56 protein-coding genes and 1 pseudogene (2 of these 57 running past the window's edge) are annotated in these 57,671 nt (G+C 33.0%); 22 read left to right on the plus strand and 35 right to left on the minus strand.

Features of this window, described 5'->3' with window-relative positions; all coding sequences use genetic code 11:
• The 3 genes in view from ASJ80_RS02225 to ASJ80_RS02235 are tightly spaced (at most 6 nt apart) and all read left to right on the plus strand, a layout consistent with a single transcriptional unit that may run on beyond the window.
• Positions 1-422, plus strand: partial view of a GNAT family N-acetyltransferase gene (locus ASJ80_RS02225; RefSeq protein ID WP_069584559.1) — the 3' portion only. 583 nt of this gene lie to the left of the window's left edge; 422 of the gene's 1,005 nt are visible here — the last part of the coding sequence; its start codon lies beyond the left edge, outside the window; it ends in the stop codon at positions 420-422.
• A gap of 2 nt (positions 423-424) precedes the next feature.
• Positions 425-1,510 carry a DegT/DnrJ/EryC1/StrS family aminotransferase gene (locus tag ASJ80_RS02230; RefSeq protein WP_069584560.1) on the plus strand — a complete coding sequence of 362 codons (1,086 nt, stop codon included), beginning with the start codon at positions 425-427 and terminating at the stop codon, positions 1,508-1,510.
• Between the two features lie 6 nt (positions 1,511-1,516).
• Positions 1,517-2,419 carry a glycosyltransferase family 2 protein gene (locus tag ASJ80_RS02235; RefSeq protein WP_069584561.1) on the plus strand — a complete coding sequence of 301 codons (903 nt, stop codon included), beginning with the start codon at positions 1,517-1,519 and terminating at the stop codon, positions 2,417-2,419.
• Between the two features lie 60 nt (positions 2,420-2,479).
• Here the strand turns inward: ASJ80_RS02235 and ASJ80_RS02240 are convergent, their stop codons facing one another.
• The 3 genes from ASJ80_RS02240 to ASJ80_RS16585 are packed head-to-tail and all read right to left on the minus strand — an operon-like array spanning position 2,480 to position 5,612.
• Entirely contained in the window at positions 2,480-3,916 is a 1,437-nt protein-coding gene (locus ASJ80_RS02240; RefSeq protein ID WP_069584562.1) for a condensation domain-containing protein, read from the minus strand.
• 1 nt (position 3,917) lies between these two features.
• Positions 3,918-5,342: a flippase gene (locus ASJ80_RS02245; RefSeq protein ID WP_069584563.1), complete on the minus strand. Its 1,425-nt coding sequence runs from the start codon at positions 5,340-5,342 to the stop codon at positions 3,918-3,920.
• Between the two features lie 18 nt (positions 5,343-5,360).
• Positions 5,361-5,612 carry a hypothetical protein gene (locus tag ASJ80_RS16585; RefSeq protein WP_141705203.1) on the minus strand — a complete coding sequence of 84 codons (252 nt, stop codon included), beginning with the start codon at positions 5,610-5,612 and terminating at the stop codon, positions 5,361-5,363.
• A gap of 187 nt (positions 5,613-5,799) precedes the next feature.
• On the opposite strand from ASJ80_RS16585, the gene ASJ80_RS02255 reads away from it, so the two are divergent.
• On the plus strand, positions 5,800-7,071 hold the full coding sequence (locus ASJ80_RS02255; protein WP_083241023.1) for a CPBP family glutamic-type intramembrane protease: 1,272 nt from the start codon (positions 5,800-5,802) through the stop codon (positions 7,069-7,071).
• A gap of 52 nt (positions 7,072-7,123) precedes the next feature.
• Positions 7,124-7,378, plus strand: a complete 255-nt coding sequence (locus ASJ80_RS02260; protein ID WP_069584567.1) for a hypothetical protein — start codon at positions 7,124-7,126, stop codon at positions 7,376-7,378.
• Positions 7,379-7,823: 445 nt separating this feature from the next.
• Here ASJ80_RS02260 and ASJ80_RS02265 read toward each other — a convergent pair whose 3' ends face one another.
• The 5 genes from ASJ80_RS02265 to ASJ80_RS02285 form a co-directional block, all read right to left on the minus strand.
• The gene (locus ASJ80_RS02265) at positions 7,824-8,471 is read right to left on the minus strand and encodes an HAD family hydrolase (RefSeq protein WP_069584569.1); all 648 of its coding nucleotides are present in this window, start codon (positions 8,469-8,471) and stop codon (positions 7,824-7,826) included.
• A gap of 29 nt (positions 8,472-8,500) precedes the next feature.
• Positions 8,501-9,580, minus strand: coding sequence for an ATP-grasp domain-containing protein (locus tag ASJ80_RS02270; protein ID WP_069584571.1), 1,080 nt, complete (start codon positions 9,578-9,580; stop codon positions 8,501-8,503).
• Positions 9,581-10,126: 546 nt separating this feature from the next.
• Entirely contained in the window at positions 10,127-10,513 is a 387-nt protein-coding gene (locus ASJ80_RS02275; RefSeq protein WP_069584573.1) for a nuclear transport factor 2 family protein, read from the minus strand.
• A gap of 57 nt (positions 10,514-10,570) precedes the next feature.
• Positions 10,571-11,476, minus strand: a complete 906-nt coding sequence (locus ASJ80_RS02280; RefSeq protein ID WP_069584575.1) for a class I SAM-dependent methyltransferase — start codon at positions 11,474-11,476, stop codon at positions 10,571-10,573.
• 518 nt (positions 11,477-11,994) lie between these two features.
• Positions 11,995-12,462, minus strand: a complete 468-nt coding sequence (locus tag ASJ80_RS02285; protein WP_069584577.1) for a pyridoxamine 5'-phosphate oxidase family protein — start codon at positions 12,460-12,462, stop codon at positions 11,995-11,997.
• Positions 12,463-12,835: 373 nt separating this feature from the next.
• Between ASJ80_RS02285 and ASJ80_RS02290 the strand changes: the two genes are divergently transcribed.
• Positions 12,836-13,534: an endonuclease III domain-containing protein gene (locus ASJ80_RS02290; RefSeq protein ID WP_069584580.1), complete on the plus strand. Its 699-nt coding sequence runs from the start codon at positions 12,836-12,838 to the stop codon at positions 13,532-13,534.
• Between the two features lie 116 nt (positions 13,535-13,650).
• Here ASJ80_RS02290 and ASJ80_RS02295 read toward each other — a convergent pair whose 3' ends face one another.
• The 11 genes and pseudogenes from ASJ80_RS02295 to ASJ80_RS02335 all read right to left on the minus strand — a co-directional run bounded on the left by ASJ80_RS02295 (position 13,651) and on the right by ASJ80_RS02335 (position 24,391).
• The gene (locus ASJ80_RS02295; RefSeq protein WP_069584582.1) at positions 13,651-14,361 is read right to left on the minus strand and encodes a head GIN domain-containing protein; all 711 of its coding nucleotides are present in this window, start codon (positions 14,359-14,361) and stop codon (positions 13,651-13,653) included.
• A 279-nt stretch (positions 14,362-14,640) separates the two neighbouring features.
• Positions 14,641-15,354, minus strand: a complete 714-nt coding sequence (locus ASJ80_RS02300; RefSeq protein WP_069584584.1) for a head GIN domain-containing protein — start codon at positions 15,352-15,354, stop codon at positions 14,641-14,643.
• Between the two features lie 39 nt (positions 15,355-15,393).
• Positions 15,394-15,876, minus strand: coding sequence for a 4Fe-4S dicluster domain-containing protein (locus ASJ80_RS02305; RefSeq protein ID WP_069584585.1), 483 nt, complete (start codon positions 15,874-15,876; stop codon positions 15,394-15,396).
• Between the two features lie 528 nt (positions 15,877-16,404).
• Positions 16,405-16,554 (minus strand): hypothetical protein, encoded by a 150-nt coding sequence (locus ASJ80_RS16780; RefSeq protein WP_176720292.1) that lies wholly within the window; start codon positions 16,552-16,554, stop codon positions 16,405-16,407.
• Between the two features lie 75 nt (positions 16,555-16,629).
• The gene (locus tag ASJ80_RS17825; RefSeq protein WP_141705205.1) at positions 16,630-16,692 is read right to left on the minus strand and encodes a hypothetical protein; all 63 of its coding nucleotides are present in this window, start codon (positions 16,690-16,692) and stop codon (positions 16,630-16,632) included.
• A gap of 61 nt (positions 16,693-16,753) precedes the next feature.
• Positions 16,754-17,215: pseudogene (locus tag ASJ80_RS17420) on the minus strand (DUF2115 family protein).
• A 161-nt stretch (positions 17,216-17,376) separates the two neighbouring features.
• Positions 17,377-17,796, minus strand: coding sequence for a MarR family winged helix-turn-helix transcriptional regulator (locus ASJ80_RS02315; RefSeq protein ID WP_069584590.1), 420 nt, complete (start codon positions 17,794-17,796; stop codon positions 17,377-17,379).
• A 201-nt stretch (positions 17,797-17,997) separates the two neighbouring features.
• Positions 17,998-20,334, minus strand: coding sequence for an anaerobic ribonucleoside-triphosphate reductase (gene nrdD, locus ASJ80_RS02320; protein WP_176720293.1), 2,337 nt, complete (start codon positions 20,332-20,334; stop codon positions 17,998-18,000).
• Positions 20,335-20,504: 170 nt separating this feature from the next.
• A complete protein-coding gene (locus ASJ80_RS02325) occupies positions 20,505-21,464 on the minus strand; it encodes a nuclease-related domain-containing protein (protein WP_069584592.1) in 960 nt (319 codons plus the stop codon).
• 234 nt (positions 21,465-21,698) lie between these two features.
• The gene (locus ASJ80_RS02330; protein WP_069584594.1) at positions 21,699-23,000 is read right to left on the minus strand and encodes an STAS domain-containing protein; all 1,302 of its coding nucleotides are present in this window, start codon (positions 22,998-23,000) and stop codon (positions 21,699-21,701) included.
• Positions 23,001-23,101: 101 nt separating this feature from the next.
• Complete coding sequence (locus tag ASJ80_RS02335; RefSeq protein WP_083241026.1) at positions 23,102-24,391, minus strand: threonine/serine exporter family protein; 1,290 nt, start codon at positions 24,389-24,391, stop codon at positions 23,102-23,104.
• A gap of 371 nt (positions 24,392-24,762) precedes the next feature.
• Here ASJ80_RS02335 and hemB point away from each other — a divergent pair, with 371 nt between their 5' ends.
• The 3 genes from hemB (at position 24,763) to pheS (ending at position 28,519) form a co-directional block, all read left to right on the plus strand.
• A complete protein-coding gene (gene hemB / locus ASJ80_RS02340) occupies positions 24,763-25,734 on the plus strand; it encodes a porphobilinogen synthase (protein ID WP_069584596.1) in 972 nt (323 codons plus the stop codon).
• Between the two features lie 39 nt (positions 25,735-25,773).
• Entirely contained in the window at positions 25,774-26,679 is a 906-nt protein-coding gene (locus ASJ80_RS02345) for a triphosphoribosyl-dephospho-CoA synthase (RefSeq protein WP_069584598.1), read from the plus strand.
• Between the two features lie 310 nt (positions 26,680-26,989).
• Positions 26,990-28,519, plus strand: a complete 1,530-nt coding sequence (gene pheS / locus ASJ80_RS02350) for a phenylalanine--tRNA ligase subunit alpha (RefSeq protein ID WP_069584600.1) — start codon at positions 26,990-26,992, stop codon at positions 28,517-28,519.
• 175 nt (positions 28,520-28,694) lie between these two features.
• Here the strand turns inward: pheS and ASJ80_RS02355 are convergent, their stop codons facing one another.
• The 5 genes from ASJ80_RS02355 to ASJ80_RS02375 form a co-directional block, all read right to left on the minus strand.
• Positions 28,695-28,967, minus strand: a complete 273-nt coding sequence (locus ASJ80_RS02355) for a SemiSWEET family transporter (protein ID WP_069584602.1) — start codon at positions 28,965-28,967, stop codon at positions 28,695-28,697.
• A 194-nt stretch (positions 28,968-29,161) separates the two neighbouring features.
• Positions 29,162-30,709 (minus strand): ATP-binding protein, encoded by a 1,548-nt coding sequence (locus ASJ80_RS02360; protein ID WP_069584604.1) that lies wholly within the window; start codon positions 30,707-30,709, stop codon positions 29,162-29,164.
• A 116-nt stretch (positions 30,710-30,825) separates the two neighbouring features.
• A complete protein-coding gene (locus tag ASJ80_RS02365) occupies positions 30,826-31,506 on the minus strand; it encodes a TIGR02253 family HAD-type hydrolase (RefSeq protein ID WP_069584606.1) in 681 nt (226 codons plus the stop codon).
• A gap of 198 nt (positions 31,507-31,704) precedes the next feature.
• Positions 31,705-32,352, minus strand: coding sequence for a DNA polymerase domain-containing protein (locus ASJ80_RS02370; RefSeq protein WP_083241027.1), 648 nt, complete (start codon positions 32,350-32,352; stop codon positions 31,705-31,707).
• Positions 32,353-32,574: 222 nt separating this feature from the next.
• Entirely contained in the window at positions 32,575-32,955 is a 381-nt protein-coding gene (locus tag ASJ80_RS02375) for a 30S ribosomal protein S8e (protein WP_069584610.1), read from the minus strand.
• Between the two features lie 685 nt (positions 32,956-33,640).
• On the opposite strand from ASJ80_RS02375, the gene hypE reads away from it, so the two are divergent.
• The 10 genes from hypE (at position 33,641) to ASJ80_RS02425 (ending at position 44,035) form a co-directional block, all read left to right on the plus strand.
• Positions 33,641-34,651 carry a hydrogenase expression/formation protein HypE gene (hypE, locus tag ASJ80_RS02380; protein WP_069584612.1) on the plus strand — a complete coding sequence of 337 codons (1,011 nt, stop codon included), beginning with the start codon at positions 33,641-33,643 and terminating at the stop codon, positions 34,649-34,651.
• Between the two features lie 108 nt (positions 34,652-34,759).
• A complete protein-coding gene (locus tag ASJ80_RS02385; protein WP_069584614.1) occupies positions 34,760-35,161 on the plus strand; it encodes an RDD family protein in 402 nt (133 codons plus the stop codon).
• A gap of 188 nt (positions 35,162-35,349) precedes the next feature.
• Entirely contained in the window at positions 35,350-36,279 is a 930-nt protein-coding gene (locus tag ASJ80_RS02390) for a sensor histidine kinase (RefSeq protein WP_069584616.1), read from the plus strand.
• Between the two features lie 189 nt (positions 36,280-36,468).
• Positions 36,469-36,912: a response regulator gene (locus ASJ80_RS02395; protein ID WP_048080623.1), complete on the plus strand. Its 444-nt coding sequence runs from the start codon at positions 36,469-36,471 to the stop codon at positions 36,910-36,912.
• An 11-nt stretch (positions 36,913-36,923) separates the two neighbouring features.
• The gene (locus tag ASJ80_RS02400; RefSeq protein ID WP_069584618.1) at positions 36,924-38,111 is read left to right on the plus strand and encodes a histidine kinase dimerization/phosphoacceptor domain -containing protein; all 1,188 of its coding nucleotides are present in this window, start codon (positions 36,924-36,926) and stop codon (positions 38,109-38,111) included.
• 415 nt (positions 38,112-38,526) lie between these two features.
• Positions 38,527-39,093 carry a DUF106 domain-containing protein gene (locus ASJ80_RS02405; RefSeq protein WP_069584621.1) on the plus strand — a complete coding sequence of 189 codons (567 nt, stop codon included), beginning with the start codon at positions 38,527-38,529 and terminating at the stop codon, positions 39,091-39,093.
• A gap of 407 nt (positions 39,094-39,500) precedes the next feature.
• The gene (locus tag ASJ80_RS02410) at positions 39,501-40,298 is read left to right on the plus strand and encodes an MBL fold metallo-hydrolase (protein WP_069584623.1); all 798 of its coding nucleotides are present in this window, start codon (positions 39,501-39,503) and stop codon (positions 40,296-40,298) included.
• A 20-nt stretch (positions 40,299-40,318) separates the two neighbouring features.
• Positions 40,319-40,774, plus strand: coding sequence for a MarR family winged helix-turn-helix transcriptional regulator (locus ASJ80_RS02415; protein ID WP_069584625.1), 456 nt, complete (start codon positions 40,319-40,321; stop codon positions 40,772-40,774).
• A gap of 5 nt (positions 40,775-40,779) precedes the next feature.
• Positions 40,780-42,249, plus strand: a complete 1,470-nt coding sequence (locus tag ASJ80_RS02420; RefSeq protein ID WP_069584627.1) for an MDR family MFS transporter — start codon at positions 40,780-40,782, stop codon at positions 42,247-42,249.
• 373 nt (positions 42,250-42,622) lie between these two features.
• A complete protein-coding gene (locus ASJ80_RS02425; RefSeq protein ID WP_069584629.1) occupies positions 42,623-44,035 on the plus strand; it encodes an MATE family efflux transporter in 1,413 nt (470 codons plus the stop codon).
• A 206-nt stretch (positions 44,036-44,241) separates the two neighbouring features.
• Here ASJ80_RS02425 and ASJ80_RS02430 read toward each other — a convergent pair whose 3' ends face one another.
• The 5 genes from ASJ80_RS02430 to ASJ80_RS02450 all read right to left on the minus strand — a co-directional run bounded on the left by ASJ80_RS02430 (position 44,242) and on the right by ASJ80_RS02450 (position 48,436).
• Complete coding sequence (locus ASJ80_RS02430) at positions 44,242-45,429, minus strand: peptidase U32 family protein (RefSeq protein WP_069584686.1); 1,188 nt, start codon at positions 45,427-45,429, stop codon at positions 44,242-44,244.
• 118 nt (positions 45,430-45,547) lie between these two features.
• Positions 45,548-46,954 (minus strand): amidophosphoribosyltransferase, encoded by a 1,407-nt coding sequence (purF, locus tag ASJ80_RS02435; protein ID WP_069584630.1) that lies wholly within the window; start codon positions 46,952-46,954, stop codon positions 45,548-45,550.
• 95 nt (positions 46,955-47,049) lie between these two features.
• Entirely contained in the window at positions 47,050-47,919 is an 870-nt protein-coding gene (locus ASJ80_RS02440; protein WP_069584632.1) for a toprim domain-containing protein, read from the minus strand.
• Positions 47,920-48,102 (minus strand): 50S ribosomal protein L37e, encoded by a 183-nt coding sequence (locus ASJ80_RS02445; protein ID WP_048080616.1) that lies wholly within the window; start codon positions 48,100-48,102, stop codon positions 47,920-47,922.
• 91 nt (positions 48,103-48,193) lie between these two features.
• Entirely contained in the window at positions 48,194-48,436 is a 243-nt protein-coding gene (locus ASJ80_RS02450) for an LSm family protein (protein ID WP_048080615.1), read from the minus strand.
• A 575-nt stretch (positions 48,437-49,011) separates the two neighbouring features.
• Between ASJ80_RS02450 and ASJ80_RS02455 the strand changes: the two genes are divergently transcribed.
• Together ASJ80_RS02455 and arfB are read left to right on the plus strand one after the other, a co-directional pair.
• Positions 49,012-49,488: an RNA-binding protein gene (locus ASJ80_RS02455; protein WP_069584634.1), complete on the plus strand. Its 477-nt coding sequence runs from the start codon at positions 49,012-49,014 to the stop codon at positions 49,486-49,488.
• Between the two features lie 43 nt (positions 49,489-49,531).
• Positions 49,532-50,227, plus strand: a complete 696-nt coding sequence (arfB, locus tag ASJ80_RS02460; RefSeq protein WP_069584636.1) for a 2-amino-5-formylamino-6-ribosylaminopyrimidin-4(3H)-one 5'-monophosphate deformylase — start codon at positions 49,532-49,534, stop codon at positions 50,225-50,227.
• Between the two features lie 139 nt (positions 50,228-50,366).
• Here the strand turns inward: arfB and ASJ80_RS02465 are convergent, their stop codons facing one another.
• From ASJ80_RS02465 to ASJ80_RS16785, 3 genes are all read right to left on the minus strand, one after another.
• The gene (locus ASJ80_RS02465; RefSeq protein ID WP_069584638.1) at positions 50,367-52,889 is read right to left on the minus strand and encodes a DUF5814 domain-containing protein; all 2,523 of its coding nucleotides are present in this window, start codon (positions 52,887-52,889) and stop codon (positions 50,367-50,369) included.
• 500 nt (positions 52,890-53,389) lie between these two features.
• The gene (locus ASJ80_RS02470; protein WP_069584640.1) at positions 53,390-53,701 is read right to left on the minus strand and encodes a hypothetical protein; all 312 of its coding nucleotides are present in this window, start codon (positions 53,699-53,701) and stop codon (positions 53,390-53,392) included.
• A gap of 311 nt (positions 53,702-54,012) precedes the next feature.
• On the minus strand, positions 54,013-54,153 hold the full coding sequence (locus ASJ80_RS16785; protein ID WP_176720294.1) for a hypothetical protein: 141 nt from the start codon (positions 54,151-54,153) through the stop codon (positions 54,013-54,015).
• A gap of 245 nt (positions 54,154-54,398) precedes the next feature.
• Between ASJ80_RS16785 and ASJ80_RS02475 the strand changes: the two genes are divergently transcribed.
• Positions 54,399-55,208 carry a response regulator gene (locus ASJ80_RS02475; RefSeq protein ID WP_069584642.1) on the plus strand — a complete coding sequence of 270 codons (810 nt, stop codon included), beginning with the start codon at positions 54,399-54,401 and terminating at the stop codon, positions 55,206-55,208.
• 39 nt (positions 55,209-55,247) lie between these two features.
• On the opposite strand, the gene ASJ80_RS02480 is transcribed toward ASJ80_RS02475, so the two are convergent.
• The 3 genes from ASJ80_RS02480 to glmS form a co-directional block, all read right to left on the minus strand.
• Positions 55,248-56,282 carry an NAD(P)/FAD-dependent oxidoreductase gene (locus ASJ80_RS02480; protein ID WP_069584644.1) on the minus strand — a complete coding sequence of 345 codons (1,035 nt, stop codon included), beginning with the start codon at positions 56,280-56,282 and terminating at the stop codon, positions 55,248-55,250.
• Between the two features lie 61 nt (positions 56,283-56,343).
• Positions 56,344-57,114 carry an epoxyqueuosine reductase gene (locus ASJ80_RS02485; RefSeq protein WP_069584646.1) on the minus strand — a complete coding sequence of 257 codons (771 nt, stop codon included), beginning with the start codon at positions 57,112-57,114 and terminating at the stop codon, positions 56,344-56,346.
• 159 nt (positions 57,115-57,273) lie between these two features.
• Positions 57,274-57,671, minus strand: the end of a protein-coding gene (gene glmS, locus ASJ80_RS02490; RefSeq protein WP_069584648.1) for a glutamine--fructose-6-phosphate transaminase (isomerizing). 1,381 nt of this gene lie beyond the right edge of the window; only the last 398 of its 1,779 coding nucleotides appear in the window; its start codon lies beyond the right edge, outside the window; it ends in the stop codon at positions 57,274-57,276.

The raw sequence follows: 57,671 nt of genomic DNA on the forward strand, positions 1-57,671 counted from the left end.
ATCCTACCCATACTGCAGAAGAAATGGAATATCTTGCAGGTAGGTTTCCAGATAATATAAAACTCTTTGCAGTTGAGCATAACTGTGAAATTGTGGATGGACTGTTGATTTATGAGAGTGAAAATGTTGTCCATGCACAGTACCAGGGAGCTACTGAGAGGGGAATGCAGCTATATGCATCTAGTTTCATCTATGATAAGATAATCAACCAGTACTGCCAAAAAAAATATTTTGATTTTGGTATATCCACAGAAAATAATGGCCATTATTTAAATCGTGGTTTAATTGATTTTAAAGAGAGATTTGGAGCAAGATCTGTTGTTTATGACTCTTATGAATTGAAATTGATCTTGATGAGCTTTTTGATGTTTATTATGGTTAGAATAGATCTTTTCACTGATTTAATAGACGTGGGGTTGTAATTATGGTTTTGTTTGCTGATTTAAAAAAAGAATATCTTTCTATAAGTGAAGAATTGAATTTTAATATTTTGAGAGTTCTTAACTCTGGGTTTTATGTGCTGGGGGAAGAGGTAAAAAAATTTGAAGAAGATTTTTCTAAATATATGGGCACTAATTATGCTGTAGGTGTGAATTCTGGTTCTGATGCTCTTTTCCTTGCCCTTAAATCCATTGGAATAGGTAAAGGTGATGAAGTGATTACAGTTTCACATACCTTCATTTCAACAGTTGACGCTATAATTAGAAATGGTGCTAAACCTGTTTTTGTTGATATAAGTCCAGATACGTACTGTATAGATGTATCAAAAATAGAAGAAAAGATAACGGAGAAAACTAAAGCCATTCTTCCAGTACATTTATACGGACATCCTGTAGATATGGATCCTATCTGCAAACTAAAGGAAGATTACGGTCTTTATGTAATAGAAGATGCATGTCAGGCACATGGTGCAGAATATAATGGGAAAAAAGCAGGCAGTATAGGTGATATGGGATGTTTTAGTTTTTATCCTACCAAAAACTTAGGTGCATATGGGGATGGTGGTGCAGTAGTCACTGATAACGAAGAACTTAAAGAGAAAATGGTTCAAATGAGAAATTACGGCCAATCAGAAAAGTATCACCATGATTTTGTTGGGATTAACAGCAGGTTAGATGAATTACAGGCTGTTATTCTCCAAACTAAGTTAAAACACCTGGACGGATGGATCGAAAGCAGGCGGAAGAATGCTGAGATATACACGGAACTTCTGCAGGATTCTGACATTATAACACCTGTTGAAAAGCGATTTGCAAAACACGTTTACCATCTTTATGTAATTAGAAGTAAAAAAAGGGATCATTTAAAAAAGAAACTTCTTAAAAGCAATATACATACTCAAATACATTATCCAGTACCTGTTCATAAACAGAAGGCTTATTCAAATTGGAATGGTTTAAATTTAGAGATTACGGATCAGGTATGCAGTGAAATATTATCACTACCTTTGCACCCCTGGATGGACTGTGAAGAAATTTTAAAAGTTGCAAATTGTTTAAATAGGGGGTAACAGAAATTGCCAGTTGTCAGCGTAATAATGCCTTCTTATAATCATGAGAAATTCATACATGAAGCAATTGAAAGCGTTTTGGGGCAAACTTTCAGGGACTTGGAACTAATTATTATAGATGATAGATCTAAGGATAATTCTCAGCAAATTATTGATGAATTAGCCCAAAAAGATAATAGAATTAAGAAAATATTCCATAGGGAAAATTTTGGCATTGCAAAAACCATAAATGAAGGTATAAAAAACTCAACAGGAAAATATATTGCATTAATAGCTTCAGATGATATGTGGGTATCTGAAAAATTGGAAAAGCAGCTGAAAATCCTTGAAGCAGATGAAAATTTAGTAGTATGGTGCAACTCCGCAATAATTGACTCCAATTCAAACCTTACTGGCGAGATAACCAGTGAAAAATATAAAAACGCCACTCCTCATGGATATGTATTTGAAGAGATTGTTAACTCATGGATTTCTGGTTCTGGTATTATAATGAAAAGAGAAAATATCCAGGATATGAGATACAGTGAAAATTTGAAGTACCTGAATGACACCCAATTTTACGCAGATTTAGCCTATAAATATCAATTTTATTATATGGAAGAGACACTTTCAAAATACCGTTTACATGGAGACAATGCTTCATTTGGAGAAATAACTGATATAAAAGGATGGTATCAGGACTCTTTAGTGCTGTGTGTCTACATCTTTCAAGAATATGGCAGCAGATTATCTTATAAAGCCCTGAAAAATATTTTTTACAAAACATGCATAGTCCCATTTATGATAGGCACTCAAAATGATCCTTTAAACAAGTTTAACTTTATTTATCCAGTAATTATACCATTAACATTCATATCATTTACTGTTAAGAATATTTCAAAAAGAATAACAGGTAGAATTACAAAATAACCTGATGCGTGTAGATTATATTAATTAAAAAATTTCTTTTATTTTTATTCGAATTTGAATTTATCCCTGCTTTACAGCTTCAGTTAGATGTTCAATACTTTTACACATTATTTTCTGGAGGTTTCTACCTAAATTACTGGTAGCATCCTCTTCCATATAATTTAAAGTTAGCGTTAATTTCCCGTTTGCAGTTACCACGCCCGCAACAAGGTCTAAAAAAGGAGAAGATGAAGTAACAAAATGCAACTGGTCCAGTTTAAGAGAGCCGTATTCTTTCTGAGTTTTGACGCTGCCTAAATTGGATATCATCAGCCCTGGCATGTTATTTACCATTTGATTTGATATAGCTACTGCTTTATTGGTTTTGTTTTGAATAAACCCTGATATCTTCTGGTACCTGCTGAACTCATCAGATACCCACCTACCATAAGTGGCAACGTTAATGCCGTCTACAAGTGTGGGACTGATATAATACCCGAGAAGAGGTTCTAAAGTTTTATTTCCATTTAATTCATGCAGCACTTTTTGTTGAAATAGACTTACGTTATCTGAAAATGTTTTCTCTGGTAAATATTCAAATTCAAATTTAATGCCACTGGCTAAAAGTCCAAAAACTCGTTTAACTGGTTTTTTAAATCGGTCTCTTATATTTACAGCAATTTGTATTAGGTGGTTGCTATCATTGGATTCACCACGGATACTAAGTCTTCCAGCAAGAAATGCTACAGATAATGCAGAATTAACTGTTACATGATTTTGATGACACCATTCTATCAGATCAGACGTTTGTGACCTGGATAATTCCTCTGCAATTATTTTATGCTTATATTTTTGAGTGTAAGCCTTATGGATATCCTGGTAATCCACATCATCGAATAATACTCGCTGTTTATCCCATTTTCTGTTAACTCTTCCTATTATTAGCTTATTTTTCAATAACTTAAATTTAACCTGCAGAGGTACTGCCGGGAAATTGGCTGGTACTGGTAAAACGGGATCTATCCTTTTAACTTTGATTTCAAGGTTACTTAATAGAAACATAATATCATGGATAATGTTGGCAAGTGAAATGCCATCACAGATTGAATGCTGGCAGATAACGATAAGATCAGAAATTTCATCTGATTTTAGAAGTATAAATCTAATTAAAGGACCTTTCTCAAAATCAAAGGGTATTTTCTGTTCATTTTCAAGTATAGCTATCCACTGCCTGTTAGATTTTCTACGGGTAACTTTAAGTGGTAATGGTGCATCACATTCCTCTGTAAACCATGCATCTTGGTTGCTGTCAATAACTACACGAACCCCTATAAGTGGGTGCATTTTAGCAACTTTCTTTAAAACCTGAACCAGATCATTTTCAGGGATATTTCCATTTATGGTGGCGATTACTGCAACATTATTTGGGATTCTAAAATATTCTCTCATGACTCCTAACTTAAATTTGCTGTCCTGTGTTCCATTCTCTCTTTTCACTTCAATAGTTTTAAAATTCATTTTATCCCTTTTCTACTAATTTTCTGATTATGTTATAATCCCCTTTAGAAAATGTTTTAAAGAGGATTAAAAGAGCAAAATATATGACAGTGGCGAGTAAAACTGTGATGAATATATTTAAATGCACTGAAATTATGAATAAGGACATAATAACTGTTGCTAGGGCTGGTTTCCAAATTAGTTTGTGAAGAGGTACTTTGCAGATGAACTTGGACAGGTAGTAGAAAAGCATGATAAAGTTTACTAATTCTGTAAGTACTGTTACAACTGCAGCACCTAAATAACTGAATTGAGGTATTACTACCAGATTAACTCCTATATTAAAAATCATGTAAATAAACGTAAGCCTGATGGCTAAAACCTGTTTATTCATGGATATTAAAATTATCCCAAAGCTTGTAGTTAAAAGTAGAAGGGGGACAGTCCAGATTAAAATCTGGAGCGCCACTACAGACCCTGAAAATGCAGATTGATAGAGAAGCAGGATTATATCATTAGATAGAATGGTAATTCCAGCTGCAATGGGCAGGCCCAGAATAATCATATATTTGATAGATTTTACGTAAATTAATTGAAAGGATTCCTTTGAAGAAACATGGAATCTGGAAAGTACAGGAAATATAACCGCACTGTAAACACTGGGAATAAAAAGAAGGACTTCTATTATTTTATAGGGGGCAGTATATAATCCTACCACAATGTAACCTTGAAATAATGAAAGTAGAACTGTGTCTACCCTAAAAGCGATGGTAGAAAAAATTGAAGCAATTGATAAAGGCAAGGCTAAGGTCAGTTTGGACTTCCAAAAATTCCAGTTTACCTGTAAACTGGGCCTTGGAAACCTTGTAATCTGAATAAAAACAGTGTAAGCCAGAGTCACTCCACTTACTATCAAATAAATTAGGGCAAACCACTCTATACTGAAATTGTTGAATATTCCATAAAATACTCCTGAAAACAGCAGGATGCTGTATAAAATTGTTCCCAGGGACTGGTATTCCATTTTTTCATATGCCTGGAATACTGAATAAAAGAGCTGAGTAAATGATGTAAATAACATCCAGATTGCCAGAAGATAAACCACCTGAATAGTCTGGGAAGGGTAGTTAAATAAGTTCATAAATAACACAATGAGGCCCATTGTAATGGAACTTAAAACCAGTTTGATTACAATAAGATTTCCGGTATAGCCTGAAGAAATAGATTTATCCCTTGCAATTTCTCTTACTGCCAGTATAGAAAGCCCTAAGTCAGCTGTTACTCCCATAATTGTGGTAAAAGATATTCCAAATGTTAAAACACCAAAACCGGATACTCCAAGATAACGGGCCAGGTAAATGGTGTAAAAGAAAGCCAGAATATAATTAACAACTTGAGCGATAAAAAGGATGCTTGTATTTTTAAAAATTCGTTTTGCAGTGTTCATTCCTACTCCCCACAGGTATCAAACGGCGTAAAATTCTCGTGGATCCATAAATGAATCATATTTATGGATGAAAATAATGTTTAAATCTGGATCTTCAAAGATACTTAGAACTGAATCCAGGAATGATACAAATAAAAGAATCTCAAAACATTCATGCCTTAAATGATATTTGTAGAGATTAATGGCTAATGTAAATGATGTAATCTGTGCAGAAAATAATATTCCAGTGTTATTTGCAGTTATTTGTAAAATATTCCGATTGTCACTCAATTTAATCATAAAATGCTATTTTGAGTTTAATTTAAAAATAAGAAGTAGATTTTCACATAAACACCTATTCATAAAGGTGGTTAGTCCATTTAAAGAAGTTTTTATTAGATATAATGGATTATTAGGTTTAAACATAAACCCTGGTGATTTTCTACAATATTTTTAGTTTCTACTTGAGAAATGGAAGATGGACAAAATGAGCGATGGTAACAATGATAAAAATTCATATAGGTTACTTGAAAATTATAATAATTTATTAGAACAATTTGGAAAGCTTAAAAATGGCCATATGGCTGCTAAAGTACTGGTAAGGATAGGGGACCTTTATAGGGATCTCATGAACCATGGTAAAGCTATGGAGAATTATAATCTTGCCCTTAAACTTTTTCATGACGAAGATGATACATGGGGAGAAGCTTTTACTCTTGAATCTATGGGTAACCTTTGGAAAAGTGCGAAAGTGTATTCTGAAGCACGTAAATTTTATCAACAGTCCTTAGAAAATTTCCAGGTAATTGGGAATTGGGAAATGGAAAGGAATATTTTAAACAGGATTTCGGGCTGTTATCTAGCTGAAGGATCTATAGACGATGCACTGGATGTTCATAAGAAGATCGATGAATTACCATTAGACGTGGCCCAGTTTTTTATAAACCAGGTACATATTAAAAGACTGCTAAATGAAATAGGGGGTATTAGGCCTACAAGGGCACAGTCTTTAACTTTAATTTCTTATAGTTTGATACTTATACTGTCTGAACTGGTAACTACTTACTACATGACCTCCTGGGGGATTATTTTACATGTAATTTTAATTTCAAGTCTGGTAATTAATTCTACACTGACTAAGTCCGTTAAATTTTCATACCTTTTACAGGCCATGATTTTACTGCCTTTAATAAGGATCATGAGTTTGAGTATACCTGTTATGGAGTTGGAGCCTCTTTACTGGTTGGTTCTGATGTCAGTACCTGTTTTGGCTGCTGTATGGATGTTAATGCAGGGCCAGTGCCTGAATAAGGAAATTGTCGGGCTTAACTCAAGGAATTTAATTTTACAGCTGCTGGTTGGCATTACTGGTCTTGGTTTTGGGTTTGTGGAGTATTTGATACTTCAGCCCACTGCTCTTATATCAAATTTAAGCCCAGTAAATGTGATTTTTGCAGGTTCAATTGTGATAATATCCACAGGATTACTGGAAGAACTGGTATTTAGGGGAATTATCCAGAGAAATGCTGAAAATATTATGGGGAAAGCTTGGGGGATCATTTTTACTTCCTTGCTTTTTGTAGGGTTTAACATCAGCTGGAACTCTCCCCTGGATTTACTCTTTATTTTTGGAGTTTCAATCTTTTATGGGTATATATTCCAAAAAACGCGCAGTATAGTGGGGATAAGCGTTTCCCACGGCATCTGCAACGTGGTTCTTTTTATTATACTGCCGTTTTCCTTAATTTGAGGAGAAAATAACAATTTTAATGCAATGTTTTATAGGTAAATGGAGGAAAAACATGATATCAATCATCACAGGCACAACAACCAATGTAACAATGAGTCAAATAATGGATTACAGTATTGTAGCAGTGCTTTTTTTATTACTGTTCCTTTCACTTAGAAATATAATACGTGGAGAGATCTCAAACCGGCGTAAAGTGGGAATTTTGATGCGCAACCTCAACATAGTTTCAATACCCCTTTTAATAATGTTTATAACTATAATTATCTACAGGATATACTCATCTTCACCTTTATTCTCTAGTTTCTAGTAATATTAGATGGATTAATATCTTTTCATTTTAGTTGTAAATATTGTGGTATAGATATAATCTTCTATTTATTCTCTAATTTGTAGTTAGTAAATTGTTATTGAATTTTGAATAAATAATCTTTGACTTTAAAATTGAATAAATAATTTAGGATGCTATTTTTAATTCGTTATAGTACACTATAACGAAGTCGGCAAAATTCGTAGAATTTTAGAAAAATGTTTACAAAATCTACGATTTTGTAACCGCGAAAATCTTTGATTTTCGCATGCTTTGCATTTTTCTAACTCCCAAAAACTTTCAGTTTTTGAGGATTTTGTGTCGTTAAAAATTGAAAATTTTTAACAGTTAGTAAAAATTAAAATTTTGGCACGTCAAAATCATAGAGTTTTGACAGTAAATTAAAAACTAAAAAACTCATTGAGCTGGTATTTTATATATCCAATTAAAAATTGATTATATCCACTATTTCATGCAAACTGTCTATACAAAAATCTGGATCAAAATCTTCTAAAAATGCCCTAGATCTTATTCCCCATGTAACCGAAATGGTAGTTATTTCCAATTCTAGGCCTGTTTTTATATCTTCTTCAGTATCACCGATAATTATACATTTCTCATCAGGACTACCCCTTAAATAGTCTTCAACTAATTTATTCTTAGGACCTTCACCGCAGATTATAGCTTTAAAATAATTTTGCAAGTCTAATTTTGAGAGTTCCCAGTGAAGATTTTCTGTATTATTCCTTAATGTAACCAGAACCAGATCAAATTCATTATTTAGACAGGATAAGACCTTTTCTGTTTTGGGGAAAGGTTCATCGTACTGTAGGTATGATTTTTTTTCTATTTTTTGCAGCCATTCCTCTTCAAAACTGTCTATAATCTCATTTGATAAAGATGCAGGTAAAATATCACGTGTTTTTATACCTGCACGTTTCATGTTCCAGAATTTTTGGGGAGAAAATTTTGATTCTTCATGCGGCATTCTCTCATCAAAGATATCCTTATAAAGTTTGTAGTGCCTTTTGGAAGTATCTAATAAAGTCCCGTCTAAATCTAAAAAAATAGTTCTGGGTATTTCAATCACCACTAAGGATAGATAAGTTTTGCGATACTAATTTAAATATACAGACTTCTGCGCTTTTTCAGGTCGTTTTCGTATTCACTGATCTTTTTCATATTTGTTAAAACTGGTTCGGTGTCCATTCCCCGAATCCATGCGTAGTCAGGAGGTAATGGGTTTATTTTTTTCTTTATTTCAGGTAATTCTTCGCCGAAAGCTAATTTTAAATAGACATAAGGCATGTTAAGCCCTAATTTTGTAAAAAACAGACTTGTAGTGAAAAATCTACCTATATTTATTTCAGTAGGATTCGGCATTCCTTTGCTATCATAGGTCATATCTACTGACCAAACACCGTGAGGCTTAGAATCTACACTTAAAATAGCTTTTTGGGCTATTTTATCCACTAAAGGGTCTGATACCGTAACTCCTGTACCGGTTATACCTGTAACTCCCGACAATGTTCGGTCGTTAAATGCCCAATTCAGCCGTTTTCTTCCCTGTGCAACTATCAGTTCTCCTTTATCCCATAAAGACATCCATGTAACTGAGGTAGGGCTTAGATATTCAGCTGCCATAAATTTACCCCATCCCTCAAAATAATCGATCCAGCTTTTGGCAAAATCTACATCTGAAGTGGGTAATGCACCATTACCTGCCGCTCCTTTAATCGATCTAATCCAGATTGTATTCCCTAAATTTTTGAAAGCTTCTTTTAAATCGTCTTCATCTTTGATAATTAATGAGTCAGGAACCTCAATTTCAGATTTTTCCCATATCTTCCATGATTTTAATTTATCGATGCAGTTTTCTACCGATTCATGTCGGGGTAAACATGTAATTACATTCATTTTTTTCAGCTTGTTCCTGAATCGAGATATTGCAAGTACTTCGAAGTCATTTTGTACATGGATAAATTCAGGTTCATTTTCGCTTATTATTTCTTCAAGAATTAAATAATAATCTTTTTCCATAGCATTTGGAATTAAATGGCGTTTTTCAACATTTGCCTTGCAGAGATCATAAGGATCGCTGGTCATTCCAATTATAAATACTTTTTCTGATGATTCCCTAATTGATTGGATGAAATTATTGGAAGGAGTTCCACCAGCTCCTCCTACAAGTAAACGTTTCATTTTTTGACCCCTTTTTAGATATAATCTATTATAATTTGATTTGTTATTACTTCGAAGCTAAATAACACAAACATCGCCGTGTAACTTATTTAATTCTTCTCAAGTTCTATTTTTTTAACTAATAACTTTTGATTAATTAACTTTTGATGAATAAATCCTTTATTTAATCTGTTTAATCATTTATGCACATGTCTACAGGATAGTTATAATGTGTTTGTGAATAATTTCAGAATTTTAAGAATTGTGATTAAACACCTAATTGTTATAAAACTAGAAAAAAATAGTATAAAATAGTTAAATGAAAAAGTTAATTTAATGCATAAAAGAGGATATTTCTATTATCTGATTAAATGCAATTTTATAATTAGATAGTATATGATTAAGTAAGTTAGATATTTAGGAAGGTTAGTTAAATTTTAATAGGTTAAAAAGGGAAATTTTTTTATATTACATCTCTAATTAAAGACAATTTTATAATCTGATTAAATAAATTAAATATTTAGAAAATTTAATATATTTTAATAAGTTAAAAGGATAATTTCACTTTCACCTTACGTCTTCAATTAAAATTATTTTACCCTTTTCAAACTGAAAAACAGATTTACCTTCTAGTTTAACGAGTTCACCTGATTTAACACCGCCTTCTGGAAAATCCGCGGCTATAACTCCCTTAAAACTAATCTTATTTTCTACTGTATTGCCCTCAATTACCTGTTCAATAATTTTCAACTCTCTTTTTTCAAATAAGCTCAATGATTGTTCTGCCTGTTTCTTTAGGATGTCAATACCTTTAAGCTGGACATTTACTTCTCCATTTGTGGTGTTTTTAAGTTCAACATCTTCATGGACATTTCTAAGCATCCCTGCAACGTCAAATTCGTTATATGATTTAATGTATTCATCGATGATCTGTTTCATGCGTTTTTCTTTCATGATATGCCTCTTGGTCACTGATTTAATCTAAATTACTTTTTAAACAATTTATACCTTTTATTTTAGTGCATATGTTATACAATGTGTACCATTCACTTTAGCAATAATAGTTCCCTGTTCATTCTTGAAGAATTTATCTTCTAAATCATCTGAATTTAAACTGCAAATCAGTTTTAAATTTTTGTCTTTTAAAAAGGAATCTAATTTTCCTTTTTCTATTCCAAAAGACCATGGTTCATTTGCATCATTTACCTGTTTTAAAACTTCAGATTCTCCATAATAAAGATTCTCTCCCCTTAAAACAGATGAATAAACGTAATCAAAGACAACTTCACTGTTTTCTCCAGCAAATTGATCTATTATATGGAATGTACTTTCAATAGCTTCATGATCTAAATACATGGTTAAACCTTCTAAAATGAATAAAGATCGCTTATTCTTTTGAAATCCAAATTCTATAAGTTTGTCCTCAAGAGATTCCTTATTAAAATCAATTGAAATGAAAATAACATTTGGGTTTAATTCAATTCCTCTTTTTTTAAACTGGTTAATTTTAGCTTCTTGTGTTAATGGTGCATCTAATTCAAAAATTTTGGTTTTCTTATTTAAATCAGCAAATCTAATCCCCCTTGAATCAAAACCTGCCCCAAATATCAATATTTGGTCAAATTCATTGGAAATTGCTTTTTGGAAGACAGAATCAATGAATTTTGTCCGTGCAATCACATATTCATACATGCCTTTAGGCACGTCTTTAGGGAAATTTAACCTATTTTTAAAGAGATATTTAAGTGCTCCAGTTTTAGCAATAGGTACCATAAATTTGGGGAGTAATTTGGGGGCTATGTAATCATTACTTTTATAGTGTGTCTCTTTTTCATAAAATGAAGCTGCTCTTATCATGCAGGTAAATTCTGCAGTCCTTGATGTTTTATTTTCAATTCTTTTTCCTGTTTTTTCCATAATATCTCTCGAATATTATTTTTCTATAATTTACTTTGTTTTAATGCCTTCTAATTTAGTCATGGGAAAAATTTTGGTTTTATCCGATTAAAATCTTTAATATAATCTCTTTAATTTATTTAAAGGTTATATTATATTAAAATAATTTTTTGACATTTAATAGAGCTAACTGTTGAGTATGGTATTAATTTTTTCGAATTTAATGTTTTATATTACTATTTTTGATTCAAATTCATATTTTAAATTAAAAGAATTAATTTAGCACAAATTACTTTAAAATTGTTTTTATTTTAGTTTTAAACAGATTAATTTAATTAAATAAGTCAAATTTATAAATATTTTAATCACATAACCTCAGTTCTGTTTTTAAACAGTTATTTTATATAACGCCGCCGGTTACCGCTGGCGGCTCAAGTAGTAAGTAGGAATAATGATTTAATCTCCTAAAAAAAGAAAAATTAATGAATTTAGATCTTAAATTGGAAATGTAAAAATAAAACTTTTTTACAGAGCCATGCTTACTTATAATATTTACCTGTACATTCTTCAATAGTTACTTCAATTACGCCTGTACCCCTTATCACATTATCAGGCATCTTGGTCCCTTTTAAATGAGGAGTATATTTTTTCACAATCTTATTCAGTACTGCTTCTTTTAAATCAAAATTATCAATAATTACTGCAGTTCCCATGATAACAATGCTTTCATATTCTGTATTTACATCACATGGTTTTTCATCGAGGATAAAACCTTTCATAAAATAAGTTTCAAAGCACACTTTTTCATTAGCCTGAATATTGCTGATTTTCTGCCCTTTTGGCAGCCCGTGGATGTAAATTTTACCTTCATGGTAAGTGAAATGTACAGGGACCACGTATGGATATCCATTTTCATTTATGGTTGCCAGGTTGCCCACTGGTTGTTTGGTTAAGAGTTTGGTTATTTCTTCTTCGCTCAACTGATGTTTTCTCATTCGATATTGCATAAATTATTTTCCTCCTGATTTTGGATAAATTTCTACAAGAAATAAAGTTTCAATTAACAGTTTAATATAATATTTGATTTAAATTTAACTAATACACATCTAAAATGATTATAGATGATATTTCTTTCAACTATGAATATTCTTTTTAAGTAGGTGTATGGAAAGAGTTTATTATGATTTTTTATTTTATCTAATGCATTAAAAGTGATTAATGATATTTTTTCAACTATGAACATCTTTCAAATTGGAAATATAGAAAGAGTTTATTAAGATTTAAATTTAACTAAAATACATTTATGATATTTCTTTTTAAGAAGCGAAACTAATTATACTTAAAACAAATATTTCTTTTTACAATCAATTGAGTGAGAAGATGCAGGAACAGATAATTAAAATCTATGAGAAACTTTATGACCTTTACGGCCCGCAGGGCTGGTGGCCTTTAATAAACCACGAGGGGACAAATCCAACAAAAACTGGGGCTATCAGGGGATATCATCCTGAAAATTATGACTTGCCCATGAAGCGGGATCAAATCTATGAGATAATCCTTGGTGCAATTTTAACACAGAATACATCCTGGTTGTCTGCAGAAATGGCATTATTTAACCTCGATAAATTAAATGTAATTGACCCTGAAAAATTGTTAAAGTTAGATGATGAAACCTTAAAATCAGCCATCCGCTGTGCAGGATTTTTAAACCAAAAAGCGATCTATATCATGGAAATAACTAAATTTTTTATAGAAATCGATGGGAAGGTCCCAACAAGAAAAGAATTACTGGCAGTTAAGGGTGTTGGTAATGAAACTGCAGATTCGATTCTTCTTTATGCTTATAAACAACCCCAATTCGTAGTTGATGCATATACAAAAAGGATATTTTCTCATTTAGGAATTGTTGGTGAAAATATAAAGTATGCAGAACTTAAAGAACTGTTTGAATCAAATTTGCCTGAGAATGTGCATCTTTATCAGGAATATCATGCTTTGATAGTGGAACATGCTAAAAGATATTACAGTAAAAAGCCTTATGGTGTGGAAGATCCGTTAAAGGATTTATTGAAGGTTTAATCAGTTATGTTTGATTTTAAAATTTAAAAATAGAGCAGTTTAGTCTGTTAAACTGCATCTTTTATTATGGTAGAGAATAATTTAATATTTGCATATTAAAGCCTCTAATTTCGGATTTAACTAGAAATTTTGTTTATAGTTCCATCACCGTTTATTAAAGGGGTTATTTTTGGGGTTCCAACGTAAGAGATCTGTCCTACGCCATTAATGGTGGCATTTAGTGTATTTGATACTCTGACTACTGCATTTCCTGAACCATCAATAGTTATTACGGCTGTTTTACTGGTTAGGTTATCACCAGAGTATTTTCCGGCTCCTGAGATGTGTATGTCCTGATCATTGACATTACCTGAACTAATTAAGTTACCTGCCCCAATAATCAATATTTTTAAAGTATCGGCGCTTAAATTAGTTAAATTAGCGTTACCTGCCCCATCAATTCTTATTTTTAAAGAGTTAACTTTTAAGTTATTTGATTGGATATTTCCACTGCCTAAATAGTTAATTGAATTGATATCTTTCACGGTTAAATAGTATCTAATTGTTTTGGTGGGTAAAATTGGATTATTATATATTTTAAGAGTATTGTTGCTTACATTAGTTTTAATATAAGGCATGAGATTATCATCTGCTTCAACTGTCAAGGATTCTTTATCTCCCTGAGTTATAATGAGTGTACTTGCTCCATCAACTGAAACTTGATTAAAATCACTCACATCTCGCGATTGATTAATTATCTTTCCTGATCCTTGGGTGTTTTGCACTATACATCCGGATGCCAGCACAACAATTAAAAGAATTAAAGCTGTAATGATGTATTTTTTCAAAATATTTCCTCCTATTTTCTATTTATTAATTTGTTAGTTAGTTATATACCTATAAAAACAGTTAATAAAGCTTATTCCAGGATTCAATCCAGTTTAAACCTCATTTTGATCTAATTTTCTTCAAAATTCGCTCCAGTTTGTATCCAAATTCAAAAAGTATTCTACTAATGTGGATAAATGTTTACATTTGAAAAAAAACAGACTCTGTAAATTAAATAAATAAAAAATTTAAAAAAATAAAACTGTTTAATTGATTTAAACTGTTTATTTTCAGTTCATTTAACCTGTAACCTGTTTTATACTTCCAGCACCGTTCAGCTGTTTGGTTACCTGTGGATTGCCGATGTAAGATATCTGTCCTGCACCATTAACTACTGCATTTAATGAGTTAGATACTTTAACTGTTCCTCTTCCTGCACCGCTAATTGTTATGGTCGCTATTTTGCTGGTTAAATTACCTGCGTTATATTCCCCTGCTCCAGAGATGCTGATATCCTGATTGTTGGCAGTGCCTGACATGGTTAATTTGCCTGCTCCTGAAATTATGATTTTAAGGGCTTTAACGTTTAAATTGCTTAAACTGCCTTCACCTGCCCCATTGATGTTTATGGTCAATGAATTGGTGTTTAAACCGTTAGACTGGATTTTTCCCCCTCCAGAGTAACTGATTGAATTAAGGTCTTTTACTGTTAAATAGTATTTAATTGGTTTGGTGGGCACAACTGGATTGGTGATACGTATATTTAGAACGTTATTGCTGACGTTGGTTGTAATATACTGCATGATGTTGTCTTCTGCTTCAATTGTCAGGGATTCTTTGTCCCCTTGAGTTATAATAAGCGTACCTGCACCGTCAACTGAAACCTGATTAAAACCACTTACGTTTTGTGACTGGTTCACTACATTACCAGACCCACTTGTACCTTGCCACGTACATCCTGATGCAGCTACAACCGCTAAAATAACTAAAGCTGCAATGATATATTTTTTCAAAATATCCCCTCCCTATTTATAAGTAATATTCTGGTCTTATTAGCTTATTATTTCTTTTGATTTTTCATACTTGTCTTTAATTTGCATGTATCCTCTTCTGTTAAAACTGCAACCGCGCATACAAATAGTGCAGCCACTGCACAGATCTTTTATAACTTTTGTCCTTGTTTTTCCATTTTCAGAAGATTTTTCTTGAATAATTGCGTTTCCAGGGCAGTTTTTAATACATTTACCACATTTTGCACAAAATTCAGGGATCCATGAGTGATCGTCATCTGTATTTACTGGTAAATTTTGAATACTTGTAAATATAGCAGACAGCCGCTGTCTTGGACCAAACTCGGGTGTTATAAGCATTCCATGTGTTCCTCTATAACCTAAACCTGCTTTTTGGGCTAAATGTGGATACATTACAACTCCTCCTGCAGGATGACTGGCGTGGGCGGCAAATCCATTTTCCCTTAAAAATCCCGCAAGTTCATTGGTCTTTTTACCAAGCTCATCGTAGGTTACATTACTCATCTCATGAGTTTCAGGACTTGGAGCTGCATCAACGGCTTTTTTGTTTAGAACCTTGTACTACCATGAAATCCATATGGCAGGCTGTTAAAAGAGCATAAGTCAACATTTATTTTATCTTCTTCAGTTAATGCATTAAAGGGCATTGATTTGCGCATATACTGCAGTTTATACAAATTTTTTTGCAAATATGAATGTCAGGTTCGATATCAATGTCTGTAGCAACTGCTGTAAATACTACTTTTGAACCCATTTCTGGATGAATTATCAGGTTGTTCCTGCCGAAATTTCCTAAACCTGCAGCCAGTGCAGCATGACGGAGTGAAACATATCATGAAAGTAATTCTGTATTTTTATCTACATTTACAGGTCCTGCTCCATGTACTGCCATTACATTGGTTTTGAATTGTTTTTTTTTTACAAAGCGGACCAGTTATATGTGCATGAATGCGAAAATTCTGTTACTATTTTAATATGGGGCAAACTGGTCATTCTCGCTTTCACAGTTATCGATCTGTTGAATTGCTAAAACTAGGATAGTTCTGGCTTCAGGAAAAGTTCTTTTATAAGAATAGAATTAAGGTTCCTGTAATTTTGGACTGAAGCAAAAACAGTATCATCTATTCCTAATTCTTCTGCATAACTCTTAATCTTCTCTTTTATTGAAGATCCATCTTCCATTTTTAACCCCTTAAATTTAACATTTAAGTTTCAAGTATTTTGATCCTGTCCTGCTATGCAAATTCTGCAAACAGCTCAGGGATTATCTTTTTGATTTTCTTTAACGGGACAGTAATAGATTCCATTTTCCTGTTTAATTCTGAATCCTCCAAAATTTTGTTAACAAAATTTGGGGTTTGAAAAATGCTCTGTATTTTTCTCAACCTCCTGGAAATGGCATTCCTACAGCGTGAACTGGTTCATACATTACAAATGTTGTGTAAATTGTGTATGATCCGGTAAATTTTGAAAAAATGAATATGGTAGTCATGTTCAAGTTCAACCTGTTTTTGTTGTTCTTTCAAGATTTCAATGGCCTTTGAAGTTCATCAGCATTTACGAACCATTCATACTGTTTATTGTTGTCCTGTATTTTCTTGATGCGCATTAAGAATGATTGGATATATGCATCTAACTCTTCACGGTAACCTGCAGTTACATAGATGGTTTCTTTTTTCATATGGACCAGTGCTGCCATTATATCAGTTATGTCCACATTCCTTGCTTCCTCTTTCAGAGCATCTAATAATACCTGTCTTGGAACATCCTGGGAAAAATCAATATTTTCAACTATCCTTGAAAACACCTTGAGTTGCGAACGTATATGCTCATTTAAAACCATAATAATTTTTATACAGCTTTGTTTATTTTATTATGCCATTTTAAAATGTCTTATTCTTTGTTTGGAGTTTAAAACACTTTTTATCCTTAAGATATTTTGACCGTATACAAATTATTTGTATACAAATAATATTTCAAAAAGTATATAAATTTTTTGTCAACCTATAACCGATCCAGTAATTGGAGAAGCATCTGGAATTCCTCGTCTGAAAGTTTATTTCTAAATTCCTGGTCAAGATCAGGGATAATTTCTATAATCTGGGGCAGGAGAAGTTCCTTTGATTTAGGAGTTAAGCATACAAGAACAGACCGGCGATCGCTAGGGTCTTCTTTTCTTTTTATAAGCCCCCTCTTTTCAATCCTGTCAAGTATTCCAGTAAGAGTTGAACTGTCCATATCTAACCTGTGCGCTAAATCTTTGAATTTTACTTCATCTTTATCCCATAAAGCGCTGAGTACATAAAATTGAACAGGGGTAATATTAAAAGGGGTTAATTCACGTTCATAATACCTATTTACTTTACGTCTCACTTTATTAAGCTTGAAGCAGATGTATTTTTCAGGTCCTTGTATATTTCCCATAGTTTCAACCTCTTTTAATAAAAAATAATATTGGATTCATAGTTTTATTTTGTGGGCATTTTTTATTTAATTTTATATTTTTATGATTTAAATACTTCCGTGAAAATTGCAAATTAAAAAAAGCTATAATTATTTGAGATAATGAAACTTTTAAATGTATAAAAATTGAAAAAAATTTAAAAATATAAATTAAATAAGAATTTAGAACCTTTTTCTGTCTAGAAGCTCCTGCATTTTACCTGGATTCCAACCACCCGATGCTGATTTAGAATGACCTACCTGCTGCACGTATCCAGTTATTCTATCGTACCATTCAACTTCATTTTTTTCTCCACATGTAGCACAGTTGTCCTGTAAACCTTTCATCAAGGTTTTACATTTCATACAGAAACTTAAAGCTGAGCTGTAAGCCCAGAATCCTATATCTGATTTCTTGGCTATTTTATTTGTAAGACCCATGAGTGACTCTGGGTCTGAATAAGATTCTCCCATAAATGCATTGAATATATGGCCTCCAAGTGTCATAGGGTGGAATTTCTCTTCTATCTTAATCTTTTCGGGGAGTAGCACATCTGCATCCACAGGAACATGAGATGAATTGGTATAGTAATAGGATCCTTTGTTACCATATGTAATAGCTTCATCTCCAAATTTCTCTTTATCTAACATTGCGAATCTGTGTGCTGTTGATTCTGCAGGTGTCTGGAGAACACTCCATCTTAATCCTGTTTCTTTTTTAAGTTCTTCTGCCTTTTTATTGAAGTATTTTATTACATCTAATCCTAATTTACGGGCGTTATCATCTTCAATTCCAGCCCCGCAGTGAGAAAGCAGCATTTCGTTTAGCCCTACAAATCCAAAGGATAAAGTTGAATTGTCTATATTATAGTACTTTTCACCGTCTATATCTTGAGTTAAAAATGGTAAAAGGTTATAATTATCAAGGCAGTTAATGGCCTGATTTCTACGGAATTTTAAGACTCTTTCTGCTAAGTTAAGGTAGGAATCAACGTATTCAAATATATCGCTGTCATCTTTGGAATTGTAAGCAATTCGTGGAAGGTTCAATGTAACAAATGCCAGGTTACCTGTTCTAAGACAATCATGAGACCAGTCGCCAGTCCAATTGTCAGTTAATGATGTCCTGCATCCCATGTAATTGGCCAGGTTTCCCCTGTAGTCAGGGAGCATGTTAATGAAGTAAGGTGTCCCGAATTTTGCGGAAAGCTCATGGACACGCAGTATATCTTCCTTAAATTCATCTTTTAAACATTCTTTTCTTAAAACATAAGCTGTATTTGGGAAGAGATGTGGTTTGCCATCTGCATCTCCTTCAAGCATTATTTCGGTAAATGCTCGTTGTAAAATTCGTGTTTCTTCTTCAAAGTCCCCATATGTTCCCACAAGTTTTCCTTTAGGTCCGTAGGCGGGTTCATCTTTTAAGAAGTTAGGGACTGTAAATTCTAAGTTGATGTTTGTAAATGGAACCTGTGATCCCCTTGCGGCATAAGCCATGTTTAGATTGTATATTAACATCTCAACTGCTTGTTTTACTTTTTCATAGGGCAAACCTGTTGCAAATGGGGCTACAAATACATTCCAGAGACACATAGATTGTCCTCCGCTCATGTTCTGTTGAGCTGCAAGCATTATTTCCCCTGCGTGGTTCATTAATGTCTCGATGTGGTTGGGAGCGCCTGCCACGGAAGTGTGATCCCCCGTACCGTCTACTTTAAGTCCATGTTTTATGAAAACCCTCAGGTCATGCTGTAAACAGTTTAAAGGACGTGCTGAGAAAAATTCAAGGTCATGAATGTGTATATCTCCACTCATATGTGCATCTGCAAGCTCATTTGGAAGATTGAGAAGTGCATATTGTTTTAAAGCTTCATCTGCAACATATTTATGGATAGTTTCAGGGTTATGTATCATATTAGCATTATCACGTGAACCGTTTGTTATAAGGTTTGTTATATTGTAGACAGGGATACCTAACCTTGTGTATTTCCGTCTAATGGTTTCAAGACCATTTTCAACGAGCTTGGTGTTCACAATTTCCCTGATCATGGGGGCAGTTAAATATTCAACATCTAATTTTTTAAGTTCCTTCCAGACTTGCCCTGCTATTTTTCGTGCAACTTCTCCAGAAGCATCTGTTTCTACAATTAAAGTTTTTTCAATCTTCTTTTGATCAAAAGATTCTATAGTGTCCCTTGATGTTCTGACCTTCATGGTGTTAGCTGATTTATACTTATCTGCAATTTTTCTATTGATCTTTTCAAGTTCTTCATGTACCATTGCTTTAATTTCTGATGTGGATATATCGTCGTAGGCTATAGCTGCAATTCGTGAAGCAATTTTTTCAGAAACCCTTAGTGGAGCTCCAACCATTAAACAGGATCTGACTATTTTTTCCTGATTAAATCGTTCTAATATACTGTTGTTTTTAATAACACACATCTTTGATTTTGTAATGAATGTTTCCATAACATTTTTATCAGTTATCTCTGAATTTTGCCTTTCTAAATTGTCTTCCATTATAACACCTGTATAAACTATTTTTTAATTTATTTTTATATCAATTATTTGTGTACTATTTATTTGTATACAAATTAATTATATAAAATTTTTGGGTAGGCGATTAAAAAAATGAGAATGGATTTTTTCAGTTAAAAGTTATTTCTGGTAAAAATAATAAGCAGTTCAATTTAGCTGCGCACTATCTTGCTGCAGTAGCGCTCTAATAAAACTACAGCTTCAGTAATAGTACTTAAATCCATTTTTACTTTTGAGTTAGCAATAAAATTAGATATTTCTCTAGTATTCATCACAGTATAAGTTCTCGGCATCTTTCTAACTGTAAAATTATTATTGGGGAATGCAACAATTGAATTAAGCAGCATATAATCAATATTTAAATTTTTAGAATCTAAAAACCTTTTTAATTCTATTGCATTCAGCTTAACCTGCTGTGGATTCAGGATAGTTTTTGAGACTATTTTACCAATGTTATCAATCCATTTATTTTCGTTTATGATGTAATGACCGCGGAGATTATTGATATGGATTAAAAAGATGCCTGTTGGTCCAATTACCACATGATTAATTTTTATTCTTTTATCCCTGATTTTCAGCTTATTTAAAATAAAATAGCCTTCAGGTAGATTCTTAAAATAATTTGCAGTTGAATTTTTTTTCACAGTTATTCTCCGCTGATTTACATTATTAACGCGGGCCTTCATTATTTTTCCATTTCTTTTACCATATAAATAAGTAAGAACGCCAGTGGCCATAATAAAAACAGCTGTAATGTAAAGAAATATTATCTGCAGAGATAAATTCAATAAATTGTCTGGATTTTTAAAATTATTTGTACTTTGAGATATCAAAAAAATGGGAGACACATAAGCTAATATGAATACAAATAACCCTATGATTGCAAGTATAAAACCTGCAGTGGTAATTTTGGCATATTTTGAATGAATATTGAAATTTTCTTCATCTTCATAATCATTAAGGTTAATATTTTCATTGTTATAGTAATCATCGAAGTTTTCATAGTATTTCAACTGCAAGCCACATTTTTCACAGGTTTTTAAAGCCTCGGGATCAAAAGGTGGTTCTATTTCATAATAAATTTCACACTCATTGCAGATTAAATAAGGCATTTTTAGCACCTGTAAATGCTGTTATTTAGTAATTCATTTAAAATGTACAGATTTCATTTTGAAATTTTTTTATATTAGTTGATACATATTATTAATAAATAATACAAACATTTATAAATATTTTACCAATTAGGGACTTATGGAGGTACTGAAATACAATTTTCAGTTATAATATAAAAAAGTGGTAAGATTATTAAAATTAGCGTGATATTATCTATTTTAATTGAATTATAATTATTCATTCTCAAAAACAATATCTTTAATATATGAAACACCAATAACAGCCTGCTTAATTTTTGTATTGTCCAGCAGATGGCGCATATCCATAAATTTTCCTTTATTTACTGTATTTTTAATTGTTTTATCTAAATTGCATGTTTTTTTAAGGGGGATATGTTTGAAAATAACAGCGTGGTTATGTAAGATCAGTTCGTTATCTCCAGTATTTGCAGGATTTAAATAGAACAATGTGTGTAAGGCTTCTTTTTCTAGGGTTGATATGCTTCCACTAAGATCCATACCCACACCGAAGCTTACCATTGTTTCCCCATGATATTGGGGCTTACTGTTTATATCCATCCAGTCTTTAAAGTTATCTTCGTGTGTTATCATCTGGTGATTTTCAGGTGCAAATTTTTTAACAGGTGCAATTTTAACCCCTGAGCTGTAAAATTCATCTAAATCTGCCTGCATGGCTATACTTATAACTCCATTGAAATTGGGCTGAGTTTGACGTGCAATATTAAATACAGCAGCATAAAGAGCGCTTATAGTAAAGCTTTCTCCATTTTTAGCTTTTACAATCATTATGTCATTAAAATCTCCTTCTAATGCTGCATTAAACCCTGTATGGATAGTTACATTTCCCGTATCTTTATACGGAGTTAAAAAGTCAGGGGTATCATGCCCGTCTGTTGGGAGCCAGACCATTGTCCCGCCTATGGTAATCATTTCACCGAGAATTTGCAGGTATTCATTTATATTATCTCCTAATGCACCAAGACCGATGGAATATTCAGTTTCTGAGAATTTTCTAGAATAAATATCTTTCTGCTCTAATTGAGCAAACAAAACCTTAGATATGTCTCCAACAGCCTTCAAAATAGCAGATTTCTGTGATGATTTATAAATGGTTATTTCAATATTATTTTGAGTATAGGTGGGTACTTCATTCCAGTTTATTTCTGTTTTATCTATTTTCTCTGTAATGTGGGATATTGCTTTTTCTTTTCCAGTATGGACTAAAAATACATTATCTAACCCCGTCATTTCCAGTACTTCTGAGGGGTATTGATTTACATGGCATAAATGGAGGTCTCCACCTCTTTTTTGGAGCTTTTTATTTACCTGAAGAAGGACCCTGATACCAGCACTGCTTAAATAATGGACATCTTTCATGTCTATAATTATATGAGTATCGTTCTTTTTAATTACGTGATTAAATGCATCATCTAATTCTAACGCCCCAAATGCATCTAACCTTCCTTTAACAGAGATTTGCAGGATATCATTACTTCTTTTGGTATTTATGTCCATATAATCACTTAAAAGGGAATTATATTTATATGTTTATATATTAAATTTTATAACTGGAATCAAAACTATTTATCGGTAAGTAAGTTGTTAACACAACATGATTACAGTGATTTAGGTTTAATTTTCCCTAATTTTAAAGGCTCAACAATGGCTGCCCCTACCAGTAACCCCAGTGAAATAGCAACAACGGTCATTACAACTGCTGTAAGGTTGTTAACGGCTGAAAAGTAATTTTGGCCTACAAGTGATGCTATACTAATAAAACCTATGGAACCCGGCACTAAAATCCAGAAAGCAGGTAGTATCGATACAAAGCTGGGAGTCCTAATTGGCGAACGCCCTATAAGAGTCCCGCTGATTGTCATAAGAAGTGAACCTAAGAAAGCCCCTGAAAATCCGCCAATAAAATAGTTTCCAAACTGCTGTCCAAAGAAAGCTATGTAGAGGACCAGCAGTATCCACGGCAGGTCTCTATTACGTATGGACATGAAAAAGTACATTCCAACGGCAAAAATCATGACTCCAAAGAAGGATATCCATCCTTGACATATGTTGAAGGGGACAGTGGCTATAACTTCTTCTTGAGGCAAGCCTATTATCTGCATTCCCATTAAAACTCCAAAAAGAAGCAGGAATAGAACTGCCACCCCATAAATAACTCTGCTTGAGCCGGAGATTATATTCCCTGATGCGAGTTCAAACATCCCTGTTGTAAATGTGGCTCCGGGTAAAAAATAGGCCAGGGCTGGAATCAGCACTGCAATAGATCCTACTATTAATCCCTGTTTAATTCCCCAGAATATAAAAATTGAGACAAGCAGAGCAGCAACTACGGGTAATATAAGCCCTAAACGCGGGCGATTTTTCCCTAAAATTAGCAGCAGCCCAACAATTGCTCCTGCCCCTCCAGATGCAATTAACTGCTGGAGGGTAGGCTGTAAAAGCATCCCTAAACCTATGGCAAACAGTATATAACCAATTAGTATGCCTGCAGGGCCAAAACGGTGTTTTTGCGAAAGAATATCTTTAACACGTTTTTTCCCTTCAAGTGGAGATATTTCAGCTTTTTCGGCTTTGTATATCAGTTCATAAAGTTCTGAAACCTGATGCAATGGTAAGGAACCGGGTAATTGATTAGCTGCAGTTAAAGGGGCTGATTCTTCATCACCTAATTTTATAATTAGAAGGGTAGGAAAGACAATTATTTCGGCTTTAACGTTATATGCTTCTGTAATATCTTCTAAAATTGACTGCACTGCTGTTACTGAAATTCCTGCTGCTATTAAGGCCTTGCCGAGTTCAGTTAAAAATTCGAACATTCCGTGTATGGATCTGCCGTCTTTGGTGCCCACCGCATTTTTAACTGATTTTAATTCGTTATTTTCACCCATTATAAAACCGTTTAGCTTTTAAACTCTTTTTTATTTAATTTTCATTTAAAACATATTATTTAAGTAATGTTAAAATTATTTGTAACTTACTTTATTGATTTGGGGTAATTTAGTTGTATGGATTTATCAAATATTTTTGAAGAACCCGTTATGCAAAATTATTATATCTTATTTATATTCCCAATGCAATATTCATAAATAATAGAAACTAATAAATATTTTTAAGTAGTGAATAATCTAACTTATTTGACTGATAAATTTAAGCCGAATTAATCACTTAATTGATATTTAACGTATATAAATCTATTTTGAAAATTAAATGATTTAATAAATATAGTTATTCACTATAATTTATGATAACAGTGATTAAAATGCAATTTCCAATTACAAGAATGCGAAGACTGAGAAAAACTCCTCAGATAAGGAATATTTTAAGTGAGACAAAACTGAACCCTGAAGATTTTATTTATCCAATGTATTTTAAAGAAGATTTAAAAGATAACGAAAAAGAGCACATTGACACCATGCCTGGCCAGTACAGATATTCACTGGATGCAGGTATTGAAGAAGCAAAAAAACTGGAAGAGCTGGGCTTATCCTCAGTTCTTATCTTTGGAATACCTGAAAAAAAAGATGATAAAGGGTCATCAGCTTACGAGAAAGATGGAATTGTTCAAAGGGCAGTCCGCAGGTTAAAGGAAGAGACAGATTTAATAGTTATAACTGATGTATGCATGTGCCAGTACACTTCCCATGGGCACTGTGGAATAATCCTGAAGGATGAAATAGTAAACGATGAGACCCTGGAGTATTTATCTAAAATTGCTTTAAGCCATGCTGAAGCTGGTGCTGACATGGTGGCCCCTTCTGATATGATGGACGGCAGAATCGATGCTATAAGAGAGACTCTTGATGCAAACGGTTATGATAATACAATTATAATGTCTTACGCTGCAAAATACGCTTCTGCATTCTATGCACCGTTTAGGGAAGCTGTAAGTTCTGCACCATCTTTTGGTGATAGAAAAACCTATCAAATGAACCCTGCAAACATTGATGAGGCTTTAAGGGAAGCAGAACTTGATATGATTGAAGGTGCAGATATATTAATGGTCAAACCTGCCATAGCTTATCTTGATGTAATAAAAACCATTAAAGAAGAGTTTAAAATGCCGACTGCTGCTTACCAGGTAAGCGGTGAATATTCCATGATTAAAGCAGGTATGGAAGCAGGATATATTACTGAAGAGATTATATATGAATCATTACTATCTATTAAACGTGCAGGAGCAGATCTTATCATTTCTCATTTTGCACCTGACTTTTTAAAGGGTAAAATATAAAAAAACAGAATAATAAACAAAGATAATTGAGGAGTTAACATGGATCCAGAGTTAATCGGAAAAATAGCACAGATTGCATCAGTTCTTGAAGTCAGCGGCCACCCAAAACCAGGAAATGTCCACCGTACACAGGACTTTGATGATATGGTCTTTGAAGATTTCCTGATAAGCGGTGTAGTTATTGGGAGTTTAATGAAAAAGGCTGCTGAAATTGGAAATAGATATCATGATGATGGTTCTTTACATAAAATTAAATTGGGGAAAATTATAAAGGAAGCTGTAATTGAAACTGATCGCTGGATTGGGAACAATACCAATTTGGGAATAGTTCTACTTTTAACTCCATTATCTGCATCTGCAGGGATGAGTAATGATTTAACTGATTTAAGAAAAAATGCGGGAAGAATAATGGAAGCAACAACTTCCCAGGATGCTATAAATTTATATGATGCCATAAATCTTGCAGATGCCGGTGGAATGGGCGAACAGGAAGAACTGGATGTTGCAGATGCAGAAGCACGTGATAAAATTATAGACGAAGATATAAGCATGTACAAAGTGCTTCAAATGTCGTCTAAATGGGATTTATTATCCTATGAACTTACAAACAGGATGCCTGTGACATTTGGAATTGGTTTTCCTACATTTAGAACCACTAAAATGGAGTACGGGATAAATAAAGCAACAGTTCAGACATTCCTTACCATTTTATCCAAAAAACCAGATACCTTAATTTCAAGAAAATACGGCGACGATATGGCAAAATTAGTATCTGCAGATGCAGATTCAGTACTTCAAAGCGGGGGAATATTGAATCCTCAAGGGGAACTTTTACTTCGGGAATTAGATAAACAACTTATGAAAAATAAGCTTAATCCGGGAACTACTGCAGATATAACTGCTGCTTCTATAATGGTTGCATATTTGGATGAATTTGGATTTTAACAGATCATCATTTTTTTATTTAAAATTTTGGAAAATATTTAACACATTTAATCCATAAATTAAATGGCAACGATTATATTACTCAAGAAGTAGCTGAATAATAAATTATTGTTTTCATGTAACGTTTTGGAAAATATTTAACATTCTTAATCCATAAATTAAGTGGTAAAGATTATAATACCTCAAGAGGCAGCTGACTAACAAATTTGTGTTTTTAGTTTGTTATGAAATGATTAACACATTTAACATAAAAATTAAGTGGAAGGTTATACTACCAGAAGGTAGCTGATTACTATAGGGAGTAAGTAGAATGCTTCAAAATATCATTGATGAATTACATATATATGAAAAAAAGGTTTTAAAGGGATTGGAATCCTTAGATTATGAATCAACACCTGAAAAGATAGCTGAAACTCAAGATATGAATATTAAATCTGTGATGAGTGCAGCTGGTTCTTTAGAATCTAAAGGACTTATAGAAGTACAGAAAGATGTTGATGAAATAATCAGTTTAAGTGACACAGGAAAAGAATACGCTGAAGAAGGTTTACCTGAGCGAAAAATATTGAGGGTCTTAAACGAGGAAGGATCTATTCCTATGAAGGATATCGGCAGTAAAGCTGATTTGGATTCTTCTGAAGTTAAGGTAGCTATTGGATGGCTGCGTAAAAAGAAATGGGCCTTAATTGATAAAGGAACCGTAAAAATAACAGAAGAAGGAAAAGAAGCGGTATCTAAAGAATATACCGATGAAATGCTGCTGGATAAACTTTTAGATGCAAATAAAATGCTCCTTTTCAACCCTACTCAGTTAATTAAAGAAGGGTTTGACCTTTTAAGAAAAAGAAAAGGGATAATACATGTAAAAAAAGAGCCTAAGTACAATTTAAAAGTAACAGAAAAAGGAAAAGAACTCCTTGACATGGGAATAGAAATCCGGGAAGAGGCAACTCAGTTAACCCATGAGCAGTTAAAAACAGGGTCATGGAAGAACTTGAAATTTAGGGGCTATGATGTCCATGCAGAATACCCTGATTTTTTCCCTGGAAAGATGCATCCTTTGCAGAGAACAATTGAAGATATAAGGCAGATATTCCTTAAAATGGGATTTACAGAATCCAAGGGTTCAATTTTAGAATCAGCATTTTGGAACTTTGACTGCCTGTTCCAGCCTCAAGATCACGCAGCACGTGAAATGCAGGACACTTTTTATATCAAGGAGCCAAGAACTGTAAATCTTCCCTCAAATGAACTTGTAGAAAATGTTCGCAGGGCCCATGAAAATGGTGGAGCGACTGGTTCTGAGGGATGGGGTTATTCATGGGATGTTGATGTCGCAAAACAGTCAGTGCTCAGGACCCATACAACATGTTTATCTACAAGATATTTAGCAGAACACGAACCTCCTATCAAGATGTTTTCAGTTGGAAGAGTCTTTAGAAGAGAAACTATAACCTATAAACATCTTCCTGAGTTTCATCAGGTTGAAGGAATTGTAGCTGCAGAAGATCTTACCTTTAAAAACTTACTTGGTTATTTAAAGGAATTTTACCGTAAATTAGGTTTTAAAGCCAGGTTCAGGCCGGCATATTTCCCTTACACATATCTGTCGGTTGAGTCTGAAATTTACCTTCCAGATAAAAAGACATGGATAGAACTGGGAGGATCAGGAATGTTCCGTCCAGAAGTTTTAGAACCTTTGGGAGTTGAAACACCTGTTGCAGCATTTGGTATTGGGATCGAAAGGCTTGCAATGTTAAGACTTGGTATTAAAGATATAAGAATGCTTTATAAGAGTGATATTGGCTGGTTAAGAGATTTACCAGTTATACTGGATTAATCTTTGATTTTTTCCAGTTAATCTATTATTTTTATTTATTTTAATAGCTATCAGGATTAATTAAAATAGTTTGGGACTAAAATATGTTTATATCTATTTTAAAAGAAAATTTGTTTTAATTAACTTATGGAGGATGTAATAATTCTCTAAATACTTTTTTAATATAAAATATGGATTACTCTTTATGAGATCGGTATTTATATATAATAAATAGTGTTGCAGTTCCTAAAACAGCTCCTACTGCATTTGGAATTATAATAAACGAATTGTTTATTCCAAAGCCATAAATAACCCAGCATATACCGTTTATTATCATCATTCCATATATGATTGGAGAAACTCCATGAGATGTTTTATCTTTTATAATATCTCTAATCTGGTCAACTGGGCTTATAAACATTATTATGGTAATAATACTTGCAATTAGCCCTATTGTCTGTATATCCATTCATTTAACCCTTATTTTTTTAGTTGTTATGGTATGGTTCAAGCTTTAAAGCATTATTCAGCTTTATGAATTTTATAAATTAATTTGCAAACAGTATTCTACTATTTGTTGAATTTAAAAATTAATTTAGTATTGTCTAGTAAGTTTAAATTAATAAAAATAAGTTTTGATCTCCAAAATAAATGGGGAAAGGTTTAGCTTTGTAAAAGCGCTTTTCTCAATTCTCTTACAGACTCTGTAATTAAATCAACCCTTTCTACATTAATATTTTTCTTTTGCAGATAATCTGCAAGTTGTACTGGTGTTATAGTTTCTTCTACGTCTAAAAGAAGAGCATCTGCTTCCTTTGATATTGTATATGCACCATAATCAGTAAGGGCATTAGCTGCAGCTTCTAAATCATTTGTTTTCACGCGATATGACCGTATTTTTTTCTCAATATCTGCAACATCAATATTTATTCTTTGGAGGTAGATAAGAATATGTTTTCCGAGTGTTTCTTCCATAATATCTAGATCTATGCTCTCTTTTTTCCTGTTTATACGAACTGATTGTGCAATTTGAGCTAAATCTCTTGCATGAGCGAAGCTTGGCATTAAACCTTCTCCACCTTCAGAAATAGGAGTGTAAACTTTTAAAAACCTCTCTATGGCTTCTTCACTGCATTTTTCCCCTAGATCATCTAGATTCTTCCTGAAAACCTTAGATAATTCATCCAGATGAGGGTTTGAAAGTAAAATATGCAGCGGGGCTCTTCTTAAGTGAGCTTCGTCCATTATACTTATATCCAGGTTAGTGGAAAAAGCAGGTATAAAATGGCTGTGAACAACTACTGGAACACCCCTTACATAAATAACATCTTGTTTATTTTCCATAGGTACGATAAGCCTGTTTAAAAGGAGTTCATGGTCATCGCGCTGTCTTCCAAGGTCGTCTATTAAAAGTACGCCTCCGTTTGCTTTTATTATTGGTGAAGTTTCATAGACTCCTTTATCTGGGTTGTAGTTAGTTTCAAGTTTGTTTAAGTTAAGTTCAGCCCCCGTAAGTACGAATGGCGCGCGAATTTTAACCCATCTTGGATCTTCTGGCTGTTCAGGAGTTGCTTTATGGAAATCTGGATCGTAAAATTGGATTACTGCCCCACCAAATTCTATGAACTTTGGAACCACAAGTGGGGGGAGAAGGTCTGACATTTTACTTACTGTAAATGTTTTCCCTGTTCCTGGAGGTCCGTAGACAAAAATACCTTTACCAATAGTACAGGATTCTAACAGTACCCTTTTAGCGTGTTCTACACCTACAACATCTGCAAAAGTTTCTTCAATGACCTCTTCAGGTATTATTATTGGGTAGCGCCCTTTTAATTGAGCTTCCATCATACTATAATAATCATCGTATGAAACAGGTGCCATACCTATGTAGGGGTTTTCCTCTAACGCCCTTCTGGCTTTTTCATGTCCTTTTTTCGTCACAGTGTATTCAACACTTGAAAACAGGAACCCTCCACCTGTAGGTGCACAGAATCCATCTTCTTCTAGATTTCTGAGATTTTTTTCCAAAATGTCCCAGTGAATTCCGGTTATTTCATTCATTCTGCTGGTTTTAATAGTTCCATAACTTGATATGATCTTTAAAATTAAATTTTTAACAAAGCCTTCTGAGAGTTTAAGGTCTTCAATACATTTTGGTTGTTTAAGAACCTCAAATATCTGTTCCATTAAATCATCATGGTAATAATTCATTGAATCACCTTGAAAATAACTGAAAAATTACTTGTATATTATTGTCACTATTTTATAAACTTTTAAGGTATTTAATGTGCATTTTAGCGCGTTCTTATTTTCCTGATTTTTAATAATTAGAGGATATCTTTAAGTTCGCCTATATGGGATATTACATCTATTTTTATACAATTTTCTTTAATATATTCCTTTTCAGACTCTTTTAGTTCAGAGTTAACAAGTATTGCAGACATTCCAATATTTACAGCACCTAATATGTCTTCACTGAACTTGTTACCAATCATAACACATTTTTCAGCATCACATTCCATTTTTTCAAGTGCACATTCAAAAATATGTTTATCCGGCTTTTCTGCACCTGCTTCTTCAGAGGTTATGACATGGTCAAAAAAGTGATGCAAGTCAAGTCTTATCAATTTTTCCCACTGTTTGATGGTAATTCCATTTGATATTACTCCTAAATCATAACCTTGTTTCTTCAGATAAATTAAAGTGGCTGTTGTCTGTGGAAACAACCTTAAAAGCGCAAATTTAACGTTGTGATAAGTAATCATTCCAAGTGCAATAAGAAGTGGCTTTTCTTCTCCAAAAATTCTTTTTGTTAATACATTGAAATGCTTATCATAGTTTGAGCCGTATTCATCAATAATTTCCCTTAAAATCTTATATGCTTCATCAGTTGAAAGAGGTAAACCTGCATCAACCATTACGTTAAGTGCAGCTCTCCTTGCGAGCTTTGCAAAACCCGAGGTATCATATAAGGTATCATCAATATCAAAAAAAACTGCTTTTATCATTATTAAACACCTGCATAACTACAATGAATATACTTGTAATTACAACTAATATATACTTAAGGAAAAATGAAATAAATTTAATTTTAAACTTTTAAATTTATTTATATTTATTAAATTCTTTTAAAATCTATTAAAATGTAGTAGAATATATATTTTTTAAATTTAAAAAGGAGTTATAATTTTTTATTAAAAATAAACTTAGAAAAATGCATCAAGGCTGCTCTGCTTCTCTTTGTGCAGTATTTCTTCTTCGGAATATCCAAGTGCTTCTATTATTCTTCCAACGGCTGGAAGCACCTGATTTTCTATATAGTAGGTAGGATCGTATTTTGAAACATCCACATCTTCTATGGGTTCAGCTCGTTTGCTTATAGGTTCCCTTCCTTTTACTACAACATATCTTATAATGGAACCTCTTCCAACATCTCTTCCTTTTTTTATAGATTTTCGTGCGGCTAAAACATGAGGTGCCATTTGAGTATATTCGTAGGGGCCTTTAGTAAGCTGTGTATGGATAACTAAATCTTCTAATTCAACATTTCCTTTTTTAATGTCTTCAATGACATTTTTAATGATTTCTGCTGCTTTTTTAGGTGATGCTTCCTCTAGAATAGCACCGAGAACTTTTTGCTGGGTTTTTTTAGTTATTGGTGCCCAGTCTCTTCTTACAAGTTCTAAACCTTTCACAATTATGGTATTGTCTTCTTCAATAAGAGCGTATCTTTTTTTTGTGACAAAAAAGCCTCTTTTGAAAAATCCTTCATATTCAAGTTCCATTCCTTCTGGTAAATCTTTGTTTACAGATTGAAGGAACTTTTGAGCATTATCTAAAATTTCTTCGTTCAATAGATACACCAAAATTTGTTAGAACCCTCAAACGCTATGCGTTTGGGGCAACCGAAAATCAAAGCAAATAAAAATCTTTGATTTCCTGAACTGCAAAAATGTAGTTTTTGCATGCGTCAAAATTGAAACTAACGAAAAACTTCGTTTTTCGTGCCCCAAAAATCATAGATTTTTGAGGGATTTTGACAGATTTTAGAGTGTAAATAGATGGTATTAATTGAATTATTCAATTAATACGCCGTTTATAACACCGTGCTGACCAGGTCTTGATGTCACTTTGACTTTTCCTGCACTGGTTTCAATTACTGCACCTTTTGTTATAATGTTCCTACGTACAAAGTGAGTGTTTGCGCTGTTTTCAACAACGTTTAAAATTTCTGCAACTTCTACTTTGTTTGTTTCAGGGTTCACTACGTTGATTTTATTTTCGTTTGTGAGCCTGATTTTTTCGTTTCCACCTTTGCTTCTGATTTTTTTGACTTTTCTGTCTCCTATTTTAGTTTCTGCTGCTTCTTTTCCAAGTTCAGATTTCCTTTTGTTTTTGTTAAGCTTACCACGCGCTCCACTTGGAGTTCTTAATGATTTTCCTTGCCAAATTGCCATTATATTCACCTCTTATTAATTATGGTTGATTTTGTTACTTGAGAATATATTTAAATAGAATTTATTCAGTTTAAAGAATATTTCATTCTCAAAAAAGCACTATTTTAGAATAGTTGTATATTATATTAATTCTAGGACGCTTTATTTATAGCTATCCCTTAAATTAACTACTTCAAGATATTTCTTTGAATGTATTTAAATATGTTTCTATACATCTTTAAATAGTAAATAGGATTTTGTTGATTAAAATAGTTATATTTTATGTTATAAATGGTTAATGGAAATCCTGTATCTTTTAAAAAATAGTCCAGTTCAAATACAGGAACTCTGCAGAAAATCTATAGGATAACTTCTTATGAATTCGTAAATTAGACTAACAAGAGTATTTTTATTTCATTTTATGTGTTTATCATTAAAAAAATAAATGATTCATTTCTTTTTGTACAATTAAATCACTTGAATACATTGGAACATATCCGGGAAATATATTTAAATATTGAAAGTTCAACTCACAATAAGTAAAAAAATAATTCTTTAACAGTAGAATAATAACAAGCCATATATATTTTAGTATGCTATTTATTAGTAATGGATTTTAATTTGTTCATTAAAATCCTAAAAAGGACTTGATTTAAGATTAAGCTAAAACAGGAATACATAATAAACAAAAACAAAGGGTGAACTTATGAAAATTAGCATGGCACACGGCGCTGGCGGAGAAATAATGCAGAGCCTAATATCAGATATTATACTGAGTAACATTAAAAACAAGAATGTCAATGGCGGAATAGGACTTGGAGAGCTTGATGATGGCGCTACAATTCCCTTTGGCGAGTATGAAATCGTGATCAGTACAGATAGCCACACTGTTGATCCAATCTTTTTCCCAGGAGGAGATATTGGAAAATTATCAATTACAGGAACTGTAAATGATGTATCTGTAATGGGGGCAAAACCTCTTGCGATTGCAAATGCAATGGTCATAAGTGAAGGATTTACAAGTGAAGAATTCGAAAAAATCATTAAGTCAATGGGTGAAGCCTGTACTGAAGCAGATGTGGCACTTGTAACTGGAGATACAAAGGTCATGGAGAAAGATAAACTTGATAAAATAGTTATTTCTACAACTGGAATTGGAATAGCTAAAAAAGGTGAAGTTACAAGTGATGCTTCCCTTGAAGTTGGAAATAAAATTATATTAACTGGAAGTGTTGGAGATCATGGTATTGCGCTCATGTCTTACCGTGAAGGGTTTGGATTTGAAACTGATTTAAAGTCAGATGTTGCACCAGTTTGGGAAATGATTGAAAAAGCTTTGGAAATTGGTGGAGTAAATGCAATGAAAGATCCAACAAGAGGAGGAATTGCAAATGCTTTAAATGAACTTGCATCCAAATCTGGTGTTGGAATGATGGTTTATGAGGATAAAATTCCAGTTAAAGAACAGGTTATAGCAGCATCTGAGATGCTTGGAATTGACCCTTATGAAGTAGCAAATGAGGGTAAAGTAGTAATGGGTGTTGAAGCTGATAAAGCTGAAGAAATTCTTGAAGCTATAAGAAGTACCAAATATGGTAAAGATGCCCAGATTATTGGTGAAGTTACAGATGATAAACATGTAATTATTGAGACTTCACTTGGTGGGAAAAGAATTCTTGAAGCCCCAATAGCTGATCCTGTACCAAGGGTCTGCTAAACTTATTTTTTTAAATTTGAATCGGATTTTAGTGCTCAGATTTTTGAGGAAATTATTTATAGCTTAAGAATAGATGGATTAATATTATAAGATAAGAGGGGTAATAGAATGCAGAATTTATGGGGCAAACGTTTTGCAGCTTTAATAATAGATTTTTTAATTGTAATACTTATTACGTGGGTCTTCAGTGGTATTGTATATCCTTTACTTGCTGTAACAAATGCATTTGGAATTTTGAATTACTGGCTTATTGTAACTGCAGTGATTGTTATGGTTTATTTCACTTACTTTGAAGGAAAATTAGGTACAACTCCAGGTAAAAGTGTGATGAAAATTGAAGTTGTTGTAGATGATGGTGAAATGAATTACCAGAAAGCTTTTATAAGAAATATATCTAAAATTTTGGGAATTCCGTTAATTTTGGATATTATAGTAGATTATATAGCTGGAAACTCAAAGCTAAGATATTTAGATGAAGTAGCAGGTACTGATGTTAAATTGAAAGCATAATGGGCTAAAAATGGTTTTTTAGTAGTTGCTAATAAGAATTGGATTTATAATTTTTTATAAATGCTGAAAAATTTATTTTTTTGTATTACTTGCTTACTTTTTATCTTTTTTTGCTTATCAAGGCATATATTTAATAATACGTAATGGAATATACTTTTTTTGAAGTTATATTAAATAAGGGAGATACAATGCCAGTTATTTCAAAATCCATATGGAGAAGAAAAAGGACATGGTTTGCACCGATATTTTTAGCAGCTATACTAATATTTATTCAGCTTTTTTACCAGCGGTTTGGAGCTTCATTTTCTGATAGTTATTATCAACTGGTTATGATCATGTTTATAGCTATTGTAATAGCGTTTTTAGGGGAACGAATTGAGAAAGTTAGAATTCTCAATGAAATGAATGAAAATTTAAAAAAAGAAAGTGAAAAACTTGAAGATGCTAATAAAGAATTAGAAGCATTTGCATATTCTGTTTCACATGATTTAAGAGTTCCTCTTAGAGCAATAGATGGTTTTTCTCGTATTGTAATTGAAGACTATGAGGACAAACTTGATGATGAGGGCAAAAGACTTTTAAATGTTGTCAGGGAAAATACCCAGAAAATGGGCCAATTGATTGATGATATTCTTCTTTTATCCCGTGCAGGTCGCCAAGAAATGAAAATATCTCTTATAGACATGGAATCACTTGTAGAAAATATATTCGAAGAATTGAAACCTTCGATGGGAAATAGAGATGTTCAATTAGAACTTAAGTCTCTTCCAAAGGCTTACGGCGATAGGACGCTAATTACTCAGGTTCTTACTAATCTTATTTCTAACTCTATTAAGTTTACAAGAATTAGGGAAAAAGCGATTATTGAAGTGGGTGCAAAAAAAGGAAAAGATGAAAACATTTATTATGTTAGAGATAACGGGGCTGGCTTTGATATGAAATATGTAAATAAACTTTTTGGCCTGTTCCAGAGATTACACGGCGTTGATGAATTTGAAGGTACTGGTGTAGGACTTTCTATTGTTCAGCGCATTATCCGGAGACATGGAGGGCATGTCTGGGGAGAAGGAGAAATCGATAATGGAGCAACCATCTATTTCACGCTTCCAAAGCCGTAGAAAACTGTCAAAATTCTTTGAATTTTGACGCACCGAAAATCTTCGATTTTCAAGTGCTTTGTTTTCTCGGCTACAAAATCGAAGATTTTGTAAGTCGTAGACTTTGGATACCCGAAAATGCGGCGCATTTTCGACGGCTGCCTGATAAAATGGAATAATTTAAAGTTAAATTGGTTAAGGAGATATTAAATGAATTTAAATGAAGTTGAAATCCTTCTTGTAGAAGATAACGAAACGGATGCTGAGCTTACAATTAGAGCATTAAAAAGAAATAATCTTGCCAATAAATTGGTGTGGGCTAAAGATGGTGCTGAAGCGTTGGATTTTATATTTGGCGAAGGTGAATATTCTGAAAGGGATATAGAAAAAGGACTTCCAAGATTGATATTACTTGATTTGAGAATGCCTAAAGTAGATGGTTTAGAAGTCCTTCAGACTATTAAAGCGGATGAAAGAACTAAAATGATCCCTGTAGTTGTCCTTACTTCTTCTAAAGAAGATAGAGATATAGTAGAAAGTTATGAACTTGGAGTAAATAGTTACGTTAGTAAACCCGTTGAATTTGATGCATTTACAGAAGCGGTTTCAACACTTGGATTGTACTGGATGTTACTTAATAATCCACCAGAATAAGAGAGAGTAACATGAAAGAAGAACTTAAAATCCTGATCCTGGAGGACGTTGCCTTTGACGCAGAATTGATAGAGTATGAACTGCGTCGTGAAGGAGTAAAATTTTTATCAAGGCGAGTGGAAACTAAAGAAAGTTTTATAAGTGAACTTGAGGTTCTAAAACCTGATTTGATCCTGGCTGATCATTCTCTTCCTAAGTTCGACGGTCTTTCGGCCTTAAAAATTGCAAATTCAGAATGCCCATATACTCCTTTTTTATTTGTAAGTGGTAAAATAGGTGAAGAGTTTGCAGTAAATGCGCTTAAAGAAGGTGCTACAGACTATATATTCAAAAATAACCTTTCTAAATTAGTACCTGCCATGCAAAGGGCATTAAAGGAGTGTCATGAAAAAATTGAACGTGAAAAAGCACAGAACGCACTGAAAAAGGCGCATTTTGAGCTAGAGCAGCAAGTTTTAGAAAGAACAAAAGCATTATCTCGAGTTAATGATGAGTTACGTGCAGAAATGGATGAACGCGAACGAATAGAAAATAAGCTTAAAAAATCTCTTGAAGAGAAAGAAATACTTTTAAAAGAAATTCACCACAGGGTTAAAAATAATTTACAGATAATAAGCAGCCTTTTAAATCTCCAATCTCGTTATATTAATGATGAGGAAATGCTTGATATTTATAAGGAAAGTCAGAACCGTGTGAAATCTATGGCTATAATACACGAAAAATTGTACCAATCAGAAGATCTGGCAAGGATTGACTTTGGGGACTATGTAAAAAGTTTAGTACTGGACCTGTTCCATTCTTACGGTGTTGATAATATCGAGCCGGATATAAATATCCGTGATGTTTTATTAGATATTAATACAGCGATTCCATGTGGACTTATTGTCAATGAACTGGTAACAAATTCAATAAAACATGGATTTCTGGCAAATAGAACTCGTGCTAACAGCCAATCATTTGATAAAAAAGATAAAATAGCTGTAAATATCACTAAGGAAAATGAAATTTACACCATGTCTGTTTATGATAATGGTATAGGTTTTCCAGATAATTTAGACTTCCGTCATACAGATTCATTAGGTATGCAACTTGTAATTAGTTTAACAAGTCAATTAAGAGGTACAGTGGAGCTTGAAAGAGATAATGGGACATTATTTAAAATTGTTTTTAAAGAAGTTGAGTATAATAATAAATTTTAGGTCCCTTAGAAAATTTTTACATTTATATATTAAAAAACCATTTTATTTTTTATAATGTTTATATCCATGAGTTGTGCAGGTAATGTAATATTTTCATGTGAATACCTTAACTAAATGTTAAGATACTCTCATAAAGATTACAATTTAACATTAATTCATGTGATGAACAGACTAAAAATGAGTGTATGAAGTTCACTGACTTTATATACTATAACATTTAATTAGTTACATGAATATTTTTCAGATCGCGGAAAATTGTTAAATAGTTCATTTACTAAACTGTATAAAAATGACGAATTAACAGTAATAACTATAAAATGTATTCTATTTTTGAAAAGTAATGCATTATCAGAATTTAAATTTAAAAATAAACTTTAGAATTATATAGATTAACTTAAAACAAAGAGGAAATTAGATGGTATTTGAATCAGTTTTCAACGCATTAAATCCAGTATTTAATCCAATTGTTAATACATTTGGTCCGATACTGACTATATTTTTAATAGCTGCTGTGGTTGCATTAATAACCACTGTTGCAACCAAGCTTCTAGTAAATCAGGACAGGCTTGCATTTCTCCAAAAAGAAATGAAGGAATTCAACCAGGAGATGGTGGCGGCAAGAAATTCAAATGATCCAGAAGCACTGGAGAAAATGCAAAAAAAGCAGATGGAGTTCATGGGTCTTCAAAAAGAGATGATGTTCATGTCATTTAAACCAATGATAGTGACATGGGTTCCAATACTTGTTATATATTACTGGATGTTTCAATCACCATTATTGAACCAGGTTGCGGTTAACTTACCTGCATTTGCTTATTATGTGCTTTTAGTTCCGCTATGGCATGCAATTCCACTAAGCTATGTCCATGTACCACTTGGACCACTTGCAGTTTCATGGTTTGGTTGGTACTTCCTGTGTTCATTTGCGCTTTCTCAGATATTCAGGAAATTCCTGGGAGTTAAAAATGCAAGTGCTATGTAATAAAAAAATTTTTATTAAACTAAATATTTCCTGTTAATTTTAAATAAGAGGAAATTATCTTCTTTTTCTTTTTAAAATGAATTTTTAGCACGTTTAAATTGCTATTTGTATAAATTTCTTATTTTAAATGAATTTCTCTGTTTTTTAAGTTTTAAATACTGTATCTGAAAAATTTGTAACTTTTTAAAAGTCATCAAACCCTGCGTTTTATGGGTATAAATCTTAAAAAACCTGTCAAAAAGCTATGATTTTTGGACTTTTATTAAACTGAAAGTTTAGTAGGTTTCCACTTTGACAGCTTTTTAAAAGTCCTAGAATTTCAAAAGGTTTAAATACATAATAATTATATTATTATAATAGTTCTAAAAATATAACTATTATAAAAATTAACTAAATGGAGAAAAAACATGGAAGATTGGTTTAAAGTGAAAAAGGTTGCAGACAAAACATGGGCCATTCATGACAAAACACAGGTGGCATGTTATTTAGTTGAAGGTGAAGAAAAAGCTCTTTTAATTGATACATGCTGGGGACTTGGCAATTTGGAGGAACTGGTTCAATCGATTACACCATTACCTATAAATGTGATAATTACTCATGGGCATCCTGATCACGTGTGTGGTGCATTCCAGTTTAGTGATCTTTATATTTCAAATGAAGATAAAGGCATGTTAAATGCATTTTATAATAAGCAGACACGTAAACAACTTATTGAAAACCGTTTTAAAGACCAGCATTCTGCAGATTTTTCTAAGGAAAAATGGATCAACGCAGAACTGGGCAGTGTTTCAACAATTAAAGAAGGAGATGTGTTTGAGTTAGGTAAAAGGGACCTGAAAGTTATAGCAGTGCCAGGGCATACTCATGGCAGCATCTGTTTACTGGATGAAGAAAATGAACTGCTGTTTTCAGGTGATTCTGTACAAACTGCGCCAGTTTTGATGCATCTTGATACGTCTCTTCCGTTAAGCACATATTTTGACAGCATTGTGCATGTATGTTCATTTGAGGAAGCGTATGATAAAATATTACCGGGACACGGCAAAACTCCCATTGATAAAGCGATTTTAAATGAATTAATAGATGGTGTTTCTGAAATTCTGGAAGGTAAATTGAGTGGAAAACCAGAACAAACATTTTTTGGAGAGGGACTTGTTTGTAAATTTAATAAAACAAGCATCATTTACGATGAAAATCAGTTATGAACTAAATTCAAGTGGAAAATATGCAGGAAAAAGAATTTGAAAAAATGGTGGATAATATTTTAATTTATTATCCTCTGTTTTACAGAAAAATAAAAACATCAATTAACCATGAAAAGCATTCAAGATACAGCAAACCAACTGGATATTACCAGGTACTTGGAATTTTAATTCATGTCGGCCCACTGCCAATATCTGAGATAGGTAAGATGCTTTTTACTTCTAAACCTAATATGACATCTTTAATTGATAGACTGGTCAAAGACGGAAATGTCAAAAGATCACGAAGTAAAGATGATAGGAGAATAGTTAAAGTTGAAATAACTGAAGAGGGTAAGAACTTCTTGATTGAAGGGCGTAAAGCTGTAGAGAAAAATATCAAAGAAAATATTTTAAATTTAACTGAAGCGGAAATTGAAGTTCTTAATGACTCTCTGGAAAATATAAAGAAATTACTCCTAAAAATGGATAATAAGTGATATTTATGGATCATTATAAAACTCATTACAATATTAGTAAAAATAAAATAATCATGATCATGGCAGGTTTGATGGTGGGACTCCTTGTAGCTGCTCTGGATAATTCTATAATCAGTACCGCAATGCCTCGGGTCATTAGCAACTTACAGGGAATGGAATACTATGTATGGCCGTTTACATCTTACATGTTAACATCAACCATTGCAATAATCCTTTTTGGTAAATTATCAGATATTTACGGCAGAAAGATAATTATAATATTTGGAATTATTTTGTTTGTCATAACCTCTATGTTATGTGGTTTTTCTACCAATATATTTGAATTGATCCTGTTTAGAGGCCTTCAAGGAATTGGTGGCGGAATATTATTGTCCCTCCCATTTATTCTGGTTGGAGAAATTTTCAGCCCAAAAGAAAGAGGTAAATACATGGGAATACTTGCCTCTGTATTTGGAATTTCAAGTGTTTTAGGGCCGATACTTGGTGGAGTAATTACAGACGCTGTTGGATGGAGATGGATATTTTTTGTAAATGTTCCAGTTGGAATAGCTGCTGTAATCATACTTATGTATTCTCTTCCTAACTTTAAATTAGACGGTGTAAAAAAAGTAATTGATTATTCAGGGATTATAACATTTACTCTGGCTTTAAGTGGACTTTTCCTGGCATTAACACTTGCAAGAGATTTAAATGTATATCCTATGTATGAAATAGTTGGGTTTTTGATTTTTTCAGCAGTGATGTTTGTGTTATTTGTTTGGGCTGAAAAAAGGGCAGTGGAACCTATTTTACCCCTTAACCTGTTTAGTAATTCAATATTCACTGTTTCATCGGTAGAAAACTTTTTGGCAAGTGCACTTATATTTGCAGGAATAATATATGTTCCTTTATTTGCGCAGAATATTTTGGGGATGAGCGCCACAAATGCAGGGCTTTTAATGATACCCATGCTAATAAGTCTTACAATAGCATCCAATATTGCTGGGCAAATTATTTCAAGGACTGGAAAATACAAAAAACTCGCTATTGCAGAGTTTGTAATTACTGGAATTGGGATTATACTCCTGGCAACACTGAACGTTGATTCCTCTCCTTATGCACTGCTTGCATATTCCACAATTTTGGGTTTAGGTTCCGGAATGATGTACACCGTATTTACAATAAGCGTGCAGAATTCTTTCAGTTTACGGGAAATAGGAATTGTAACGGCTTCCATGCAGTTTTTCAGGAATGTTGGGTCAACAGTGGCAATTCCAGTGTTTGGATATATAGTAAATGCAACTCTGGCAAGTCCATCTATGGTAAATCTGGGTCAAAAAGAGGCTCTTGCACTTTCTATACAGAACGTTTTCTTAGCATCGATAGCACTTGCATTTGCAGGTTTGGCCATTGCATTCTTCCTTAAAGAAGCATCTTTAAACCATGAATCTTCAGCTCCGGAAATTCCAGGTAATGCAGTTGATGAAGCGAAATAAATAATTTATTTCGCTTAAATGTTTTAAACTAGATTTAACCTCTGAAAATATTTTTTCAGTATTTATTAAGTTAGTGGGAATCTATTTCCTTTATTTTAACATGATGCCCTGTGCACTACTCATATTTCGGGTTATGTAATAATGATTGTTAGGGATTAAATTTTTAAAATAAGAATTTCTAATTTAAATTTAATTCAAAAAAGTTATATACCTAGTAATTTAACGTATATACGTGAAAAATTAAAATAAAAATTAAAATAAACGAAAAAACAGGCAAAAAAATTAAATTAAGCTTATATTGGCGTACTTTTCCATTATAAGTCCCAATTTTTTTGTATTTAGTAATAAGAACTAAATTTTGGTGAAATTATAAATGCAAACAGATGAATCACAATCAACATTAAATTCTCCACTTGGAGATGATAAGACAAAAGGAGTTAATCTGATAACTGGGGACCCAAGAAAGGCAATAATCAAACTTTCAGGTCCTATGATCATTTCAATGCTTCTAATGACCTTTTACAACCTGGTCAACGCAATTTGGGTTGCGGGTCTGGGGGGAGATGCTCTAGCAGCAGTTGGATTTGTAACACCATTGTATCTGGTACTTGTTGGTCTCAGTAATGGTCTTGGTGCCGGTGCAGCATCTGCAATAGCACGTTATATAGGGGCGGATAACAAAAAATGCGCAAACAATGCCACATTGCATTCATTGTTCATTACAGTAGGTATTTCAATTATTCTAACCGTGCTGCTTATTGTATTCCTTAAACCTATACTCATGCTTCTTGGCGCGGGAAATACAATAGATCTTGCAGTCCAGTTTGGACAGGTCACTTTTGCAGGAACTATTTTAATGCTCTTTACAGGTGTAGGCTATGGAGTACTCCGTGCAGAGGGAGATGCCAAAAGGACAATGTATGCAATGATAATATCTTCAGTTATGAACATGATCCTTGACCCTATACTTATTTACTGGGCAGGTTTGGGTATTTCAGGAGCGGCATGGGGTACAGTCATATCTATGGGATTTGTATCTGTTGTTCTGCTTTACTGGTTCTTTGTAAAAAAGGATACTTATGTTTCCTTTTCAATTAAAGATTTTATGCCGGATAAAATAGTCGCCAAAAGTATTTTAGGCGTTGGTCTACCTGCAAGTGCTGAGTTTCTTATAATGTCAATTTTAGCAGGTATAGTAAACGGTTTGCTGGTTGTAGTTGCAGGAACAGATGCAGTTGCAGTTTATTCTGCAGGCTGGAGAGTTGTGATGATGGCTACAATGCCCATAATTGCTGTGGGGACATCTGTAATTACAGTTGCCGGTGTTTCATACGGGGCCAGAAAGTATGAAAACATTTCCATAGCCCATAAGTACTCTATAAAGGTGGGGCTTATTATAGCGGCAGCTACAAGTGTCCTGACATTTGTATTCGCTCCTTATATTGCCATGATATTTGCATATACTCCTCAAAGTGCTTCTCTGGCACCTACAATTGCAGCATTCCTTCAGGTGATGTGTTTCTTCTACATCTTCATGCCTCCGGGAGTGATGTCCAGCTCAACATTCCAGGGCGTAGGTAAGGGAATGACATCCCTCATGCTGACATTGCTTCGAAACCTGGTTTTTATTGCAATATTTGCATACATATTCGCGATATTCTTTGGTCTAGGAGAATATGGAGTATGGTGGGGAATTGTTGCAGGGGATATTCTCGGAGGTATAGTTGCATACGTATGGGCGCGTACTTACATCCGCAGGTTGCAGAGCATTGAAAACCCTGATTAAAAGATACTGTAAATTAAACAGATAATTTGATGGACATCTAACAAAAGTTATTTGTAATCAGATACTCTTTTTTATTTATTTTTAAAATAAGTGTTAAATAAAGCTCATGTTTATTTAAAAGTGTATAGTAAAATAAGCTTAGATTTAAAATGATTTATGATAAAAGGAATATATAAAATCACTTTTGAAATATTTAATTTTCAAAATTACTGCCTTTGGATTCTTTTATAAACCAGATCATTAGGCCTTACTTTATCTTTAACTTTTATACCTACGTTTTGACTTTTCTGAACCTCGGTTATATCTTTACCATCAATCTGTATTGATTCAACCTTTTGAATTAAAGATCCTGTTGTTTTTCCTTCTATTATGATTTCATCTCCAACCTCCAGATCATCCCAGAGCCTGATTTCAGCTGCAGATACATTTTTATAATAATTTACAACGGAACCAATGTCTTTTTTAATATGTGTTGATTCATTGTACCTGCTGGTTTTATAAGGAGTTTTAAAGTAAAATCCAGTATCAAAACCTCTATTAAACACTTTTTTAAGTTCTTCAATCCAGTTTTCATCAAATTTCCACGAACCACTTTCATAGCTGGTGATAGCTTCTCGATAAGCTTTGGTAACTGTTGCAACATAATCTGCAGGTCTAGCTCTTCCTTCTATTTTAAATACATCAATTCCCGCTTCAATAAGTTCGGGGATATGTTCTATTGTGCAGAGGTCTTTAGGACTTAAGATATGGCTTTCATTTTCATTTTGAAGAAGTTTAAACTCATTTCCATCTTCAGATGTAAGTTTCCATTCTTTTCTACAGGGCTGTAAGCATTCACCACAGTTTGCGCTTTTGTCGTAAAGATGCGAGCTTAAAAAACATCTTCCAGAAACCGCAACGCACATAGCCCCGTGTATAAATGTTTCTATCTCTAGATTAGTGTTTTCTTTAATTTCCCTAATTTCTTCAAGTGATAACTCCCTTGAAAGGACAACACGTTTAACTCCAAGCTCTTCAAGTAAATTAAGGGATTCAAAATTAGAAACATTGGCTTGTATGCTCATGTGTGCTTCTATATTGTTTTCCCGAGCAATTTTAAGTGCACCAAGATCAGAAACGATTAATGCGTCTACTTCATAATGATAAATAGTAGGGATAATTTTTTTTAAATAGGATATGTCCTTATTTTTCATTATCGTGTTTGTGCAGAGGTATATCTTTTTATCTGCATCGTGACATATTTCTACTGCTTCTTTGAGGTCGTGAACTGTAAAATTTTTAACATTTGCCCTCATATTGCATCCTTCAATGCCTACATAAACAGAGTCTGCACTGTTTGAAATTGCTGCATTCAATGCCTGGAAATCTCGTGCAGGTGAAAGTAGTTCTACTATTTTCATCACCAGTGTAATTTTTTGTTAATTTATTTTTAGATTCCACTATTAAAAAAATAGTTCTGCATAAAAAGTAAAATAAAATAAATTTAAGTTAAAATATTAAAAAGTTGTAAATTCAGCAGGTACAGCGCCTTGCTTCATATTCTTTAATATTATCAGGTAATCTTGTTGGATATTCACATGTAAGGCATCCAAGGCAGAGCTGATCTCTTTTTATACCTATACAGTCAACCAGTGCATCTACACTTAAATAACCAAGAGAATCTACGCCTAAAGTTTTTCTTATTTCCTCTACTTCTTTATCAGATGCTATTAATTCCCTTTTGGTTGCCATTGCAATTCCATAATAACATGGTGAAATTATAGGTGGACATCCTACTCTTAAATGAATTTCTTTAACTCCTGCTTCCCGTAATATGTTAACCAGAGCTTTAGATGTCGTACCTCTTACAATACTGTCGTCTATAAGAACTATTTTTTTACCTTCCAGTTCTGTTTTAACAGGGTTCATTTTTAACCTTACGGAAGTTTCACGTTCTTCTTGAGTTGGCATAATAAAAGTTCTGCCTATATAACGGTTTTTTATAAGCCCTTCACCATAAGGTAATCCAGATTCTCTGGAATAGCCTATAGCTGCAGTTATTGCTGAGTCAGGCACAGGCATTACAACATCTGCTTCTGCAGGAAATTCCTTTGCAAGTGCTTTTCCAATCTTTAACCTTACATCATAGACATATCTATCATCAAGTATGCTGTCTGGACGTGCAAAGTAAACATATTCAAACATGCAGTGCGCTTGTTTGCATGACTCGGCTGTTGGCATTTTGAAACTTTTTATTTCATCATTTATAAGCATTATTTCTCCTGGCTTTACCGCACGGATGTACTCTCCTCCTACTACATCAAAGGCAACTGTTTCGGATGCAACAAGAGTTATATCGTCAACTTTTCCTAGTGAAAGAGGTTTAATTCCAATTGGATCTCTTACAACAATCAGATCATTGTTAAATAATATAACCAGTGAATAAGAGCCTATCAAACGTTTAGAAACTTCTTGAACAGCTTTTATTATGTCTCCAGTTTTGTGATATTTTTTAATAAGCAGGTGGCATAAAACTTCAGAATCAGTGGTGGATTTAAATTCGTAGCCCTGCTCTTCTAATTCCTTTCTCAGTTCCATTGAATTGATGATATCGCCATTATGGGCAACTGCAATGGTTCCCATATCAAACTCGCTGAAAAAAGGTTGTGAATTTTCTATTCTTGATTTACCTGTAGTTGAATATCTCACATGCCCTATTCCGACATAGCCTTCAAGTCCTTCAATATTTCCATTGTTAAATACATCACAGACAAGTCCCATGCCTCTATATGTGCTCATTTTTTCCCCATTGTGCACTGATATACCTGCAGATTCCTGTCCTCTATGTTGTAATGCATAAAGACCATAATAGATAGGTCTTGAGATATTATTTGATTTTTTGTGAGAATAAGCCCCTACAATACCGCATTTATCTCGCAATTTTAATTCTCCTGATTTTCTCTAGATAATTCTTTAAGTGAAAATAAATTTATTTAGGGTTTGATTTAATATATCTTTTTTTTAGACACTTCAAATTAAATCTTTCCTTTGTCAAACTCTTCTTTTAGTTCTTCGATTTTAGAATCATAAAAAATTAGGACTACTCTGATTATTTTAAGCCATTCAACAGCATCTTTCTTAGATAATGCAACAATTCGGTCCTGGCCGACTATTACATTTTCTGGCTTAAATTCATTACTTATAAAATAAATCTGTTCTTTATTTTCTAACTTTTCATCAAAAACTTCTTTCCATAACTCATTAATAGAGAATGCTTCAAATAATTCTTTATTTTGAACTTCGTCGTACTCATGCTTCATTGAATTAAATCCAATTTGCAGTGAGTTGTATTTATTTTCTAAACTTTCCAGTTCTTCATTTAATTTAGTATCTGTATCCTGCAGATTTTGATTTTCAGTGGAAAGTTCACTATTCAATGCTTCTAAATCTTTAATTTTTGTGGATAAATCTTTAATAGTTTTTTCATATTCTTTTAATTTATCCTGTAATTCTCTAAATAATTTAATATTAGCTATAGAAATTAATCCTGACCTTATTATAGCATTTTTAATCTCAGTTTGTATAAGATAAGGATCCATATACTCGACGTCATGACCAAACGGAAGTTTCATCCGTTCTATATGTCCCACGTCATCTTTCAGGATCTTTTGGAACTTTTCTGCAAGTTCTCGTCCTGGGGCATCAACATCAGTTGCAATTAAAACAATATCTGCTCCTTTTACAGCTTTTTTTGCTATTACGGAGCTTGTTGTAGGAATTATAGAGGATATGGTAATGTGGTATTCAGCCCCTAAAGCTATATTTTTCATAGCTTTAGATACGCTTTCCACATCTGATGCACCTTCTACAATTATCCGTACATCAATCGGATTTTTAATATCCATCTATTTCAACCTATATCCTGTAATTTTTTTATTCTGCCAGTTGTAGCTTCTGATTTTGCTGGATCTGCCGAAACCACATGCTGCACAGTATTTTTTCCTTGCATGATAGGAATTTTTACCACATCTTCTACATCTTATGTGGGTCTTTTTGTTACGCTTACCAAATGATGGCGTTCCCTTCATTTATTAATCCTCCTTAATTATGTTAATATTGTATCAAAATTCGATCTTTAAAATTAGATATCAAAAGTAGTTTGTTATCTAAATTTTAGATTTATCCTGGAGATATATAAACTATATTGTCTCCTCTTATAAGCACGACGCCTAATCTTCGGGATGATTCCCCGTTTTCTAATTCTTCAGCATCATTTAATACTAAGTTCATGTGCATGTCAAAACTTTTTAAAACTCCTCTAAATTCTCTTCCGCCTTTAAGCTTGATTAATACTTGGGAGTTTAATGATTTACCTAACGCGTCAAGTGGTCTTGAAACATTCACATTCTTTTGTACACTCACAATTATCACCTTTCCTATAACTTCATTGTTGGTGTGATTTATATTTAAATGTATCCTTCATTAATTATAAAGTATAACATGGACTTTGGTCATAAGTCAACAAAATATCCATCATTTTACTTCAATATTTTTTGAAATAGATTTTTTTAAAACAAACCATATATCCATTAAATGGAATGGTAGTGATGGTTAGTATGTATTTTTTGGTATTTAATTATATTTAAGTCTTAAATAGAATACTATTTTAATGAAGTTACACATGCCAGTATCTAAATTTTATATAATTTTAAATTATGGTATTTTAAAAATAGATACTGACCTATATAATCACATGATGAATTTGATCACCGTTAATATTATAATGTTTAGATTAAATTTAAAGATAACTAACTTATTAACTTTAAGGTTATTGTAAATCCATTCAAAATATTTTTTAGAATATATTAGATTATATTGTCTAAAATAAAATAATTCTAAAAATTAAAGAATTTAAATCATTTCGGTTTAAAAATTAAACATTACAATTTAAATAGTGTTAGATAAAGATATAAATAGATTTAATCAGGTGTTTAAAATTGAAAATCCGGAAAAGATACTATCTTCAAAAAAAGAAATTAAAGAAAGTAAAAAAGGAGCTTGGAGATTATTCCACATTAATTTCTCCAAAAAGTAAAGTTGAAATTCTTGAAAGCGACCTTTATGATATAATACTGATTGACGGCAAGCCGTTAATCATGATGATCGATGAAGTCCCTTTTCCAACAATTAAAGGGGCACTAGAGCTTGAACTCACTAAAAAATATGTTGTAGTGGATATGGGTGCTGTTAAATTCGTTGCAAAGGGTGCAGATGTAATGAGTCCAGGCATTGTTGGTGCTGATCCAGATATAATGGAAGGCGATTTTGTTATTATAATTGAGGAAACACATAGAAAACCTCTTGCAATAGGAAAAGCACTTATTTCTGGCCAGGAAATGGTGGAACAAAATGAAGGAAAAGCGGTAAGCGCGATCCATTATATCGGCGACAAATTGTGGAATCTGGTCATATAAACTATTTAGATCATAAATGGTTATGCAACTTTAAAAGTGAGTAATTATGGAACTTAGATACTCGTCAGGGAACGTTATATCTCCAGAGGTGCATGAGATTGGGATTCTTGCAGTTGGGTCTCACCTTGAAAATCATGGTGCTGCACTTCCCATAGATACTGATTCTAAAATTGCAGCATATCTTGCCCTTCAAGCATCTTTAATAAGCGGTGCAAAATTCTTAGGGATACTGCATGCCGCAACAGAATACGATTACGTTAAACATGGTATCCACATAGATGCCCAAAAATTAGCAGAAGATCAACTGCTTCTGGTACTTGAAAGTGCAAAAAAATACTTGAATATCAAAAAAGTTGTTCTGGTTAATGGTCATGGGGGCAATATTCCATTAATTGATCATATAGAAGAGATTGAAAAAGAGTTAAAACTTAAAATAGTTTTTAATAATAAAATAGTGGAAATTGAAGGTCCACATGCAGGAACAGGTGAACTTTCAATGGGAAGCATTTTAAAAATAGCTGATGAATCAAAGTTACCAGAGCACTGTGATTTCAAAAAATACCCTGAAGTAGGCATGGTTGGCCTAAAAGAAGCGAGAATTGTCAACGAAGGGATAAATGATGGTGCAAGAGCTGTTGAAAAAGAAGGGGTATGTATAGATGTGGAGTTAGGTAAACAGCTGCTTGATATTGCTGTTGAAGATATAATGGGAGATATTAAAAAACTGGTAAATGATTAACTTATTTTAAGATAGCTCAGTCCTGGTCCTTTGCAAACTACACTTATGTTAAATTGCAGTAATGAAAAATCCAGGATTTTTCACAGCATTGTAAATATGGAGTTTAGGGTGTACTTTAAAAGAATTAAACTTCTGAAAATTAATTTTCAATAGTTTTTATAAGCCTCGAACACTCATTTGCTATTTTTTGGTTTTTAAACGCATTTGCAATTCTTCTTATGGCTTCCAGCGTTCTTATCACTGAATCAAGCCATGAAAATATATCCCCTGCGTATGAATGTATTTGATATTTCTTTAAGAGCTTTTTACTGATATCAACAGGGTCTTTATGGAGCATTCTCTGTTTTAAAATTCGCCTGGAAAGTTCTTCCTGGAAACAGTTGCAGAACGGCCTGTCCTGACATTTGCAGGACATGAATTCAATTTGCATATTTATCAGAGCGTCTTGAAGGCTGGGTTCAAGCTTTGATAATGTTTCTCCCGAAGACAGTATGTCCAGCGTGGAATCAGCGAATAATCTTGCAGATAAGTTGATATTAAGTGCCTTACCTAATCTTCTATTTAACCTGTTTGACATGTAGGCATTTTCAAAAGGATCAAGCTTTACTGCGATTTCCAAGGGATCTACACGTCTTTTATTCTTTTTAGAATAGTTTTTGGGATTTATACTTTTTCTTATGTATTCTGCAGCTTTTAAATCCATGAAAGATACAGAAACTGCTTTTCCATAACTTGTTGAAGATAATTCACTGTTTTTCTCTTTTACCAGGCCGGCATCATGTATAACATCATATGCTTCTTCTATACCTAATGGAAGATCAAAATTTTTGTAGGCATTTTGAAGTTCCTTAAAGGTATGTACTCTTCCAGAGCATATATCTGCTAAGCATTGTTCTAATACATCGTCTTCATCGTACTGCACATATATGGGATCGACATCACTTTCAAGCAAGCTTACGGCCTGCATATCTTCTGTTTCTTCCCCATATTTCCTCCCTACTTCTGGTATTAGGTATACTTTTCCAATATCGTGATAAGTTGGCCTTCCTGCCCTTCCAAGCATCTGTGAAAACTCATTATTGGACAGCCATTTATTTCCCATTAGTAGTGCCTCAAATATAACCTGTGAAGCTGGAAAATCCACACCTGCAGCAAGTGCAGCGGTTGTTACAACGGTTGAAATCTTTTGATTTGCAAAATCTTTTTCTATCTTGCTCTTTTTTGAATATGAAAGCCCTGCATGATATGCGGCTGCTTTAATATTTCTTTTTGTCAGATAATCTGCAATGGAATGTGTTTTTCTCCTTGAATTTGTAAATATGATGGTTTGCCCATGGAATCCTTTTTTAGAGACATTTTTATATTCGGCTCTTGCAAGTTTGGTCATTATATCTGTTTTTTCATATTCTGACTTTGCAAATATCAAGTGTCTTTCTAAAGGAACGGGGCGCCTGTCGTATTCAACAAGCTTCATCAAGAATTCCTTTGCAATCTCTTGAGGATTTTGAACTGTTGCAGAAAGCCCAATAATCTGTATATCTTTAAATAGGGACTTTAATCTTTTTATAAGTCCATTTAGCCGAGGGCCACGCTCTTTATCATCAAGCATGTGTATTTCGTCAATTACAACGGTACCAAGCTCTCCAAAATCTCCTGATTTTCCAGAACGCAGCAGAAAATCAAGCCCTTCGTAGGTACCGACAATAATATCTGCATTTTTTACATCATCATCTGGAAGTTTGAGCTCTTCTTTTGCTTTTATTCTGCTCATACCTACTTTTATGGCGACTTTTAGCCCTAATTTCCCGTATTTTTTCTTGAAATCTCTGTATTTTTGGTTTGCAAGTGCTACGAGCGGTGTTAAAAAAATGAATTTTTTACCTTTCATTGCGTTTGGTACGCCTGCAATTTCACCAATTAAAGTCTTTCCACTTGCAGTCGCTGATACAACAAGCAGATTTTCCCCTTTAAGAAGTCCATTTTGTAAAGCCAGAGATTGTACAGGCAGTAAGTATTTGCCATGGAGTTTTAATATCTTTTTAAATTCATCGGGTATTTTTATCTTATCTATTTCCATTTTGGGGGTGTTATCCTTACCAACTACAATTTTATCAAATAAAGTTAGGTTTGGATTCTTCACGGGGTTGAATTTAGGATCAAAAATGCTTAAAACTTTATCAAGATCACCAGTTTCATCTAGCATTCTCTTAAAATTATTAAATGTGCTTAAACTAAGGCCTTTGTACTTTATTTCACGTTTAATCTCTTCTTCAGCACATAATTTACATATGTACTCTTTATTAGATAAATAAGCAGAATTTCTATTTATGACAGTTATGTATCCCTCCAGAGTACAGTGCCTGCAGATAAGTGTTTTTTTAAAGTCAATGTTAAGAGAATCTAACATTTCTTCTATTTCTTCGTCTCCATCGATTAAATAAACGTTCTGCTTTTTTAAAATTTTCATAGCTTCACTTGGAGGAAAAAGGGACTCTTTATCCCCTTTTTTCACTATAAATTTGTAAGGCCGTATCTGGTTATTGGTTCGTTTAAGCCTTAAATATCCATAAAAAAGAGGTTTTCTCCTTGAATTTAATGCTCCTTTTGAGCTTCCAATGGGAAATAACTCCACAATTTTCTTATTACGCCTTAAAATTATCATGATTATCTACCAATTTAAGAAATACTCATGTCTATGACATGCGCATTAAATATACTTCATGTTAAATTGTATTTTGGATATAAATATAGTTTAATTCATATATGAAACTAGCAAAAATTATATTTTTGCTTGCCCGAAAAATCGTAGATTTTTCGTCGGCTTACAAAAATCTGTCAAAAATCACAGATTTTTGAGAGCTCCAAACTTGAAGGGTTTGAGAGATTTTGCTAACATTTTTCTCTGGTTTTCAGATTTGCGGTTCGGAAATTTGCGTTACCTCCATACAAAATCTCTGATTTTACAATCTCCTGGACATGAGCATTAAAAATAGAATTCTTATAATAATGGGATCATAAAAAGATAGGTCTTTATTATTTATAAATTCTGTGAATTCTAAAAATGTATATTTAGCATCAAAATATTTAAATAATGTCTGTAACTCATTGGATGAGGTTAACAGATTATAACTGCATTTAAAACAAATTCTATCTAAAGCTTAATTAATTCCACCATGTGTTATTTTTAGTTGAATTTTTAGTTGAATTTTTAGTTGAATTACTGGTATTATTTACTGGAGTTGAATTGGTGGAATTAGTGATATTGTAATATTGTTTCATGAGATGAACTGGTTCAAAGGAAGGATCACCTATAGTTGAGATTTGTTCATTATTATTTGAAGCAATCATAGAAGGTAATATGCCTGATGTGATGTCATTACCTGAATTTAATGCGTTTGCACATGATCCAAACCCGAATGCGATTAAAGATATCATTAAAACTATAAAAAGCTTCCCTGCTTTTCTTGGATTCATAGAAACTCCTCATTGGAATATTTTTACACTGTTAATATTAAATTTATTTTGAGATTTATAAAACTATCTAATTAATCTAAACGTGGCGAATTAAATTAAAATTTGTATCAAAAAGTTGGATTTAATAAATTCGATTTACAGGAGAGTAATAGTCTAATTTACATTCATATCTATGATCATGTGTACGAATTATACTTTTGTGTTAAAGGATAGTGTTGGACTTGCTAATATAAAGTATTTAAGAGTTAATATGCTATTTACACGGCCTTCGGGGCATGAGAGTTAAAATCAAATGGTTAAAATTAGAATAGTTAACTAAAATCATTTGCGCAGATTGTAGTAAACCCTGTAACTAAAAAGGGCATCAGGATTAACAGTACCGTAGATGCGATAGTTGAACTGGAAGAAAAATATGTAACTGCAACACTTAATGGGATGATTCCATCTCTCATACTGCTTGAGTATAAAAATGGGATGCTGTCTTTAGATGTCTTAAACAGCTTACCTAAAAGGTAGCCAGATCTGACATAATATTTTGTTTCTTTTGGGATTTTAAATGTATTGTATTCATATTAGTAAATTTAGTAAATTTGAATAATATGAAAATACAAAATAGTACTAGAATAAAAATTGTAAAATTTTTAAATGCTCCTATAAATGATGATTTAATTTATGAGGAAATGAAAAGGTGAAAACATTGGCAGATAGACTCGTTAAAGTGTTGTTAATAGAAGATAACGACGCAGATGCAAGATTTATAAGCGAGATGTTTAAGGATATAAAAACAAAAAAATATGAATTATCATGGGCTAAAAGGCTTGATGAAGGGTTTAAATTTTTAGCTGGTGATTCATTTGATGTTCTACTTTTAGATCTTAGTTTACCAGATAGTATGGGCCTTGAAACTTTTGAGAGAGCGCATGAATATGAACCTGAACTACCAATTGTTATTTTAAGTGGTTTAGATGATGAAGAGGTTGCAGTTAGGGCTGTAAGGGAAGGTGCACAGGATTACCTGATGAAAGGAGAAGTCAGTGCTAGATTACTTTCGAGAGCTATTAGCTATGCAATTGAACGCCATAATGCTGAAAAAGAACTGGTAGAAAGCCGAAATGACCTTATAAGTTTAATTAATAATTACACAACAGAATTAAAGGAAAGGGGCGTTAAAGAAGCAGAAGATATGCATAAAAGCTTAGAAACAAAAATTGCAAATTTTGAAGAGTTAAAAAAATCTAATATTGATGTAAAAGCAGCTAAAGATGGAGCTGGCAACATACAACTTCTCAATGAAAGGGTTCCAAAAAGTTTGTGGTTACAGGTTGCTGGAGACTTTAAAACCCCTGAAAAAAAGTTATCTGTGGATGAAAAGAATATTAAACTTGAATCAGCTGAGGCAAATGACCTTGAAAATCTGGTGGAATTTATTAAGGAATTAGGAGAAAGGGGATATTTTGCAGAAGAACACTACGTCGTGGATCTTGGAATGGGTTCAAGTTTCCAATAGCTAAACTTTTATTAAAATAAAATTTGTTTTCATTATCTTTTATTTCATATAAGAAAATTTAGATGACATGCCGGCTAGGATAGTCCATTGTCTTGTCATGTACTCTTTTTCAGGTGATATGTTGTAGTTATACGTATCTATTAAAGATTTAACACTGAAATTATTAGTTTTATATGCCGATTTAACAGCTTCTGCTGCAGCATATCCGCTGGCTAATGCACTTGATATTCCTTCTCCAATAGGATTAAGGAAGTTTGCTGCTTCTCCAGCAAATAAAATTCTGCCCGTCCCTAAATTAACTGGACATCCTGACGTAACACCAGGCATTATTCCAACTTCTTCTTTAACACATGATTCTATTTTGGCATTGAACTGCGAATTAAGAAATGAAAGAAATCTTGAATGGTACATTTTCATTAATGCTGGTTCTTTGACACCTACCCCTAAAATTAAAAGATCATCTTTAACATTGAACCACGCATCATACTGGGAAAGTTGAGGATCCAAAAACGCATGAAAGAAGTCATGGTCTAAATCAATAGTACCTCTACAAAAGGTTTGATAGGTGAAAACATAGTTTTTTGGCTTTTTAAATAAATCCCTTTTAATATTACTGTCTGCCCCATCGCATGCCACAACAATTCTGGCTTTTTCTTCATATATTTCACTATCATGAAGCTTTACTGATACATAATCATGTTTTTCTGCACAAGCAATAGCTGAAGTTGATTGTCTAAGTTCAGCACCTGCATTTTGAGCTTTTAAAGCAAGCCATTCGTCAAATAGGCTCCTCCATACATTCAAACCATCGCTTTCAAACTTGAATGTTTGGCCCTTTTCGTTGGTAATGACAATGCCTTTACTTATATTGGGTTTACATAAAACTGAATCTGGTATTTTTCCGAATTCGTTTTTTATCACCTTAATAGATTTTTTAATCAGGATACCCGAACATGATTTTTCTCGGGGGATACTCATTCTTTCAACCAGCAGAACACCATAACCTGCATCAGCCAACCTTTTCGCCGCCATACAACCAGCAGGGCCTGCACCTATTACCATTACGTCGTACATTTAAATTTTTTCCTCCTAAAAGTAAAAATAGGGGTTATATCTTTTAGAAATTATGTCCTCATTAAATAAGCGTTGGATTCTGGTATTCACAGGGAACTGCTGTCTGACATTTACCACAGCCATATCTTGGTTTATTTAACTTAAGCATCTTATCAAGGAATTTAGAACAAGATTCAGCATTTTTACCCTTTTTAGTGATAGCTAAGGGAGGGCAACGGTCAATACATTCCCCACACTTAGTACAGTACTCATCTATTTCTTGATATGGCCTGGAATTGGGTTCAAATTCAAGGTCTGTGATGACGCTGCCAAAACGACCTGCCGACCCTAAATTGGTAATTAGAGAATAATTCAAGCTAAATGTTCCAAGGCCCGCAATAAAAGCAGCATGACGTTCTGACCAGTTACTTACATGATTAGCAACTGTAAGACGTTCGTCTAAAGCTGGAGCAACTGCTTTTCCTCCAGCAGTTTCAATTAGTCTAACAATTAGTTTCCGTAATGTATTGTTAAATATTTCGCCTTCACAACGCCCATAAAGCCATTCTTTAGATGGCAGACCTTTTGATCTGTTAGAACTGCGTACATGTTCTGTAAATGGCAAAAAATATGAAATTATAGATTTTGCTCCAGATAACCATTCATCAGGTGTTAAATGATCTGGTCCAATTACATTAGGTTCTTTTAATTTTTCCCAAAGTGGATCAGACGCGCTTGCAACGCCCATCAGCGGTTGATCCCATATCTGCATCATATCAAGTTCTTCAACAAAATTCTGAGGGTTATTTTGAATAAATTTTGCCATATTTTCTTTAATAGTATTTAATAACATTTGATCGACCTGATAAAGAGTTAATATCAATATTTATTTTTATTGTTTTCTATAAAGTTTGAATTAGGCATTTTAAACATGTGAAAATAAGGTTTAAAATGCAGTTTAAAAAATTAAAAGGAGATTAGTTTTTAATTAAAAAGATATTTTAAGTAGAGTTTATTCTACTGTTACACATTTGGCCAGATTTTTAGGCTTATCTGGGTCTATACCCTTCATAACACTGATGTAATATGATAAAAGTTGTAGAGGAATGACATATGGTATAGCTGAAAATATTTCATTAATCTCATCGTCAAATTCAATCATATCCATGGTCTCTGATCTTAAATCTTCATCTTTTGATGATCCAAGACCAATAACACGAGCACCTCTTGCATTTACTTCTTCAACATTACTTAATGTTTTATCATGGCTTTTACCTGGAGGTACTATTGCAACAACAGGAATGCCATCATCAATAAGTGCGAGTGGGCCATGTTTTAATTCACCTGACGCGTAACCCTCTGCGTGAATATAAGTTATTTCTTTAAGTTTTAAAGCACCTTCTAAAGCTG

Source organism: Methanobacterium bryantii (assembly GCF_002287175.1).
Lineage (GTDB): Archaea > Methanobacteriota > Methanobacteria > Methanobacteriales > Methanobacteriaceae > Methanobacterium_D > Methanobacterium_D bryantii.

Bases quoted from the DNA above. Each gene is read 5' to 3' on its own strand.
- ASJ80_RS02470 (WP_069584640.1), bottom strand. From the start codon at position 53,701: ATGAATCCAAGAAAAGCAGGGAAGCTTTTTATAGTTTTAATGATATCT.
- nrdD (WP_176720293.1), bottom strand. From the start codon at position 20,334: ATGGAAGACAATTTAGAAAGGCAAAATTCAGAGATAACTGATAAAAAT.
- ASJ80_RS02330 (WP_069584594.1), bottom strand. From the start codon at position 23,000: ATGGACATAAATACCAAAAGAAGTAATGATATCCTGCAAATCTCTGTT.
- ASJ80_RS02445 (WP_048080616.1), bottom strand. From the start codon at position 48,102: ATGAAGGGAACGCCATCATTTGGTAAGCGTAACAAAAAGACCCACATA.
- ASJ80_RS02360 (WP_069584604.1), bottom strand. From the start codon at position 30,709: ATGAATTATTACCATGATGATTTAATGGAACAGATATTTGAGGTTCTT.
- ASJ80_RS02255 (WP_083241023.1), top strand. From the start codon at position 5,800: ATGGACAAAATGAGCGATGGTAACAATGATAAAAATTCATATAGGTTA.
- pheS (WP_069584600.1), top strand. From the start codon at position 26,990: ATGCTTCAAAATATCATTGATGAATTACATATATATGAAAAAAAGGTT.
- ASJ80_RS16780 (WP_176720292.1), bottom strand. From the start codon at position 16,554: ATGGAAGATGGATCTTCAATAAAAGAGAAGATTAAGAGTTATGCAGAA.
- ASJ80_RS02420 (WP_069584627.1), top strand. From the start codon at position 40,780: ATGGATCATTATAAAACTCATTACAATATTAGTAAAAATAAAATAATC.
- ASJ80_RS02290 (WP_069584580.1), top strand. From the start codon at position 12,836: ATGCAGGAACAGATAATTAAAATCTATGAGAAACTTTATGACCTTTAC.
- hypE (WP_069584612.1), top strand. From the start codon at position 33,641: ATGAAAATTAGCATGGCACACGGCGCTGGCGGAGAAATAATGCAGAGC.
- hemB (WP_069584596.1), top strand. From the start codon at position 24,763: ATGCAATTTCCAATTACAAGAATGCGAAGACTGAGAAAAACTCCTCAG.
- ASJ80_RS02260 (WP_069584567.1), top strand. From the start codon at position 7,124: ATGATATCAATCATCACAGGCACAACAACCAATGTAACAATGAGTCAA.
- ASJ80_RS02375 (WP_069584610.1), bottom strand. From the start codon at position 32,955: ATGGCAATTTGGCAAGGAAAATCATTAAGAACTCCAAGTGGAGCGCGT.
- ASJ80_RS02275 (WP_069584573.1), bottom strand. From the start codon at position 10,513: ATGAAAGAAAAACGCATGAAACAGATCATCGATGAATACATTAAATCA.
- ASJ80_RS02385 (WP_069584614.1), top strand. From the start codon at position 34,760: ATGCAGAATTTATGGGGCAAACGTTTTGCAGCTTTAATAATAGATTTT.
- ASJ80_RS02325 (WP_069584592.1), bottom strand. From the start codon at position 21,464: ATGCCTTATTTAATCTGCAATGAGTGTGAAATTTATTATGAAATAGAA.
- ASJ80_RS02465 (WP_069584638.1), bottom strand. From the start codon at position 52,889: ATGATAATTTTAAGGCGTAATAAGAAAATTGTGGAGTTATTTCCCATT.
- ASJ80_RS02345 (WP_069584598.1), top strand. From the start codon at position 25,774: ATGGATCCAGAGTTAATCGGAAAAATAGCACAGATTGCATCAGTTCTT.
- ASJ80_RS02400 (WP_069584618.1), top strand. From the start codon at position 36,924: ATGAAAGAAGAACTTAAAATCCTGATCCTGGAGGACGTTGCCTTTGAC.
- ASJ80_RS16785 (WP_176720294.1), bottom strand. From the start codon at position 54,153: ATGAGAGATGGAATCATCCCATTAAGTGTTGCAGTTACATATTTTTCT.
- ASJ80_RS02485 (WP_069584646.1), bottom strand. From the start codon at position 57,114: ATGTTATTAAATACTATTAAAGAAAATATGGCAAAATTTATTCAAAAT.
- ASJ80_RS02410 (WP_069584623.1), top strand. From the start codon at position 39,501: ATGGAAGATTGGTTTAAAGTGAAAAAGGTTGCAGACAAAACATGGGCC.
- ASJ80_RS02240 (WP_069584562.1), bottom strand. From the start codon at position 3,916: ATGAATTTTAAAACTATTGAAGTGAAAAGAGAGAATGGAACACAGGAC.
- ASJ80_RS02395 (WP_048080623.1), top strand. From the start codon at position 36,469: ATGAATTTAAATGAAGTTGAAATCCTTCTTGTAGAAGATAACGAAACG.
- ASJ80_RS02440 (WP_069584632.1), bottom strand. From the start codon at position 47,919: ATGGATATTAAAAATCCGATTGATGTACGGATAATTGTAGAAGGTGCA.
- ASJ80_RS02305 (WP_069584585.1), bottom strand. From the start codon at position 15,876: ATGAGTAATGTAACCTACGATGAGCTTGGTAAAAAGACCAATGAACTT.
- ASJ80_RS02335 (WP_083241026.1), bottom strand. From the start codon at position 24,391: ATGGGTGAAAATAACGAATTAAAATCAGTTAAAAATGCGGTGGGCACC.
- ASJ80_RS02405 (WP_069584621.1), top strand. From the start codon at position 38,527: ATGGTATTTGAATCAGTTTTCAACGCATTAAATCCAGTATTTAATCCA.
- ASJ80_RS02365 (WP_069584606.1), bottom strand. From the start codon at position 31,506: ATGATAAAAGCAGTTTTTTTTGATATTGATGATACCTTATATGATACC.
- ASJ80_RS02390 (WP_069584616.1), top strand. From the start codon at position 35,350: ATGCCAGTTATTTCAAAATCCATATGGAGAAGAAAAAGGACATGGTTT.
- ASJ80_RS02285 (WP_069584577.1), bottom strand. From the start codon at position 12,462: ATGCAATATCGAATGAGAAAACATCAGTTGAGCGAAGAAGAAATAACC.
- ASJ80_RS02415 (WP_069584625.1), top strand. From the start codon at position 40,319: ATGCAGGAAAAAGAATTTGAAAAAATGGTGGATAATATTTTAATTTAT.
- ASJ80_RS02315 (WP_069584590.1), bottom strand. From the start codon at position 17,796: ATGGGAAATATACAAGGACCTGAAAAATACATCTGCTTCAAGCTTAAT.
- ASJ80_RS02480 (WP_069584644.1), bottom strand. From the start codon at position 56,282: ATGTACGACGTAATGGTAATAGGTGCAGGCCCTGCTGGTTGTATGGCG.
- ASJ80_RS02270 (WP_069584571.1), bottom strand. From the start codon at position 9,580: ATGAAACGTTTACTTGTAGGAGGAGCTGGTGGAACTCCTTCCAATAAT.
- ASJ80_RS02245 (WP_069584563.1), bottom strand. From the start codon at position 5,342: ATGAACACTGCAAAACGAATTTTTAAAAATACAAGCATCCTTTTTATC.
- ASJ80_RS02230 (WP_069584560.1), top strand. From the start codon at position 425: ATGGTTTTGTTTGCTGATTTAAAAAAAGAATATCTTTCTATAAGTGAA.
- ASJ80_RS02425 (WP_069584629.1), top strand. From the start codon at position 42,623: ATGCAAACAGATGAATCACAATCAACATTAAATTCTCCACTTGGAGAT.
- ASJ80_RS02280 (WP_069584575.1), bottom strand. From the start codon at position 11,476: ATGGAAAAAACAGGAAAAAGAATTGAAAATAAAACATCAAGGACTGCA.
- ASJ80_RS02355 (WP_069584602.1), bottom strand. From the start codon at position 28,967: ATGGATATACAGACAATAGGGCTAATTGCAAGTATTATTACCATAATA.